Raw genomic sequence first — 57,671 nt, forward strand, 5'->3', positions numbered from 1 at the left:
CTTGAAAGTAACCGCCGAAGTACTGGAAAAGTGCGCTTTCAAATAGGCTCTCATTGGAATGGTACGCATTCGAGCGCTTCTGAGTAAACGGAATAAAATGTTTGACCCGATCCGTTAATCGAATGTTGTGAAAGAATTCTTTGATTAAGAGGAGACCGCCATCAACACTAATGTCGCCTCCTTGATTGGTGACGATAACTTGAGGATTGAATTGCGCTTTAATTTTCTGTATAGTAGACATATGAGAACTCCCTTTCTAGTATGTTGTGGTTAACATTAGTATACAGGGGGTCTCTTTTTTTGCACCTATTTGGTGCAAAACTAATTAAATTGAACTGTTTATTTAATAAGCTTTATGACAGTTAGTGTTGGTTAAGTGAATAATCCAGGTTATAGTAATTGTTTCAATTCAATTTCTGGATATTTATCTTTAAACCAGTTTTCTGCAAAAGTATTCTCAAATAAAAATACTGGATTATCAAAGCGGTCACGCGTTAACAAGTTTCGGCTTGATGACATCTTTGGATTTAAATCTTTAGGATCAATCCAACGCGCAATCTTAGAGCCCATTGGCGTCATAACCACTTCAGCATTGTATTCATGTAATAAGCGGTACTGGAATACCTCAAATTGTAATTGTCCTACCGCACCTACAATGTATTCTTCAGTATGGTAAGTTTTATACATTTGAATAGCACCTTCTTGTACTAACTGCTCAATTCCCTTATGGAATGATTTTTGCTTCATGACATTTTTCGGTGTCACTCGCATAAATAGTTCAGGTGTAAATTGTGGCAGTGGTTTAAATTGTACGGATTTATTCCCTGAATAAATCGTATCACCAATTTGTAAGTTGCCTGTATCGTATAAACCGATAATATCTCCAGCAATGGCATCTTGAACTTCTTCGCGAGCATCTGCCATAAATTGTGTCGTATGTGCCATACGTAATGTTTTACCAGTACGGTTTAACGTTACAGACATGCCTTTTTCGAAATTTCCTGAACATACTCTAACAAAAGCAATGCGGTCACGATGAGCAGGATTCATATTTGCTTGAATTTTAAAGATAAAACCTGTAAAGCGCGGATCTTCTGGTTCAATTACCACTTCGTCCATTGCTTCCGTTTCTGACGGAGCGGGTGCTAAGTCCACAAAAGCATCAAAGAATGTTTGAACACCAAATCCTGTTAAAGCTGAACCAAAGAAAACTGGTGTTAATTTACCAGCATCAATCGCTTCTCGATCGAACTCGTTACCTGCTTCATGTAATAACGTTGCATCTTCAATCGCTTGACTATAAATAGAAGATGACTTAAAAGAATGTTCTCCTTCAGCTTCTCCATCCTCATCCAATGGAATGTAAGCTTCTGTTTCATCACTTTCTTCGTTTAGACGTAATTCTACACGTTTATTATATAAGTCATATAAACCTAATAAGTTTTTCCCCATACCCATTGGCCAGTTCATTGGATAGGCTTGGATGCCTAAAACATCCTCTAACTCAGCCACTAATTCTAATGGTTCACGACCATCACGGTCTAACTTATTCATGAAAGTAAAGATGGGAATCCCTCGCATACTACAAACTTCAAATAACTTTTTAGTTTGTGGTTCAATCCCTTTACCAGAGTCCACTACCATGACAGCTGCATCCACAGCCATCAATGTACGATACGTATCTTCTGAGAAATCCTCATGTCCAGGTGTATCCAGAATATTAACTTGGAAGCCATCATAGTCTACTTGCATCACAGAACTTGTTACGGAAATCCCACGTTGCTTTTCAATTTCCATCCAGTCTGATTTCGCAAATTTATTCGATTTCTTACCTTTGGCCTTAACAGTTCCTGCTTCACGTATTGCCCCACTAAACAAAAGCAATTGTTCAGTAATTGTCGTCTTACCCGCATCCGGGTGAGAGATAATCGCAAAAGTGCGGCGTTTCTTTACTTCTTTTGCTAACTTTTCACTCATTAAATTCACCATACTCACTCTCTATTAAAAATTATCATTACTCAAAAAAGTCGAACAACACCTAAGTATTGTTCGCTTTAGAATTCAACTCATTAATTACTGCCTTTAACACGTTTAAAATCAACTAATTTGTTATTTAAATCTAAATCTTCAATATCAAAAGCTGCTTCTGATTGTTTTTCATTCGCAATCACATCTTGAATTAATTTTTCCAACTCGCGTTTTTCGCTTTCACTCAAGTTATTCTCTGGCGAAGCTTGACTTGGTTCATCACTCATTGACACTTCATCAAAATATCCATCTTCTTCATAAGCATCAACTTGTAGCAGTAATCGCTCAATTTGATTTTCTGGGTAAATTTCATCAAAGTCTGTTTTCTTCAACATATCTTGATAATTAGCTAAGATATCCAACATTTCTTGTTTCATTTCTTTCAATGAATCTTTTAAATGGCTACCATTCCCAACTAATTCACGGCTATTGTAAGCAAACTCCTCTTTGAATTGAATAACTTGCTCTGTTGTACGCTCTTTGATTTTGCTTGCCTCATTTGTTGCTTCTTCAACAATTGTATTACCTGTCACACGCGCATCAAGCACACCATCTTTTAGCGCTTGTTCAATTCCCTCGAAATAAGATACTTTCTCTTCTAACGCTTGAATCTTGTTCATTGACTCGCTTATCTCACTTTCAAGTGACTTAATGCGAGCTTCCTTTTCCTCGACTAACTTCATCACTTGACTGCGATTATACCCTAGTAAACTTAATGATACTTCTCCGATTTCAGCCATAAATCCACCTTCTCCGGCCACTCTATCTAAATATATAATGTGCCTACTTTTTCTCTTATTCAACAATCATAACAAAAATCACAAAATATAGCATTAATTATTTTGAAAAACTGCAGTTAATTGGCAGTAAATGAGTTGTTCAGTTTAAATAACGTTTCTAGAATATGGTTTGCGATTAATTAATTGACAACATCGGTTGAGTTAAATAGGCTACTAGTAAGTCATAAGTAGCATCTATTGATTTGATATGTGTACGCTCATAAGCATGGCTCGCATCAATACCAGCACCAATCAACGCATGTCGTACATCTGCTCCTGCCTTCATTGCCGCCGAAGCATCGCTACTATAAAATGGATAAATATCGACTTGATAGGCGATTGAGCCATTCTCACATAAATCTACTAAATGATTACGTAATTGTAAATTATAAGGACCTGAGCCGTCTTTTGCACAAATTGATACAGTATATTCATCAGAAGTTTGATCATCACCTAAAGCACCCATATCGACTGCCAAATATTCGACAACTTCTGCAGGGATATTTGAGTTTCCTCCATAACCAATTTCTTCGTTATTCGAAATATAGAAGTGTGTCGTATGAGCTAACGCCACTTCCCCTGTCTTAACGCGTTCAATTATTTCTAATAACAAGGCAACACTAACTTTATCGTCTAAATGTCTTGATTTAATATATCCAGTTTCTGTGATTTGAACACTTGGATCGAAACTAATAAAGTCCCCCACTGAAATACCTAATTCAGCTACGTCTTGCGGATTATGTACCTCGTGATCTAAACGTACTTCCATGTTATCTTGATTGCGTTCCCCATTACGCGCTTCCTTATAAACATGAACGCTTGTTTGATGCATTAAAATCGTCCCATCAAAGTCTTTACCTGAACGACTTCCATAAATTTTACAATAATTCCCATCAATTGAATTATAGCTAAAGCCTCCAATTAAATCGATTTTTAAACGACCGTCTGGCTTTATCGCTCTAACCATTGCTCCTAAAGTATCCACATGAGCTGTAACATAGCGTTGTTCTTGAGTGTTGTTCCCAGCAAGACTTACAAGTAATCCGCCTTTTGGAGTCATTTGATACTCTATACCTTGAGCAGTTAAGTGATCCGAAATTTTCTTCATAATAATTTGTGTAAATCCTGTTGGTGATGGTGTATTCGTTAAGTCAGCAATTCTTTCTAAACGTTGTCTAGCTTCTTGAGTCAATTGGAATTCTGTCATGATAAATCCTTCTTTCAGAAATTTATTTACATCGATTAACATAAAATGTAAGATAGTTTCATCATACTGATTTATGGGAGGAGTTTCAAATGTTAAAATTCGAATGGTTCGAGGGTACACACTCTCCCGAATATCGAGATGCATTAAGCATCCGTGAAAAAGTTTTTATTAAAGAACAGAATGTTGATGTAGCGTTAGAAATCGACGGCGAAGATGATCAGCGTTGGCATATTGTGGGGTACTTAAATGAGCAACCTGTTGCTACATCTCGTGTTTATTTTATTAAACCGAATGTTTTAAAGATTCAACGAGTAGCTGTTTCGAAAGCTGTTCGAGGTCAACACATCGGTTTACAACTCATGCAGAATGTTGAAAAATGGGCAATCGAGCAAGGCGCCAAAGAATTAATCTTATCAGCACAAGATACTGTGATTCCCTTTTATGAAAAACTAGGCTTTAACATTGCCAACGAAGTCGGTTACATGGATGCTAACATTCTCCATCACGACATGGCTAAATCATTAAAACCAAAATCAAATTCCTTTAATGAAGTCTTTTAGTTTATTTCAGGCTTCATTTACTAAGGTAGCCTAATAATACTTTTTCCGATTTTCGGCCCCTAGTTTTTGGAGCGAAGGGTTTTCAGTGGGACTTCGGAACGTCGCTCAGATAGCGAGGTGCTTTTCGGGGTACTTTAGCACATCACACATTAACTAGTTTTTCAAAGCAGTATAACAGAGAGATCATCGCTACTAGTTGAAACGACTGCTCTAATTATGTGCAAAATGCAGTATACGGATTCCAGTTGATTGAGCTGAAAAGCCCGAACATCAGCAAATTTTCGAAAGCAAGCACAGCCTTGGATAAACAATAAGCTGGGCGTAGTACAAAACATAGTAAATCAACGCTAATCTTATAACCATCTATAATGCAAAAAGACTGTTACCACACATAATGCGTAGTAACAGTCTTTTATTTCAATAGTTAAACTTTAAATCATTCAAAATCCTAATAAGTTAACTGCTCTAAAAATAATGAAGCAATCGAGAAGTAGATTAATACCGAAGTTAAGTCACTCAACGTCGAAATAAAAGGTCCACTGGCGACCGCTGGATCAAAGCCGAGACGTGTCATTAATTTAGGGATTAAAGCACCAGCTAAGTTCGCAACAATAATTGCTGCTGCCATTGCAATACCAATCACAAAACCTAAGATAAAGTTTTGCTTCCATAATCCAGCGACAACAGCTATCGTTGCCCCTACAATAATTGCTGTAAAAACACCTGTCAACAATTCAAATGTTAAGGAATTAAAGAAATTATCCTCCTCCGATTTATTAGCTAATTTTCTAACCGCAACCGCTAAAGACTGAGTTCCCGCATTCCCTGCTGTCCCCGTAATTAACGTTACAAATGATGAAAGTACACTAGCTGTCGCAATGACTTCTTCGTACTGACTAATTAATGATGCTGTTCCTAAACCTAGGAATAACAAAGTAATCAACCAAGGTAATCTACTTTTGGCAGCACCAAATGGCGTTTCATGTTCTTCATTAACATTAACCGCTGCTAAACCAGAGTAGTCACTATCTGCTTCTTCTTGAATAACGTCAATAATATCATCGACCGTAATAATTCCTAATAATTCCTGATCAAACCCTACTACAGGCAGTGCTAATAAATTGTAATCCATAACCATTTTAGCTACTTCTTCTTGGTCATCATTCACTTGAACCGCGATAACACGCGTATTCATAATATCACGAATCAATTTAGAATCTTCATTCAAGATTAAATCTCTCAGCGAGATTACACCCACTAAACGTTTATTATCATCCACTACATAGACATAATAAATCGTTTCTGCCGAGCTTGCCACATTTTTCAAATGTTGGTAAGCACTTTTTAAATCTTCGCCTTCTTGAACTGAAACAAACTCAGTAGTCATAATTGAACCAGCAGTATCGTCTAAATAATTAATCAATTGACTAATTTCACGAGCACTCGCTGGTTTCATTAAATGCATATAAATATTCACGCGTTCACGGTCACTTAAATTATTTAAGATATCCACCGCATTATCCGCATACATGTCACCTAAAACTGCTGCTGCATAAGTATTATTCATCTCTTCAAAATAAACATCCATATACTCGTGCTGTTCAGTTTCCACCGAATCAAATACATTTGCTAATTCAGAGGGTGATAAATACTGATAAACCTTTTCGCGATATTCTTCTTCAAAAGCCAAAAATATTTTAGCTTGGTCATAAGAGTGTAATGCTAAATATTCAGTTCTGAATCGCGTCATTCGATTACCTTTTAATAATTTTTGTAAAATTTCAATGTTCTCTTCAAAAGAACGTTCAAAAACCTCCATGTTTGAACCTCCTAATTATTTCATTCACTCTAATAGTTTATCATGCTCGATTCAAATTTATCCACTCTTGCATATCAGAGGGTAAAGATTGTTTGATGACAAGTTCTTCACCCGTAAATGGTTGCTTAAACCTCAATTCGCCACAATGAAGTGCTTGTCGCATCAATGGCTCTGTCATTATCCCACCATAAAGATCATCACCCACCAATGCTCCATCTAAATGTTGCATATGAACTCTAATTTGATGAGTCCGTCCTGTATGTAACTGTAACTTTAATAAACTACTATTCGTTAATGATTCCTCAAGCCAATATTCAGTCATCGCTTGCTTTCCAGACTCATGAACCCTACGCGTAATAATCGAGTCTTCATCTCTCGCTATCGGTGCATCGATCAACCCATGCTCTAGCCAATCAGCTCGCGAGCTGATGGCATAATATATTTTGATAATTTTACGGGCTTGAATTTGACGGTCTAATAAAGCGTGAGCCAAGCGATGTTTCGCAATCAGCATTAAACCCGAAGTGTCTCGGTCTAGTCGTGTAACGATATGAATAACTTGGTCCGCATATTGTTTCTCCATATAATAGCCACGAATTCTATTCGCCATTGAGCTGCTCGGATTCTTGATGGATGGAATAGAAACGACGTCCACAGGCTTATTAACAACCAACAAGTCCCGATCTTCATAAACTACCTCGATTCCATCATAAGCAGGTATTACGGTATCATAACCTTGTTCATTGGCTGTCACTAAAGAGACTGCATCTCCCGCTTTTATATCTTTTCTTACCGTCACTTCTTGACCATTTAACTGAATACTACCTGAGAATTTTACCCACGATATAAATGAACGCGGAATATCTAACTCTTTTAAAAACGATTTGATTGTACTTGGCTTGTCAGCCGAATAATTCCAAATAAACTCCAACGATTTTCCTGTCTTTCTATTACTGTATTTCTAAATATTCTTGTAGAAAAGCCTCTATTTCTAACATAGTGCTTTCATGATTGACTTTACTACCCGCCTTCGCATTTTCTACAATAAATGCATGAGGCACTGTCTCAACGTTATATAATTGCATTGCTGAGGCAAACGTTGCATCTTCAGCGTGTTCTTTTGTATTGTAATAATAAATTTCAATCCCCATCTCACTTGCGAGTTGGTTTATTTTAGGAGTAAACACTTTACAGAATGGACATTCATTAAAGCCTAAATAGACAATCGCTGGCTTTTCATTAGTTGAAACCAACAATTCTGCATAGTCTTTCTCCGTTTCTATGTTATTAATTTGACTATAAGTGTCAGCCGTTTCGGTCTCACCAGTATAGATATCAATCATATCTAACTCAGAATAGCGTTCTTTTTTTTCAGTTTCATCCATGGTTAGTAATTGTGTGCCTTCATCAAAGTTCACCGCTTGGTCAACTAATTCAACTGATTCTTCACTTGCCACTGCTTCAGATGAACTTGCTTCTTGAGTAGAAGTTTCTTGATTACATGCAACCAATAATAACAATGCGCTCGATAAACCTAAAAATTTTATCCAGTTTTTCATTAAGATATACTCCTATCATGTCTCAGATTCTTTATTTTAAATAATTCATGCTACCGCTTGGTTGCCCTTGAAGGCGTCCTTGCTTACGACCAATAAATGAATTTTCCACTCGATCCCAGAAATGCATATGTCTAAAACTAGCAAAGCGAATTCTTTCAGCTGCTAGTTGTAACCTAATCATTTTGACTGGCATATGGTTGAAGCTCATATTATCAATTGAAATGCTTCGGTCATCCTCTTCATCAGTTAAATGTAAAACAAACCACTCGTCCCGAGGAATTATCATCGAAGAACTTAATGTTCGATACACTCGATTGTTAACAGATGCCATTTCTGTCAATTGAATGGCATCAAGGCGTGGATGAATAACCGCTCCACCTAATGCCTTATTTAAGCCAGTAGAACCTGTGGGTGTTGAAATACAAATTCCATCTCCTCTAAATGTTTCAAAGAAATGTTCCTTAATATATACTTCGCAGACCATCGTGCCTTTGAACGAGCGCACTGAAAACTCATTAAGCGCAAGATCGTTTTTAGTCGAATTATCTGTTAAAGTCATTTCAACTTTTAAGAGTGGATAACTCACTGATTCACCTTTTGACTGCCTAATCCCTTCAATGACTTCATCAAGTTCAAAATTTTGCCAATCGGCATAAAAACCTAAATGCCCTGTATGAATTCCAATAAAACGCGTTGAATTGACATAATGTTTAAATTCATGAAAAGCAGATAAAAGAGTCCCATCTCCTCCGATGGAGATAATGAAGTCCGGTGCCTCATTTTCATCTACAATTCTTATATCAGTCGCTTTTATTTTAGTAATTAATTCTTCTTTTAATTTAAGAGATTGAGGGTTATTGTTTGAATAAATCAAAACATTTTTTTCCATTAGCTCACTCCTTGTTGCACGTAAACGGCCGCCTATCTTCTCTAGCGTCGATCAAATATTTGAATCGCTTCACGTATTTCTTCTCTAATCTCTGACATCTCTTCGTCTAACAGGAAAGCAGCTTCAGATGCTCTTTCTAAACGTTTCAAGATTACTTCAGGATATTCTCCACTATATTTATAATTCAATGAATGTTCAATGGTCGCCCAAAAATTCATTGCTAACGTACGTATTTGAACTTCAACAATCACTGAAACTTCTCCTGAAGCACGCTGTACAGGGTATTCTAACACCATATGGTAAGAACGATACCCGCTTGGCTTACGATGTTGAATATAATCTCTAATCAGAATTACTTTAAAATCTTTACGATTCATGAGTAAATTTGCTACTTCATAGATATCTTCTACAAATTGACACATGATGCGAATGCCTGCAATATCTTGAACACCGTCTAATATAGCTTCAGGCGCAATATTTCGCACATGCATTTTCTCAAGAATACTCTCTTTTGTTTTGGTTCGCCCTGTTACAAACTCAATCGGAGCATGCCGATTTAAGGCATGATATTCTTTTCGAATATTTTTTAGTTTCAACTTCAATTCTTCAACGGCCTGTTGGTAAGGCGCTAAAAATAAATCCCAATCTTCTATAAAATCATCTGCTAACATCTACATCACCTCAACTGTAAAATGACTTCTATAAATTACATACAGACCCATTTTAGCATACTTTATTTTATAATTATGTACTTCAGACAAAATATGATAAGCTAAAGTGAATTCAATTTCATATTTTAAATAAGAAAAGGTAGGTAAAGTCCCATGGCTTTCGAATTAGAACAAGAATTAAAGGTTTTACTAACCGAAGATCAATTCAAACAACTACTCCTACATTGGCAGCTTGATAATCAGCAACCTAATATAAAACAGCACAACACCTATTATGACACGACAGACTCAGCCTTAAAAGAAATTGATGCTGCTTTACGTCTACGCAACTTTGAAACGAGTAGTGTTTGGACGATTAAACATCGTCAAAATGAATTTCAATCCCATGAATACCATCAGACTAATCCGACTACTTTAATCCCTAAACACAACATTGAAGTTGGGGCTATTTATGATGAACAACTGTTACGTTTTCTCTCGCAAAACGCAATCAAAATAGAAGACCTTAAGCAAACTTATGATATCAAAACTAGCCGTTGGTTAATCCCAGTCAGTTTTGGTGAATTTGCTTTAGATCACAGTGTCTATTCGAATGCTGAAGACTACGAATTAGAGTTAGAAACGACTCAGTTAATTGAAGCTACTACTGAATTTAAACATTTTATCGAACAATTTGGCATTCAAATGAAACAAGCAGAAACCAAATTAAGCCGCGCTTCAAAATATTATAAGCTTAGTTACTAATAGCGTATTTTTGAATAAGTCATTTCGATAGAATAAGTATAGATTATTTGCTATTATGTTAGTGAGGTATACGACATGTACGAAGGAGGGATACAAGATGTTACCTAGTTATCAAGTTGAATATCAGGTAAATGGCATCCCAAGATTATTTGAATTTTATTTATTCGTTAATCCGTTAGGTCGAAAAAGTTACTATGCAGAACAAGAGTTAAATCTTGCAGTTGAAAGAATTGCTGCTAAAGTTGACGTTCATATTCTGACATTTCATAATCAAAAAATAGTCACAGAATTTATGGAGCACATGGGAGCTCCATCCAACGACTTACAAACCCGTAATCAAATTTATCGAACTGTTTATCAAGCGTCGTTAGCATATAAGGCAGCTTCGATGCAAGGCAAGCGTAAAGGACGTATTTTTCTAATGAAAATGCAACAACAAATCCAAAGTGATTTTGACTTATTCACTAAAGAGTTCATTCTAGATTTAGTTGCGGATGTTGGCTTAGATGTTGATATTTTTAAAGAAGATTACAAATCAGATTTCGTCAGAAAACTCTACTTAAACGACCAAAAAATTGCAGTCGATATGCAAGTTGAACATACACCCTCTCTTGTTATTTTTGAAAATAACATCGATGGTTTTGTGCTTGACGGCCCAATTACACAACAAAATATTCTGAGTCAATTAGATGATGTTATGGAAGAGTATTGCTTGGAGCATAACACGGACCATAAACCGCATTTGGCTATTTTGCGCAAACATTGAAGATAATATTCAATTAATTCGGGACATTAATACCGGCTTTTACATATCAAATAAACCCCTTGCAGTCATACTAAGCTGCAAGGGGTTTTTAGGTATTATTCTATTCTTCTACTACGCCATCTTCACCGATAACTGGGGCATTTTCCCACGCTGGTTTATCTCCATTGTTCGTTGTATCGTATAATGCTTGCGCTACTTCTACAGTTTGGTAGTAAGCTGCAATTTGTAAATATAAAGGATTATCCACATTGTCGCCTTTAGCCACAATAACATTACGGTAAGCTTCACTTAATTCTTCAGGATGGTCAGCATCAACAAAAATTGTATCCTCAGTCAATGATAAGCCTGCATCTGTCGCAAAGTTTAAGTTAATAAACGCTGCTGCAACATCTGGTAAGATGATTGGTAATTGCGCAGCATCTAATTCTTGAAATTCAAGATTTTTGGGGTTATCTGTAATATCATCTAGTGTTGGTAAATAGCCTGCTTCATCGTCTACTTCAATTAGTCCAGCAATTTCCAATCCAAGAATTGCACGTCCACCATTTGTTGGGTCATTTGGAATTGCAATTGTAGCTCCATCTTCTAACTCATCAAAAGACGTTAATTTTTCAGAGTATGCCCCCATAGGTGAAACAAAGGTAAAACCTACTGGAGATAAATCTTCTTCATTTGCCTCATTCCAATTTTCTAAGAAAGCAACATGTTGGAAGGCGTTTAAATCGATTGACCCATCAGCTAAAGCAATATTCGGTTGAACATAATCATTAAATAAAATCAATTCAACTTCAATACCATCAGCTGCAGCTTTATCTACAACCACTTGCCAGACATCTTCTGCTGGACCTGAAACAATCCCAACGGTTACTTTTTCTCCATCGAATTCTCCTTGAGCTGCAACTGTGCTTGAACTTGCGGCACCTACTAATAAGCTAGCTGCTAAACCTACGACACTTAAACCTTTTAACCATTTTTTCATAATACTTTCTCCTTTTCTAAATAAATCTATACAACTAAACGACAAAAAAATCCCGTCCTACAAAAAGGACGAGAGTCAAATTCTCGTGGTACCACCTTACTTTATTATGCCATCACTAACATAACCTCATCCAGTACGCATTGAATAAACACTGTTATACTGGGGCATTTTAACGGTTGCATCCGTTCATCCTTATTGACTTGCATTCAGAATGACTGCTCAGTGGCCATTTTCTATTTACGCCAAATACTCACTTCCACCAAGCATGAGTTCTCTATAAAATGTTATAAATATACTTTTCACGTCTTCGCATTTAATATTTATACCTAGTATAATAGATTCATTTTAATAATGCAAGCTTTTTTTAATTTGTTTTTCATTTTAAACCCAATTATGATACACTATTTTTATTAATTTATTTCAGAAAGGACCTTATCCAATGAATTATCACTCTATTAATCAACATGTTAAAGCTGCACCTGAAAATGAAATCCGTACATTTAACGACCGAATTAGTCACATCGAAGGTCTAATTGCCTTTAATATCGGCGAACCAGACTTCCCTACACCAGAAAATATTAAAGAAGCTGCCATTGCATCTATTCAAGCTAACCAAAGTTTCTATTCTCATTCTAGAGGTGTTCTTGAGTTAAGAGAAGAAATCAGTCACTATTTAAAGCGAAAGTATCTATTAGATTATTCAGCAGAAGATGAAATCATTGTTACTGCTGGTGCTACTGAAGCCTTATATCTGGCACTGATTGGCCTAATCAATCCAAGCGATCAAATTTTAGTCGTTGACCCTAGTTATGTGATTTATCAAACTCAAATAGTTCTTGCCGGCGGCGAGACTGTTCCAATTGACGTTTCAAAATCTGATTTTAAACTAACGCCAGATCAGCTAGAAAAGGCAATCTTGGAGAATAGTAACGTTAAAGCACTCGTTTTTAATTTCCCCACCAACCCTACAGGTGTTACCTATTCAGCTGAAGAAATCAAAGAGTTAGCAGCAATTATTAAAAAGCATCAAATATTTGTGATTGCGGATGAAGTTTATTCAGAATTTTCATACGAATCTAGCCACACTTCAATTGCAAGCTTTATTCCAGATCAAACACTACTCGTTAATGGTGCATCTAAATCACACGCAATGACAGGTTGGCGGTCTGCCTTTTTAGCTGGACCAGCAGAATTATTAAATGCTTTTTATCCCTTACATCAAGCAGTTGTTACTTCACCAACTACTCAAGTTCAATATGCCAGTATTGAAGCCTATAGTCCACGTAGTGACGCCGCTATTCAAATGATGAAACAATCTTATCAGGAGCGAAGAGATTTATTATTTGCTGGGATGGAAGCGTTAGGTTTTGAGTCTGTTTTAGCAGCTGGGGCCTTTTACTTATTTACTAAAGTTCCCTCATGGTTTAACGGCAGTGATGTCGATTTCTGTGTGGCTTTAGCTGAAAAAGTCCAAGTAGCGACGACTCCAGGTTCAGTTTTCGGTCAAGCAGGACAAGGTTATTTCAGAACGAGCTATGTATCGAGTACAGAAAATTTGAAAATTTATTTAGAACGCTTAGCTCAATTTAAAGATTTATACCAATAAATTTTAAATTATGATACCGCCTAGCTGGTTTCCTCAAGCTATACTAACAAAAATGCTGCATGGAAATTGAACTAGTTATAAATCTATTATCACTCATGACAAATCATTAATTTGATATCACCTTACAGGTGATACTTCCCTTTTAATGTTTAAACTCGGCTTCTGAGTTTGATGTTTGAAGCCCTCAACGTTCAAACTCAAACCGCGAGTTTGAACATTGAATTAGATTTTGGCTGATTTAACTACTCTATCTGACGAAAAACGAGACTCAAATATCATTAAGCCAGCGAAAACTTATAATTCCATATACTATCAGAAAACCTCGGATGAGTACGAGAACATTTAATTTCGTTTAGCAGTCTTAACTTGATAATGCATCATCACTTTTGTTGGAATACTTAATGTAGATCAGCGACTTGCTTTCCAAAGCGGTATAAAGGGCAATCCATCGCTACTAATAGAATAGCTTGCTCTGACTTTGAGCATAGCGAATTAGACAGAACCTAGCCGATTGAGCTGGAAAAGCACTAACTTCAGTGAGGCTTTGAAGGCGACCACCGCCTTGGAAAACAATAAGCTAAGCGAATTACAACGCTTGGTAAATCAACATAAAACTTATAAAACCTTATATGACAAAAAAAGCGTGTCTTGCCAAACGTTTGGCAAGACACGCTTTTTTTCTTGTTTATTATTAATTATTGTTAAATTGACTTTGGTATAAGTCGTAGTAGAAACCTTTTTGTTCTAAAAGTGTTTCATGGTTACCTTGTTCAATAATTTGTCCATTATCCATCACTAAGATTTTATCAGCTTCCTGAATAGTAGATAAACGATGGGCAATCACAAAACTTGTACGACCTTCCATTAAGCGGCTCATTGCTTTCTGAATGAGTTGCTCTAGACGAGTATCAACCGAACTAGTCGCTTCGTCAAGAATTAGAATTTTTGGATCTGATAATAAGGCGCGTGCTATTGTCAGTAACTGCTTTTGCCCCAATGATATATTAGATGATTCTTGGTTCATCTTCATATCATAGCCACCTGGCAAAGTGCGAATAAAATGATCCACATTAGCAGCTTTAGCAGCTTCAACAATTTCATCATCTGTTGCGTCCAACTTACCAAAGCGTAGGTTTTCTTTAATACTACCTTCGAATAACCAAGCATCTTGTAAAACCATTCCAAATTGAGATCTCAGTTCTTTTCTTGATAAATCTCGAATATCAATTCCATCAACCTTAATTGCGCCTTTTGTAACATCATAGAAACGCATTAATAAGTTAATCATCGTTGTTTTACCAGCACCAGTTGGCCCTACAATCGCAACCATTTCACCAGGTTTTACTTCGACATTGAAATCGCGGATTAATGGCTTATTCTCAACATATTGGAAAGAGACATTCTCAAAGGTTACATGACCTGCTACTTCCTTATCAAAGCTAGCAGATACTTGATTAGGCTCTTCTTCTTGATCTAACACTTCATAGATACGATTAATTGCCGCACTAGCACTTTGGAGTGGTCCAGACAATTGAGAAATTAACTGAATCGGTTGACTAACTTGGTTAACATATTGCGTGAATGCTTGTAAATTACCTAGCGTCAAACGCCCAGCAATTGTTAACGCTCCACCTACGAGCACTACAAGCAAGTAAGTAATGTGTGACACAACACTTACTAAAGGCATCATCATCCCTGATAAGAAACTAGCCTTAAATCCAACTGTTTGTAAGTCTTCCGTGATTTTTTGGAAGTCTTTACTTGATTGTTGTTCACGACTATACAATTTGATGACGTTAAACCCAGTAAAACTTTCTTGAACAAAACCATTTAAACGTCCCAAAGCATCAGCTTGAGCTTTAAAATGTGGTTGTGATAATTTTACGACATAACGGGCTACCAAATAGGAAACCGGCATACTTATGAGGATTATTATAGCTAATTTCCAATTTAACCACAGCATCATAGCTGAAACAAACACAATCGAAAGAATCGCATTAACAATTTGCAGCAAACTTTGTTGTAGAGCGTTCGAAACAGACTCCACATCGCTTGTAATGCGTCCTAAAATATTCCCAAATTGATTACGGTCATAATAAGAAACAGGGATCAAATTTATTTTATGAATAATATCATTTCTCAAATCTCGAACCATATTTTGGACGGCGATTGTAATAAAGTAGTTTGAGCCGAATGTCGTAAATTGATTGACTAAACCACGCAATGTATACAACACTAGAACCCAGAAAATATAGTCATAATTTATCCCAGCACCTTCGACTCCTCTAGCCATCTCTATTAAGTTACTACTTAATTCAGTAATTGCTAAACCTAACATAAAGGGTTCAATAACAGTCATTGCAACCGAAAGAAACACCATGAAAAATGATAAGAATAGCGATCCTTTATAGTGACGTAAATAACGCCAAATTTTTGTAATTACATTATTTGTTTTCATTTTCGTCACCTCCTATTCTCCTAACGAAGCATTTTTAATTTGTGATTCTGCAATTGCACGATAAATCTCATTGTTTGCCAGTAGTTCATCATGCGTACCATGCCCTACCATTTCACCTTTATCTAATACAATGATTTGATCAGCATTCATAATCGATGTGACACGTTGCGCAACAATCACAGTTGTGGCTTCGGTCGTAATTTCTTTCAAACGTCGACGTAATTCTGCATCAGTCTTATAATCAAGCGCTGAGAAACTATCATCAAACACATAAATGTCCGGTTTCTTAACTAAAGCACGAGCAATTGATAACCTTTGTTTTTGACCACCCGATAAGTTACTACCACCCTCTGCTAAAAATGAATGATAACGCTCTTGTGTTTTCTCAACAAAGTCTTTTGCTTGAGCGACATCTGTTGCACGCTCCAGTTCTTTGTCAGTCGCATGATATTTACCATAACGTAAATTGTCTCCAATTGTTCCAGTAAACAACAAAGCTTTTTGTGGAATAAACCCAACCTTTTGACGTAAGGCATTCAAATTATACTTACGAACATCCACACCATCTACCAGAATTCTTCCGATTGTCACATCGAAGAAACGCGGAATTAATTGAACTAAAGTTGATTTACCGCTTCCTGTACTACCGATAAATGCAATAATTTCACCAGGTTTAGTTTTAAAACTAATATTATGCAAAACAGGATTCTCTGTTTCACCTGGATAAGCAAATGTCACATTATCAAACTCTAAATAACCTCGTGTTTCAGTTTCTGTAATGCCATCTAGATTAGGTTCGATTGAAATAGGCATATCCATTATTTCCTCTAAACGTTTAGCTGAAACTGACATTCTTGGATACATCATAAACATATTCGAGAACATTAAAAATGAATATAAAGCATGAAAAACATACTCAATAAAAGCAACTAAATTCCCAACCTGTAATTCGCCAGCTTCAATTGGCTTCAAGGCAAACCAGAAAATTAAAACAATCATCCAAATAATTATATGGAAGAATGCTGGCGACGCCACTCCCATTAACTTGAATAAACGACCAGAAATTGAAGCATAATCTTCAACTTCATTCTTAAAGCGATCCTCTTGAAATTTTTCTCTTGTAAAAGCACGAATCACTCGCAACCCCATTAAATTCTCACGTGCATACTGGTTAATGTTATCTAAAGATGTTTGTTGCACTTCAGACAATGGTCTTGATTTTTTTGCAATAAAATAAATGACAAACGCTAAAATTGGTAGAGCAGCTAACATAAACCAAGCTAATGACGGGGACGTTAGAATAATCATAATAATACTACCAATAAACATCATTGGTGAAATAACACCTAAACGCAATGACATTTCAGCAAATTGCATTAGTACAAAGGCATCATTAGTAATTCTCGTTACTAATGAAGAAACACCTATTTGTTCATACTCATGATGTGAAAACAATTGTACTTTATCATATAAATCATTTCTCATATCCTTTATCATCAGTGTTGTCAATTTACTTGCGACATAACTTAACATAATGCGCCCTGCTGCTCCCGCTACAATAACAGCCAACATTAACGCACCTAAACGATAAAGCAGTTGAGTATCTTCAGGTATAATAGCCTTATCAATAATATACGCAAAGATAGTAGGTAAACCTAAGTTGATTAAAACAGAAGACATTCCCATCACAAAATCAATCACAATATACTTAGGGTATCTTTTTAAATAAGTCCAAATATAATTCATTACTTACCTCCTTATTAATTAAATAGATAAAGAGCACTATAAGTGCTCCAGAAAATTCCAAAGATTAGTCTAACAGTATCTTTAAGCATAAGTCAAGCAAGAACATATTGGTAAAGAGTAACTATCTTTCAGCATCCCATTCTGCGTAGAACTGCTCCAAATACCCCACTAAATATGCATGGCGCCCCTCTGCTATCTGACGTCCACTTTCAGTATTCATCAAATCTTTTAACTTAAAAAGTTTTTCATAAAAATGCAAGATGGCCGTATCTTTACCATTACGATACTCCTCCAAAGACATGTTTTCTCGTGGTTTCAAATCCGGATCGTGGATTGGACGTCCTTTATAACCAGAATAATAGATTGTGCGCGCAATACCAATCGCTCCAATTGCATCAAGTCGATCAGCATCTTGAACAACAAAACCTTCAATAGTAGATAAAGGTGCTTGTTGCCCTCCTTTAAATGACATATGACAAATAATCGAGAGTATAGAAGCTTGTTCTTCAGTCGCAACAGATTGTTCAGTCATAAATTGTTTAACGGCTTCTACCGCTTCTACTTCATCCTCAACTAATTTATCATCGATAACGTCATGTAACAAAGCTGCCATCACACAAATAAACATATTGGCTGTTTTTTCAAGTCGGGCTAATTTGATTGTATTACTTACCACTCGATGGATATGCCACCAATCATGACCACTAGTATCATCTTTTAACTGTTCAAACACATAGTTTTTTGTTGCTTCCACAATGTATATTTCATTTTGGTTCAACTCATTTATTTGATTAATATCTTCCATAGTTTCCCCCATTTCGGTTATATCTACACCAGTTTAACAGAGTTGATGAAAAAGTGACATTATCAATATCAGCTTTTTAATTTTATTCAAATCATATCTCAACAAGCAAACTTTGGTTATATCCAAAGTAATATAATCTTAGTTTAAATTTTTTTTACTTAATTAATTATCATGATTTTAGTTGAACTACTATGCGTAGCCTGCCATAGAGTTTTACCATTGCAGTACATTTAATAGGCAATTAATGAAGCTAATTTGACTATGATCGAAGGAAATTAAACAATTTCTCGTCGATTGAGATACAAAATAACCTGCCTCACCGAGTCATTTAAAGCGACTAGCGCCTTGGAAAATAATTGCGATGACCGAAATAAAATCTATTCATTCAAAGCTAAATTTATACTCTCTTATAAAATATGAGAGCTTTGAATCATGTCTCAGTTTCAATAACTCGAGCACGATAGGTAGTAAATCGTGTCCTAGTTTTAAGAACTCAAACACGATTATTACAGAAAAGCTTTGAATCATGTCTCAATTTCAATAACTCGAGCACGATAGGTAGCGAATCGTGTTCCAGTTTTAAGAACTCAAACACGATTATTACAGAAAAGCTTTGAATCATGTCTCAGTTTCAATAACTCGAGCACGATAGGTAGCGTATCGTGTCCCAGTTTTAAGAACTCAAACACGATTATTACAGAAAAGCTTTGAATCATGTCTCAGTTTCAATAACTCGAGCACGATAGGTAGTAAATCGTGTTCCAGTTTTAAGAACTCGAACATGATTAAAAAAATATCCTCCAAATTTTTTTGTCTGCAACTTTTAAATTTCATTCAGTATTTTTAACTTGATAATATAGCTTCAGTTTGGTTGAAATGCCATCATAGCTCAGTAATTGTTTTCAAAAGCGGTGCAAATTTCAATCGACGAGCTTGCTCTGACTACGAGCAAAGCGAATACTAAGTCTGGTAAATCAACATAAAACTTATCATCCCTTACAAAAGAAAAAACCCCTACAGATGTAGGGATTTCAAAGTTAGATTTATGCTAATGCTTGTTTAGCTTGTTCAGCTAAAGCAGTGAATGCTGCTGCATCGTTTACTGCTAAATCAGCTAACATTTTACGGTTAACTTCGATACCAGCTTTTTTCAAACCGTTCATTAAAACGCTGTAGCTTAAGCCGTTCATACGAGCTGCTGCGTTAATACGTGTAATCCATAAACGACGGAAATCACGTTTTTTCTGACGACGGTCACGGTAAGCGTAAGTATATGATTTCATAACTTGTTGCTTAGCCATCTTGAAGCTAATGCTCTTAGCTCCGTAATAACCTTTTGCTAATTTAATTGTACGTTTACGACGTTGACGCGTAACGTATCCACCTTTAACACGTGCCATGATTTATTCCTCCTTGAAATCCTTGTTCGATTATAGTGCTGCGATTTGTTGTTTAATACGTTTGAAGTCCCCAGCGCTAACTGTAGTAGCATGACGCAATTGACGACGTTGTTTTTTAGTTTTACCGTGGAAACGGTGACTTGTAAACGCTCTAGAACGTTTTAATTTACCAGAACCAGTTTTCTTAACACGTTTAGCTAGTCCACGGTGAGTTTTTTGTTTTGGCATGATAATTCCTCCTGTTGATAGCCGCTTCATTCAAATGAAACAGTGTGACATTATTGATGCTTATTCAGCGTCTTTTGATGCGATTGGCGCAAGCAAGATAAACATGCTGCGTCCTTCCATTTTTGGCCTTACTTCGACCGTTGAAAGATCTTTCGTATCGTCGATAAAGTCCTCAAGTACATCTTTACCTAATCCTTTATGAGTAATTGCACGACCTCTAAAACGAATGCTCGCTTTAACTTTGTCGCCACTCTCTAAGAATTTAATTGCTTGTCGCAATTTTGTTTGATAATCATGATCATCAATGGTTGGACTTAAACGTACTTCTTTTACAGAAACAATTTTTTGAGCTTTACGTTGCTCTTTTTCTTTTTTCTGCATTTCATAACGATACTTTCCATAATCCATGATTTTTGCAACGGGTGGTTTGGCATTAGGTGACATAAGTACTAAATCTAATCCGAAAGATTCCGCAATGGTTAGGGCGTCACTTAGAGATTTCACTCCAATTTGCTCGCCATCTCCACTAATTACACGCAATTCACGTGCACGGATGTCTTCGTTAATTATTAATTCCTTAACGATAGATTTCCACCTCCATAATTTTATGATCTAACAAATAGAATTTAGGCAAAATAAAAAGGCCAGTTTATTAAAAATAAACTCGCCGTAACTACATAAACATATACACATACACATAAATTAGTATGTTAAAAATGTTTATTTGCCAAGCAATTCATCACTTGGCGAGAAACGGCATGTTCCTACTTGTTTTCTCAACTTTTATATATTAACATGCCTCTCGCTAAATTGCAAGACCTTATTCAATTTAAATTTCAATTTCAGCGACTTTTCTCAATATACTGATTGGTACTAAGATAACGACTAAGAAAATAAAGCCAGTTTGCAACCAGAATATTGCCATATCCATCAATCCGTGAAATAAAACAATTACAATAAAACTTGTTATTAATCCTATCTCTGAACGAATCGTACGATCATTTATGACAGACAACGTTTCTCTGAGATATCCGGAAAAACTCACACATATAAGCATTAGCCCATACAAGCCAAAGTTTGCTAAAGTATCAATCAATAATTGGTGTGCATGCATTTTACCTTCATCAACAAAAAGATAGTAATAATTAACGTAACTCATGGCTCCTCGACCAATAAGTGGATTGGTTAAGAATATACGCCAACCCGTATCCCAAATAATAAATCGATCTTCAAATGCATAAGCTAACGTCGTTAATCTTGGTAAAATTTCAGGATTAAACAATAATAAAACTAAACCAACAGCACTCACAACCATTGCAATCAAAGCATATTTACGATTTAAAAAGAAAACTAACCAGACAATCGCTACAACAATTGTTGGAAGTAACCAACGCGAAGCTGTTAAGATAATGCTAACCGTATTCAATAAAAATACTAATAATGACATTAGCTTCGTATGTTTAAAATTACTTCTTTTAAATAAGTAGATTGCAATCGTTATAGCAAAAACGCAATATAAGCCATAATAATTTGCATTAAAGAATGTCGCTTCCGCTCTTGTTTGTATATTATGGTATTTAAAAATATAAAACATATCGTAACCGTGAGTATAAGCATAATTCAAGTACTGATAAAGTGCCATGATTGCTAGCGGTATACTACCCCAACAGAATATCTTTAATAATAAAACATACAATTCAGCGTTTAACTTACGTCTATAATACACAAAGAACAGTGCGATAAGCGCGACGGCTACAGTAGCTAATACACCGATTAAATTACGGTTTATCGCAGATACTATTAACGAATAAACGATAAATATACCTACCCAACCTAACTCAGCAATTGTTTGTTTAAATTGTTTGCGGTCCAACCAAATAAAACTGCCTAAAATTACAATTAAAATAGGTGCACCAAAAAAAAACGGGAACAGGATTGCAATTGCAGCTGCAATAATCCCCAGAATCATCACATCATGCTCTGCTAAAAATTGTTTCAGAGCTTTTGTAGATGAGCCCATCATTGCCCCTCCTTATCAAAATACTTCTTAAGTATTAAATTCAAAAATTATCAGAAATAAATAGTTATTTACTTATCTTAGCATAATTTACATTTCTTCCCAATCATTAAGTTATATTTTCATTAAAACTTAATGAATAATAATAGTTTGCAAAATAATTAAGATTAGTATTTCATTCGGCAAATACTTGGAAAACAAGTCTCCTTTCGTTATAATAGAAAAGAATTCATTTTAGGAGGCGTACGTTTTGTCAGTAAAGCAAAAGTTAAGAAACTTGGTGCTCAGCTCAATACTAAGTATGAGCGTTCTTTCTGTTGGTGTAACAGCATCAGCACAGGTTGAAAATATCACAAAAATTCCAAACCTTTCAAAAGACATCCAAGAAATCACACAATATGAAGCAATCGAAACACCTGAAAACTATCCACAAGAGTTATTAGACTGGTATGCTTCAAATATTGATGCTCGTTCTTATGTTGTCGTTGATACCGAAACAAACAAAATTCTTGCTCAGCAAGAAGCAAATGTTCCTTATCCGATCGCCTCAATGTCTAAAGTTATGGCTATGTACATGGTCTATAAAGCAATTGACGAAGGTAAACTCGCTTTAGATACAAAAATCACTATTCCTCAAGAAATAGAAGATTACTTTTCTTTTAACCCTGAAATGTCAGCGGTTGGATTATATGCCGGCGAAGAATATAGCGTTGAGGACCTAATTCACGGTGTAATGTTTTTATCAGGTAATGATGCAACTTCAGCACTATTATGGGAAATTTATGGTAGCGAACAAGCAGCTGTTCAAGCAATTCGCGTACAATTAACAGATTGGGGCTTTACTAATTTTGAGTTCTATACTGTTTCTGGTATTCCAAACTTATATTTACCTGAAGAATTATGGATTGAAGGTTCAAACGAGAATAGCGAGAATAAAATGTCTGCTGCAGATGTAGCTTTAATGAGCCAATATGTCGTTGAAACATATCCAGCATTATTAGACATCACCTCTAAATACGAATATGTATTTGCAGAAGGTACAGAAAATGAACAAGTTTTCTACACAACAAATCTATTACTAGACGGTCAAGCATATGGTCGTGAAGGTATCACTGGTTTAAAATCTGGTATGACCGATGCAGCTGGTCGTAACTTTGTTTCAACTAGTACTGAAAATGGTCGCAAAGTTATTGCGGTTGTTATGGGCTTATTCGACCGTGAAGATGGCCTTGCAGTCACTACTTATTGGGAAACAGAAATTCTTCTAGATGCACTACTAGATTATCCTGATTTATATCAACTAGAGGGTCTAGCAAGCAACAAACACTTAACACGCGAAGAACGTGAAGCAGAATTAGCTAAATTATCTGAAGAAAACGCTCAAGCGGAATTAGCTGAACAAGGTATAGAATTAGAAAATCGTCGCGATTCACCAGTTACTAATTTTATGCGTAATTTATTCAATATATTCCAATAACATTAAAATCTCAAGATTGTCGTATTCATTTACGACAATCTTTTTTTATGTTTTCGAAAACCCCTGGCTATGCCGGGGGTTCCGGAGAGCTTCCAGCGTGGGGACAAAAACACCTCCTTTTATGCTAGAATATGGCTGGTTTCCCGACCGCCACATTCATGTTAAAAGGAGGTAGTCCCATGCAGGACAAGAGTAGTTTAGCACATACAAGATGGAGATGTAAGTATCACATTGTTTTCGCACCGAAATACAGAAGACAAATTATTTACGGTAAGTATCGACAAAGCATTGGTCAGATAATCAGAGAACTTTGTGAGCGTAAAGGCGTTGAGATTCACGAAGCTAATGCTTGTCGCGATCATATTCATCTCCTAGTCAGCATTCCACCCAAACTAAGTATCTCTCAATTTATGGGTTACTTAAAAGGGAAGAGTAGCTTGATGATATTTGATCGCCATGCTAATTTGAAATATCGCTATGGTAATCGTAAATTTTGGTGTCGTGGATATTTTGTAGATACAGTGGGCAGAAATAAAGAGCAGATTCAGCAGTATATAAGAGATCAGTTAAACGATGACTACATGAGTGATCAATTGACACTGTTTGAGGAGTTCGATCCATTTACTGGAGCAAAAAACAAGAAAAAATAAAAGGATTCTTTAGAATCAGCGCGTGAGTGTGGTGCAGAAGGAGACCTTTTCAGTAGGCCTTTTAGGCCAAGGCCGGCAACAGAGGCTTCCAGCCGAAGAGCAAACCACCAGTTCACACTGGTGGTTTTGATTATGCTTTCACCAAATATTTCATTAAAATTATACAGCCTAATTTTTTAATCCTTTTAAGAAAGCCTTGATTAAGTTTGTGACCTTTAAATTCAATTTAGAAGTTTTAACTTGGTAACACAGCATCACATTTATTGAAATACTAAGAGCACTTCAACGAATTGTTTTCCCAAGCGGCATAATGGGCACTCTACACAACTTGCTCTAACTACGAGCAAAGCGATGTAGACAGAACATAGCCAATTGAGCTGGAAAAGCACGAAATTCCAATGAGGCTACAAAAGCGGCTGCAACCTTTGATAAACAATAAGCTACGCGAAGAATCCCCGTTACCTCAAAATAAAAATCCCGCCTCGTTAGGAGTGCGGGATTTTAGGTTATATTGCAAAAAAATAGTGCTAATGATTGATCACCAGCACTATTTTACAAGTTTATAATTTAATTAAGCTTCAAGCGGACGGCTTTTTCTATCAATATCAGCCGTTAACTTCTCAACAAAGTCAGCATAAGCTAAACTTTCTGATTTACTTGAGCCATATGGACGAATATTAACTGTGCCATTCTCAACTTCTTCATCACCAATAACAATTTGGTAAGGAACTTTTGAAGTTTGAGCTTGACGAATTTTATAGCCTAATTTTTCATTACGCAAGTCCATTTCAACACGGTAACCTTTAGCTTTAAGATCATGGTAAATCTCTTCTACTTTGTCACCATGTGCATCTAAGTTAACAGGTAATAAAACAGCTTGAACTGGTGCTAACCAAGTTGGGAATGCCCCTTTGTACTCTTCGATTAAGTAAGCCACAAAACGTTCCATAGTAGAAACAACACCACGGTGGATAACAACTGGACGGTGGTTGTCTAAACCATCTTCACCCATATATGTTAAGTCAAAACGCTCTGGTAACAAGAAGTCTAATTGTACAGTCGACATTGTTTCTTCTAAGCCGACCGCTGTTTTAAATTGAACATCTAGTTTTGGTCCGTAGAATGCTGCTTCACCAATTGCTTCGAAGTATTCTAACCCTAATTCATCCATCGCTTCTTTTAACATCGCTTGTGCTTTTTCCCACATTGCGTCGTCATCGAAGTATTTTTCCTTATCTTCAGGATCACGGTAGCTTAGACGGAAACGATAATCTGTAATATTAAAGTCATCATAAACATCCGCAATTAATTTCAAGACACGCTTAAACTCATCTTTAATTTGATCTGGACGAACAAAAATATGCGCATCATTTAAAGTCATTTCACGTACACGTTGTAAACCAGACAAAGCACCTGATTTTTCATAACGGTGCATCATACCTAATTCAGCAATACGGATTGGTAATTCACGGTATGAGTGAACATCATTTTTATAAATTAACATATGGTGTGGACAGTTCATTGGACGTAAGACTAACATTTCACCATCGCCCATATCCATTGGCGGGAACATATCTTCTTGATAATGAGCCCAATGTCCTGATGTTTTATATAAATCAGTTTTAGCCATAATCGGTGTATAAACATGATCATAGCCTAAGCCAATTTCTTTATCCATAATGTAACGCTCAATCGCAGTACGGATTGTTGCACCTTTTGGTAACCAGAATGGTAAACCAGAACCCGCTTCTTGAGAAATCATGAATAAACCTAATTCCTTACCTAATTTACGATGGTCTCTTTCTTTGGCTTCTTCACGCAAACGTAAGAACTCATCTAAGTCCGCTTGTTTGAAGAAAGCTGTCCCATAAACACGTTGCATCATTTTATTATCTGAATTACCACGCCAGTATGCACCTGCTAAAGATAGTAATTTAAAGATTTTAATTTTACCTGTTGAAGGCACGTGAATTCCACGACATAAATCAACAAAATCTTCTTGTTGGTAAACAGTGATAATATCGTCTTCTGGTAAAGCTTCGATTAATTCTACTTTATAAGGATCTTGAGCAAAAATTTCTAACGCTTCGGCACGAGAAACTTCACGTCGCTCAATCGGATAATTTTGAGAAATAATTTTCTTCATTTCTTTCTCAATTTTCGGTAAATCTTCTTCTGAAATTTGTTCTTCTTTATCAGTATCATAATAGAAGCCTGAATCAATCGCAGGTCCAACCCCAAAATGAATTCCTGGATATAAGCGTGTTAAAGCATGTGCTAATAAGTGTGCAGTTGAATGACGCACAATTTGTAATGCATCTTCACTAGCTTCTGTAATGATTTCAATTGAACCATCACTTTCTAAAGGTCGGTTATAATCTACTAATTCGCCATTAAATTTCCCAGCTAAACCAGCTTTCCCCAGAGACTTACTAATCCCTTGTGCAACAGCTTCTGTTGTAATTCCCTTATCATATTCTCTTTGATTTCCATCAGGAAATGTTAACATAATTTTTTCCAAAATAGTTCCCCCTATAACATCAATTTAAAATTTTCAACCTACTGACCACATAAGGACAAAAAAAGCCCCACTATCTATAAATAGATAATGGGACGTGAAATTTTATAAACGTGGTTCCACCCAAAATTCGTCAGAAATATCTTATATTTCTAACCTCGGCTGATTTAACGCATCAGTCAACGGTCATCTTTAATCGTTAAAAAACTTTCCAAATGACATAATGTGAAGTGGTCATAATAATCCTTTGTAAGACGTCGCAGCCCCCGTCTCTCTCTTTAACAAAAACTAATTAATATGGTGTCTTCACTTACTTATTTTTCGTATAAATTAGTTATAACATGATTTTCATGAAATAACAAGTACATTTGATTTTTATCGACGTCTACCAAATTGAATCATACGATATAATGTTGCCAGTGTGATAAGAATACCTAAAATCATCGGAAAAGCTAAAATTGTCTGCTTTTCTTTAAAATAATAGCTCAGTAACACAATAATTTGTACGATTAAGGCAATCACCAAATGTACGATAATAAAACGCTTCTCTTTTAAAAAATCTTCACTACCTCTAGGAGTCAATGCAACTCCTCCTTTCTATAAGCAACTTTCAATCCTTAAGCTTTATGACGACGATTTGCACCATCAAAATGGATTTCTTTCGCTAAAAAGTGAACGCGTTCCATGATTCGTCCAGCTTTCACTGCTTCAACACCGTCTCGTGTCTGAGCCAAATGGCTTTCAAGTTCTCTAAGATTGAAATTCGAAGTGAAAAACGTTGCGAGTGATTCTTTCATACGATATTCCAGAATAACGGTTAATACTTCATCTCGCAACCAAGCAGAGTTAGCTTCGGCTCCAATATCATCCAACATCAACACTGGTACTTTCTTGATTGTATTCAGCGTTTCATGCGTCGTATTCTGACTAATTGTATTCTTAATCTCAGCAGAAAATGTCGGATAATGTAACATCGTTACAGCCACATTTTTTCTTACTAATTCATTAGCTAAAGCACCTAACAAGAATGTTTTTCCAACTCCAAAAGGTCCTGAAATATAGAGCCCTTTTGCCGCTAATGGATTTTCTTGATATGCTTCAATAAATTTGATCACTTCTGTCATCAACGTTTGTCTAGCAGGTGATCCCGCCATATCAAAATCACTTAAACGAGCTCGACGAACATCAGCAGACATCATACGATTATCTAATAATGCTCGACGTTTACGTTTTTCAGTGTAATCTAAAAATTCTTGCGTTGGCACATACGTTATATCAATGTAGTTAATATTAATGAATAACTTTGGCGTAAACCCAGGATTTTGTCCTGGGTTACCACTTCTCATCGCTTTTACCTCAAGCATAAATTCATTTAATTTTGAAATACTGTTTGTGATCATTTCTTGAGAGACTTCTTCTTGATGTTGCTCGATAAATTCTTGAACAGCATCAAAAGCAAATATTTCTTTCACTGTTTCTTCTAAAAGTGCACCATGCCCCACTCTTTTAATCACATCAGTCATTATTTGACGCATTGTTTGCATTGCCATTCACATCCTCTCCAAGTAATTTACCTAAGCGAGCTCTAATCGCTTCTTCGTTTTCCGCTAAGTTATGATTAGCTTGAGAAGCTGTACCTTGATTATTTGGCATTTGAACATTTGCTTTTTCACTTGCCGCATTTTGCTCCTTATTCTTCATCCAATCTGGAATTATTTCTTCACGTTGATTGCGACGCTTATAAGGTTGATAATTCGTGCGTTGTTTCGCTTGCATCACTTGTTGTTTTTCTTTCATTTGCGCTTTATTTCTTGAATATTCGATAGCATGTCCAGTTGTTTTCAATGCATTCTGTTGCCACTCACTTGCTGTACGTTGTAAGTCACCTTTATAAACACTTTCTTTGCTTTCGATCACTAATAGGTAGTAAATTAAGAAGTTAATAATTTCAGGCGCTAAATTAGTTTTCGTCAGCAAATCTCTAACATAAAATTGTTCATTATCAGTGGCAAAACCACCTTTAGCGGCCTTTGTTTGTACTAAGAACGCATCATTAGGCATCTGCTCACATAGAACAACTAAATGAATATCTTTTTCCGTAAAATTAGGGAACTCTTGAATTAATTCTGCATGACGTTGTTTAATTTCAGCGTCAGTATAATCAAAAGGAAACGTTTTAAGGTCACGCGGGCTCGTGCTGTCATTGCCATTTTCTGATGATTTTGTCTCTGGTGTTGCTGCCATTTGTGGCGCACGTTTTTGAGCAAAGAACGTTTTTTTATCAGCAATTTCTTTAATTTTATCTAATTGAATTTGATCTGTTACATCATTGATTGCCAGTAAGACAACTTGCATCATTTGAACTTCATCCAATTCATAAGTCTTGCTAGTCGTTAATACATGTTCTTTTAATACTTGAGTTAATTGAGTATGCTCAACGCCTTCAGACATAATAAAACGTAAAAACTTCGCATAATCGAATTGTTCGTTAACAACCGACACCTCAGCATCAGAAGTTTGTTGCTTAAATTGACGCTCTAACAAAGAAGCTTCAATCACCTCTGTTGCATCTTGTTTCACATAATAGAATACATCTTGAAAACTAGACGTAATTTCCGTGTATTGGTCAGCATCAATTGTTTCTACCTGCCACATTCTTAGAAGTCGATAATAATCCTGATCACCAATTTGCTTAAACAAAGTAGTGCTCAGTAAAGGGTTGTTTAAAAACTGATGAATATCTAAAGGTTGCTGCAAGTCATATAAAAGGGTTTGATAACGCCAATCATCATGCGAACTGCGGTCACGATAAGTTCTTAATAAACCTACTGCTTCTAAACGTTGTCTAGCTTCATCACAAACCGATATACCCACATTCATAAATTGAATCAATTGAGCATGCAGAACTCGCTGACTTTGATTAGCTGTTTCTAACGGTTGGTTTAATAGCGTTAAGTACAAACTAATAGCCGTTGACCCTACAATTGGTTGATATAATTGCATCAAACTCTGCATCTGCAATGGAGCTAGACTATTCTGATGCTTAACCAGAAAAGGTTGCAATGGATTAATCTTCTGACTCATGTGCCTTATTCTCCAATCCATCAGAATCTAAAGGCGATTTTGATAATTGGTTTTCTGTCACTTCTTCATCAGTGTTTACTTCATCTGATGTCGTTAAACCCGCTTTCTTCATCGCTTCTAATTCTTTTAAGAACATCTCACGCGATTGAAATTCACGGTAAACACTTGCGAAGCGAATATAACTTACTTCGTCTAGTTCCATCAATAACGGCATCACAAATTCGCCAATTCGTTTCGTTTCGATTTCTTTATCCGTTACATCACGAATTGCATTCTCCACTTGATAGGCTAAGTTTTCCATTTGTTCGCGCGTAATAGGTCTTTTCTCAGCTGACCTTACAATACCGCGTAGTAACTTATTTCGATTAAATTCTTCACGCGTACCATCTCGTTTCACCACTAACAATGGTGATTTTTCAATACGCTCATATGTATTAAAACGGTAACTACAAGCTAAACATTCTCGTCTACGTCTGATTGCTGCGCCATCATCATATGGACGTGAATCAATTACTTTTGAATGTTGATGACCACATTTTGGACATTCCAATACCGTCGCCCCCTTCCAATATTTATCTTTATTTTATCATAGCTATTTAATTCTACAAACACCCTAACACATAAAGGTGAACTGTTTATTAATGAATATAGCGTTTCAATTGTTGACGCACTTGTTCTTGCGTTGCTTCGATACTCCCAGAATTATCGATAACGACATCCGCTATCATCTTTTTCTCTTCAATACTCATCTGAGAGGCAATGCGAGCTTTAGCTTCTTGCTCATTTAAAGAATCGCGTTTCATCAAGCGTTGTAATTGTATTTCTTCAGGTACGTATACAACCCAGACTTCATCAAAATCCTTCAAATCACTGGTTTCATATAATAGAGGTATGTCCATCACAATCAATGGTTTCCCTTGCTTACGATAGTTTTCACGCTTAGCTTCTGCGGTTTGAAAGATTAAGGGATGTAAGATGTTATTAAGTGCTTGACGTGCCACTTCATTATTAAAAATCAACTCGCCTAAAGCTGCTCGATTTAACGTCCCTTCATCCATTAAAATCTCTTCACCAAATTCAGAAACTAGTTTTTGTAAGCCTAAAGTTCCAGGTTCCACTACTTCACGCGCGATTAGGTCCATATCAATTACTGGAATTTCTAATTGCTTTAAATAACGTGCTACAGTGGATTTCCCTGTTGAAATACATCCTGTTAGTCCAATAATAAACATTTAATTCCTCCTAATCACTCGCTTAATCGTTGACAATTTGGACAATAGTGCGTCCCTCTTTGAGCAAACTGAATTTTATTAATCAGTGTGCCACAGTTTACACAAGGTAAATCCTGACGACCATAAACAGCTAATACTTGCTGAAATTTTCCTGCTTCACCTAAACTGTTTTTATAGGTTCTGATTGTAGAGCCCCCTGCTATCACAGCTTCAGATAAAACAGCCATTATCTCTTGATGTAGTATTTCAACTTGGGCATCATTCAATTGATTCGCAGGCATAGCTGGATGGATTTTAGCTCTAAATAAAGTTTCATCGACATAAATATTCCCTAAGCCGACCACTAACTTTTGTTCCAACAAAGCAGGTTTAATCGCCTTCTTAATCACTTTTAGCTGCTGACGAAATATTTCTAAATCAAACTCTTCAGCAATCGGTTCGGGCCCCAATTTTTTCTTTTCAAAATATAGCCTTAAATCATTTTGAGCAATACGTTCGATTCTCCCGAACTTTCGGACATCATGATAGTGCAATTGACTACCATCCTCAAAAAGAAAGCGCACATGAGTATGCTTAGCATTTTCAGGCAAAATACTTTCTTCATCAGGATAATAGATATATTTCCCTTCCATTCTTAAATGGGATATCAACAAACAGTCAGACAAATGAAAAATTAAATATTTTCCACGTCGTCCCAACTGCTTAATTGTCTGTCCTTCTAACTCATGCTGCCATTGGTCTAAGGACATATCTGTAGTAATAATTCGGGGCCATGTGACTAACACTTTAGCAATCGTTTTGTTGATAACTAATTGTTCAAGGCCTTTACGAACCGTTTCAACTTCTGGTAATTCTGGCAAATCATGCCCCCCTATCTTCTTAATCGCAATATAACTACTTCAATTCATACCAATCGTTACCACTATTATAATCTACTTTCAGAGGAATCGACAATTCCACTGCGTTTTCCATAATTTGTGGTACCAAAATTTCTAAACGTTCAATCTCTTCGGCAGGTGCTTCCAAGATCAACTCATCATGTACTTGTAAAAGAATACGCGCTTCTAATCCTTCTTCTTTTAAAGCGGCTTCTAATCGAACCATGGCGATTTTTAGTATATCTGCAGCTGTTCCTTGAATTGGTGAATTGATCGCTGTTCGCTCAGCAAATGAACGTATATTAAAGTTACTTGAATGTATATCTGGTAAATAACGACGACGATTAAATAGCGTGCTCACATAACCATCTTGCTTAGCCTGTGTTACAACATCTTTCATAAATTGCTCGATACCAGGATACTGTTCAAAGTAACGATCAATAAAGCTTTTGGCTTCTGGTCTTGAAATTCCTAAATTTTGAGATAAACCATAGTCACTTATTCCATAAACAATTCCAAAGTTCACCGCCTTGGCTTGACGACGATGATTGCTGTCTACTGCTTCGTCGGCTGGTAAATTAAATACACGTCGTGCAGTAGCCGCATGAATATCCTCGCCATCTTTAAAAGCTTGCATCATGTGCTCATCTTGACTGATATGTGCTAAGACACGTAATTCTATTTGAGAATAATCCGCACCGAATAGTTGCCAATTAGGTTTTGAAGGGACAAATGCTTGGCGTATTTTGCGACCTTCTTCAATTCTAATCGGAATGTTCTGAAGGTTTGGATCAGTACTACTTAGTCGACCCGTTTGCGTTAAAGTTTGAACAAAACGCGTATGGATTTTGCCGTCCCCTTTAATATAAGGTGGTAACCCTGCTAAATAAGTTCCTTGTAACTTAGATAAAGTTCGGTACTCAAGAATTTCATCAATAATTGGATGACTACCTTGCAATTTTTCTAAGACATCTGCTGCAGTACTATAGCCTGTTTTTGTCTTTTTAATAACAGGAAGATTTAATTTTTCAAATAAGATAACACCTAATTGTTTAGGCGAATTTACATTGAACTCTTCTCCAGCATGTTCATGGATACTAGTTTCCATTTGAGCTAAAAGCTTAATCATCTTCTCATTACGAACTTCAAGCACTTCACGGTTGACCGCAATTCCACGAATTTCCATATCCGCTAAAATAATTGCTAATGGCATTTCGATTTCTTGGAATAACTCTAACATATGTAGCTCTGATAATTTTTCTTTTAATGGTTCCTCTAACGCTACCATAGTAATGATTTTATTTGCCAAGTGTTGGTTAAAGACTGCTTTATCTTCAGGAACAGCTTTCTTTGCACCTTTACCATAAACAGCCTCATCATATAAAACGATACTTGGTACATCGACTATGCGCACAATATCTGTCAATTCTTGCGCATTATGAACATCAATTAAATAAGTCGCGATCAGAGTATCAAAGCTAATACCGTTGAATTCAGCTCCACGATTCGCAGCAATAACACGCTCTCGTTTACTATCAAGCGTTACTTTTTCATGATCCTTTGAAGATAGCCAATCCTTAAACAGCTCACTATTATACGCGACTTCTTCGCTGGTAATATAAACTTTTTGTTCTTTTATATCTGCCCAAGCAATTCCAACTACCTCACCAAAATGGTAGTTATCTTCTAACATTTCAGTATATAATACCGCTCTAGTAGGCAAATGTTCTGCTACAATTGCTTCTAAACATTCAATTTCGTATTGCGGTAATTGAGCAGCGGCTTCTTCATGACTACTCGTATCCGTCATTTCAGCCTGTAGAGCTTTTAAAGCTACGTTAAATTCCATTTGACGGTAAAATTCCATTAATTCATCGACGTTTCGTCCTTGGTAGACAGTGTCTTCTAATGTGATTTCTAACGGTGCATCATGCAGAATACGTGCTAAGTCTTTACTCATAAAAGCTTGTTCTCGGTCGTTAATAATGTTTTCTTTCATTTTTGATGCTTTTAATTCATCTAAGTTTTCATACATATTCTCGACAGAACCGAATTGATGTAATAACTTCAGCGCTGTTTTCTCACCAATACGCGTGATACCTGGATAATTATCCGAGCTATCGCCCATTAGGCCTTTCATGTCAATAATTTGCTCAGGAGTTAAGTCATATTTCTCACGAATAACTTCAGGTGTATAGCTTTCTAATTCACTAACTCCTTTGCGAGTGATATAAACAGTTACATGCTCAGCAGCCAATTGAGTTAAGTCCTTATCACCTGAAATGATAATAACTTCATCTTCTGGCTCAGATTGATAAGCCAATGTACCAATCACATCATCTGCTTCATAATTTAAAATATCATAATGAGTGATTCCATAAGCATCTAATAACACCCTGAAATATGGCATTTGTTCTTTAAATTCACTAGGTGTTTTTTGACGTCCACCTTTATATTCCTGATATTTAGCTGTTCTAAATGTTACTTCACTCTTATCAAATGCCACTAAAACGTGTGTAGGTTCAAACTGTTTTAAGACATCATCTAACATACGATTAAAGCTAAACAATGCATTCGTATGTAGACCTGCTTTATTTTTAAAGTTTTCAATATTAAGAATCGAATAGAAAGCTCTAAAAGCTAAACTACTACCGTCAATTAACATTATTTTACGTTTCGCCATAAACTCTCTCCTGTTCTTCTTGCCTGTTCTTCTTTAATGATACGAAAAGGCCAACGAGATATTAATTCTATCCTTCGTTGACCTGTAGACTTTTATAATTTGTTAGGTGTCAGTTGAGCATAAGATGCTTCAAATTGACGAGCAATTTGATCAATGTCTCCTGCTCCCATAAATAAGATAACTGCGTCTTGATATTTCATTAAAGGTGATAAGTGTTCACTTGAAATGATTTCAACATCATCTTTAATTAAATTAGCTAAATCTTGAATTGTAACCTCACCCTTAGCTTCACGAGCTGAATTAAAAATATCGACTAAATAGACTTCATCAGCTAAGTTTAATGATTCTGCAAATTCATTCAGTAACGCTACCGTACGACTAAACGTATGCGGTTGGAAAATTGCGATTACATCGCGATTTGGATATTTTTGTTTAGCTGCATCAATTGTAGCGCGAATTTCTGATGGGTGGTGCGCATAATCATCAATTAAAGTTAAATCATGTACTTGTTTAACGGAAAAACGACGTTTTACACCACCAAAAGTTGCTAGATGCTCTGCAATATCTTCAGCTTTAAAGCCCTCTAAGTACAATACCATAATAATCGATAAAGCATTTAGAATATTATGTTCTCCATAAGCTGGTAAATGGAAGCGTCCGAATAACTCACCTTTAATGATCACATCAAAATCAGACCCGTCAATTGTACGTTCAATCGCTTTAGCATAAGCGTCAAATTTTGGATTGAATCCATAATAGTAAACCGGAACATCGGCTTCTAGAGTTGGTAAATATTCATCCTCACCACAAGCAACAATTGCTTTCTTAGCTTGAAGTGCAAATGTTTGAAATGCATGAAAAACATCTTCAATCGAACGATAGTAATCCGGATGATCAAAATCGATATTGGTAATAATCGCATAGTCTGGTTTATAAGCTAGAAAATGACGACGATACTCACAAGCTTCTAATGCGAAGTAACTTGAAGATTCATCACCAAAACCAGTACCATCGCCAATTAAATAACTTAACGGCGCAAGGTTTTTCAATGTATGTGAAAGTAATCCAGTTGTTGATGTTTTCCCATGCGATCCTGTTACGGCAATACTTGTATATTGAGTAATTAAGTCGCCAATAAAATCATGGTAACGATGAATCGGTAAGCCTAATTCTTGTGCGCGGACAAGTTCTACGTGATCGTCTCCGAAAGCATTCCCTGCTATAATTGTTTGACCCGCCTTAATATTATCCGCATCAAACTCCAACATTGTAATGTTTTGGTTTTCTAATTCTTGTTGTGTAAAGAAATATTTGCCAATATCACTACCTTGCACTTGGTAACCTTCACCATGAAGAATCAAGGCCAAGGCACTCATCCCAGATCCTTTAATTCCGACAAAATGATAGGTCGTGTCTTTGTTTATCATTTAAATTGTTCCTCCTAATGTTCAAACAGTAAAAACGTATCTTTTGTTTTTACTAAACGTTTCGCAAGTTCCCTTATTTCTTCCACATCTTCATTGCGTCGCTCATTACCTTTATAAGGTTTAGGAAGTTCTGTCGGTTGAAAGACTGGCTGTGGCTTTTTATCCATGATTGTTTCGTGCTCATAGTTCGTCTTCTTAGATGTTTCATTAGTTTCTTGCTTATCTTCTTCTAAAATGGCTTCATTTTCAAATGCTGGTGACGTTTCAACTCTAATAGGTCGATTCGGTTTACTCGGTTGGTTCATCGGTTGTAATTGATGTTCTTGCATCGCATTTGCTAAAGAAGCTCGGTCAAGTTGTTTTCTTTGCTTATCCTGTCTTTTTAGAAAGGGTATTTGATAGTCATCCTGCGGTGTTGCACTTAAAGCTCGTTGATTACTAACTTGTGTTTGTTTCTGAGTTACCTGTTGAATTTGTTCAAGCACTTGTTCCTCAAAATTGCGTTGTTGACTGCCATCCTCTTCCATTTCCCCTTGATTAGCTCGTTGGTGTTTGCGAGGAGGAAATAACGTCTTTTCTTTTCCTTCTGAAAAACCAACAGTCTCATTACGTTCAGGATATAATTTTTTTCTTTCTTTTAGAGCAGGCTCAAAGCGAGTTTTATCAACTTCTCTTTGAGACATTTGATTAAAGCGACGTTTCTTTGTCGCATGAGATTGACTTGTTTTATTTTGATTAAAAACTGGTCCATCATATTCACTCATCTTTGAACCTCCTTCATTGATTAGATTGTTCAGTTACAAAGGTTTAGTAAGCAGCCACTACATCAGCTAAAGCTGTGCCCACTGAAAATTGTGGTCTTAATTCCCAAATTCCTGGTAAATCTTCCAGGTGAGCTAAACCCAATTCACGTGTTGAACAAATCATACCGAAACTTTCAACGCCACGTAACTCACCTGGCCAAATAATGGCTCCAGAAGGCATTACTGCGCCTGGTTTTGCAACTAGAACATGTTGTCCTTTTGCAATATTACGCGCACCACATACAATTTGTAACACTTCATCTTCACTTACGCGAGTTTGAGTAATGCTTAAGTGATCGCTGTCTTCATGTGCTTTACATTCTTCAACATAACCTACAACTAATTTAGGTGTGTTATCTACTTCAATTGCTAGATTGAAACCAGCAGCTTTAATTAATTCATTAACTTTAGTCACTTGCTCTTCTGTTAATAAAACCGGACCATTGTCACTAATTTCAAAAGATTCAGAGATATTAAAGATATTTACTGCTACCGTTTGATCATTTGTACGGTCATTAATTAAAGTAATATTTTGTTTAGATTCTGTCACGACGTGATCGTCTGAAATCGTTCCACTTGTCAACATTAAGACATCGCCTACTGCTTGTTTGTTATAAAAAGCTAACCACATTTGTTATATAGTCCTTCCTTGTGTTAAATAATTTATCTATAGCCTTACTATTCTACTACATTTATTAGCTATTTTGAAGAATAGTTTCTAAAGTTGTACGATCAAATGTCGTAACAATTTGTTTCACCATTTCGCGTGCTGCTTCATAATCCGAGATTCTGAATAATGTTTGGTGACCATGAATATAGCGACCCGCTACTCCTATGACAGCACTTGGGACTCCAGCATTCATGACATGAGCTGCACCAGCGTCAGTTCCACCCTTAGAAAAGAAGAATTGATATGGGATATCATTTGTTTCCGCAGTATCCAATAGATATTCGCGCATGCCTTTATGTGTAATGTGTCCAGGATCTTGAACTCTTAATAGGAAACCTTCTCCTAATTGACCAAATTCATCTTTCTTCCCTTCCGAATCATTAGCTGGCGAACAATCGACTGCTAAGAATACATCGGGTTGGAATTCATGAACAGCACCTTTAACGCCGCGTAAACCTACTTCTTCTTGGACAGTTGCGCCCGCAATTAAAGTAGATGCTAATCCTAAATCTTTAACCGCTTCAAGCGTTTCTAACATAACAGCACAACCATAACGGTTATCCCATGCCTTCGCAATGATATTCTTTTTATTCGCTGAATATACTGTTTCCGTTGCTGGTACGATTGAATCACCTGGTCTAACTCCATATTCTAATGCTTCTTCTTTAGATTCGAAACCTGCATCAAATAGGATATCTTCCACTTTTAAGCTTTTAGCACCATCTTGTCCTCTTAGTAAATGAGGGGCAACGGAACTAGAAATACATACATAGTCTCCTTTGCGTGTTTGAAGTGTATAACGTTGCGCTGATACGCTATAAGGATTCCAGCCTCCAATTGGCACGACACTTAACAGCCCATTCGCTGTAATTCGACTCACCATAAAACCAACTTCATCCATGTGAGCAGCTAACATAAGTTTAGGAGCCGAAGTGTCTTGGCTACGTTTAATCCCAAAAACATTACCTAATCCACTAATGTTGACTTCATCTACTAGCGGTGTCATTTGTTCTTTTAAATACTGGCGAACGCGCCCTTCATTACCAGAAATCCCTTGTAATTCCGTTAAGTCTTTAATTAATTTAAATGTTTTTTCTTCCATATACCTGTGACAGATTAAATCTGCCGCCTCCTTTTCAACAACAATATTCATCTGTATATCTACTCCATTTTTACACAAAGCCCTTGTAAAATCAATGTTTTGCTCTTTAAGATATCCTTCCATTCCTTTAAGTTTTTTTAATAATTATTGCTAACAAAGCTTTTGTATTATTTCACAGAGTGCCACGAATAATGGTACAATGAGTCTTACAAACCTGAGGATTCCTCGAACAAATCTGAGGCCCTTAAATTAAATTTAGCCGTTTTAACTTAATAACACAGCCATACTTTACGTAGATCAGCGACTTTTTTTCCAAAGCGGTATGAGGGGCAATCCATCGCTACTAATAGAATCGCTTGCGCTGATCTTGAGCGTAGCGAAGCAATCTGAGCCTAGCCGATTAATCTGGAAAAGCACAAACGTCACAATCATCAATAGAGCTTTAAAAGCGACCACCACCCTGGAAAACAATAAGCTGAGCGAAGTACAAAGCTTATTAAAAAAACATAAATTTTATAATTATAACAAAAAAGGAGTGTCGAGATGTTAAACAAACGACAAAACAACATAACAGGAGCATTACTTCTTACAACTGGTATTATATTAGGTGCTGCTGCCGTCATTTTTTATAAAGAAAACAAAACAGTTAATGCTGGTAAAACCTTAAATCAAGTACGTCAAATCTTTAAGGCACAAGGACCGATTGAAGGCTCATGGATTGATTATGAACCTGTTGCATACGAAGCTTATGATAGTAAGCCTCTAGTCTACATTGGTGGTATTAGCCGCATTGAACATAATAAAGTTGTAAACTATCAATTCGCATGTGATATTTACACTGGAGACATTCTAGACACATTTATTGCCTCAACCGATGACATAAAGTCACAATTATATTAATTTTTCTTTACAAAAAGGCTTGACCATAGCTTTTGACGTGATACAATATAGTTTCGTGAATAAATACGCTTAACTGTATTAAGATATGATGAAAGGAGCTCTATTATGGCTTTTAAGGAGAAAGAAGATTGGCAATTGCATCCGATTGGTGGAAACACCGGGCAAGCCTACATGGGTGTAAAAAGTAATGAGAAAGTCTTTCTCAAACGTAATACTTCTCCCTTTATCGCTGCTTTATCTGCTTCAGGTATCACTCCAAAGCTAAGATGGACACAGAGAACTTACTCTGGAGATATTTTAACTGCCCAAGATTGGACTGAAGGTGATCTGCTGACTAAAGAAAATATGGCAGATACAGAAGTTATCAAATTAATCAAAGATATCCATGATTCAACTTACTTATTGAACATGTTGAGATTCGTTGAAGGCAACGTGTGCCGACCACTTGATCTCATTGATTTATACTTCAATGATTTAGCACCGTCACTACAAAACCACCAATTCTTCAATCAAGTCATTCATGACTTAGAAGATTCAATCGATGATGACTTCTACTCAGTAGATTATGTTGTTTGTCATGGTGATTTAAACCACAACAACTTTTTAGTAGCAGCTGATGAACAACTATACCTAGTGGATTGGGATAATGTCCGCGTCGCTGATCCATTAAGTGATATCACCTTATTGTTAGTTCAGTACTTCCAACCAAGTGAATGGATGGATTGGTTTGAAGCTTATGATTTTACGGTAACTGACAGTTTTTATAAACGTGTTAGATGGTATAGCATCATCAACTGTTTATTCCTAATCAAACAATATTTCAACGAAAATCGTCATCATAAATTAAATGAAATTGTGTTATTGCTAAAGAGTATTTACGAGCAATAAGCACTAGTCACAACACAGACAAGGAGATAGTCTAACTATGCGTTTAAGACACAAGCCATGGGCTCAAGATAAATTAAATGAGTATCCTCATTTTGTCCCTCAAAAACCAGAAGAACTAGTAGGCAAATGGCAAACGCGTTTTGCAAAAGAACAGCCAATCCATCTAGAAGTTGGTTCTGGTAAAGGTCGTTTTATTGTAGAAATGGCCAAAGCTCACCCAAATATTAATTATATTAGTATGGAATTACAAACGAGTGTAGTTGTTTCAGTACTAGAATTACAAATCGAAGCTCAATTACCTAATTTACAAATCGTAAATGGTGATGGCCGTGATTTATCTCAATATTTCTCACCTGGTGAATTGGACCGTGTTTACTTAAACTTTAGTGACCCTTGGCCGAAAAAACGTCACGAGAAACGACGTCTAACTTCTCCAGACTTTCTACGTCAATACCAAGCAATCCTTAAACCTCAAGGAGAAATTCATTTTAAAACTGATAATCAAGGTTTGTTTGAATACTCACTTTCAAGCATGTCACAATATGGCATGTCATTTAAGCAAGTTTGGTTAGATTTACATACTTCTGATTATGAAGGTAACATTATGACAGAATACGAAGAAAAATTCTCTTCAAGAGGCTCTCGTATTTATCGTCTAGAAGCTAATTTTAAAACAGAATAAACAAAAACTCGCCGCTACATAAGTAGTTGCGAGTTTTTTTATTGATTTGCAATATGTTTTTCTTGGTAAATCCCTTCATTAATGACAAACTTCGCCGAAATGAAAGACCCTTTTTTCATAGACTCTCTTTCGAAATAAGCCAAATAAGAACCCGGTGTCAGAATCCCATTAAGAGCTAGAATATCCATACCACTGGTCCCAATCACCTGGTCAGCAAGCAAGACACAATTCGTCCCCATTACAAAATACGTCTTAAATTTACCTCGTTTAAACTTATAAAGTTGCGCTTGAGTCGCCAACTGCATACGTCCAATGTAATCATGCCTCTGAGCATCAGTGGTCAAATGCCAAACCATCGTATCTTTTTTTATGGCAGCTAGTTCCGCTTCAAGTGCGATTTTCTGCAAATTTGATAAATGAATACCATATACCATCACCGTTGAGCCTTCTTGCATACAATATTCAATGTATTTTTGTTTATCGACTACAAAAAGTACACCATCTCCTATTAAGTCAAAGAGTTGACGCGATTCAATATCATGATTGCCATAAGAATAAACTTTATCTTGATAGCTAATGTCAACATGTCCCACTCGATTAAACCCTTCTTTGCCCACATGAATAAACACTTCTAATGCTAAAGGATCATAATTAACATAAACCTCACGGTTTTGCTGCACAAATTGTTGAGCATCTAGTTCCTTATTTGTAAAATACTGATTAAATTTTTGAATCGTCGAATCAGGTAATAATAACGTGAACCAAATGGGTGCTGTAATTCTCCAACGTCTACTGCGGCCACTCCGATATGTTGCCTTATCAGAAAGTTCTCTTCCATCCATAATCGATGCTAATCCCAATAAAATGAAGTACCATCCGACACGATTTAGTGTACTGTTAATTGCTGTAGGTAAGATTAGGCTCGATAAGCCAAAGCCTAAATGAATAAGTGCTCTAATTAAGACATCTACTCTATTTCCAGCATCATCTTTTACCATTAAACTAAATGAAAATAAATTAATGAGCGCCATCAAGATTTGGTAGTAACCAATTGATTTAACTAAAAAAACTGTTGTAAAATCTTGTTCGAGTAGTAACCACGATGCCACCATCAAATGAGCCGAAGCAACAAACAATTGCATCATGATTTCTGTTAATCGTCGATTACTTCTTTGCCACATCACCACTTGAACAAATTTGGCACCACCATTTATATAGAGAAATGCAACAATCACCTGCGTAAAAAAGATAATTACCCACTCTTGAAAAACAAATAAAGACAGGCCAACAATAATCGCAATTAAGCCACGTAAAATTAAATTGAGATTCTCATAGCTCGCTCTCATTAAAGCGCCTCCTTTAATATTTTGTTAGTGTTTTCTTCAGTATAGTTCATTTTATGTGGGTTTCAAGCAATTAAATATTATGACAAACAAAATTCACAATTTCTCCTAATTTACACACAATACCCCCAAACTACTTTATCGATAGTCTGGGGGTATTCAGAATAACTTGTTTATTTTTTCTGTGCTAATAGTGTTTCAAATTCATTTAGACGATTTTCAAATACATCTAACGCTGCATCAATATAATCACTTTGAGTCATATCTAAACCTGCCGTTTTCATTGTATCAATTGCGTATTGGCTACTACCTGACTTTAAGAAACCAAGATATTTCTCTAACGCGCCCTCTTTACCAGCAAGAATCCAATTAGAAAAGGCAGTCGCCGCTGCAAATCCAGTCGCATATTGGAACACATAATAATTGTAATAGAAGTGCGGAATGCGTGTCCATTCTAGGGCAATTTCTGAATCAGAATTAACGGATGGTCCATAATATTTGGCATTCATTTCACGGTAATTATCTGATAAGAATTGCTGCGTTAATGGTTGGCCATTTGCATCTGATTCATACATAAAGTGTTCAAATTCAGCAAATTGTGTTTGACGGAACATTGTGCCTTTCAAACCATCCAAGAAATGGTTCAAAATGTATAAACGTACATGCGGTTCTTGATAAGTTTCTAATAAATAGTTCGTCAATAAGTTTTCATTTGTTGTTGAAGCAATTTCAGCTAAGAAAATTGAATAATCTCCGTATGCATATTCTTGATGTTTATGCGTTAAGTAACTATGCGCACTATGACCAAGTTCATGAACTAATGTATATAACCAATTGATGTTATCTTGCCAATTCATTAAAATATATGGTTTACTATCGTAAGTTCCTGAAGAGTAAGCTCCACTGCGTTTTCCTTTATTTTCAAACAAATCAATCCAACGTTCATCAAAAGCTTCTTGCATAATTGACACATAATCGTCACCCAGCGGTGCTAGAGCTTTCAATGTGATTTCTTTTGCTTCTTCATAATTAAATTTAATCGGTGCATCACCTAACAAAGGTGTATACATGTCGTACATTTCTAAGTTATCTACCTTTAATAATTCTTTTCTTAACGCAACATAACGATGCAATAAACTTAAGCGGTTCTCTACTGTTGATAATAATGTATCATACACTGATTCAGGAATGTTATTTCTGAATAGAGCCGCTTCTCTTGCTGAGTTAAAACGGCGCACTTTAGCTTTATAATTATTCGTTTTAATTTGTGTGCTTAATACTGAAGCCATCGTGTTTTTAAATTGATCATAAACACTATAGAAGGCTTTAAATGTATCTTGTCGTACACGACGATCTGAACTTTCTAACATTTTTCCATACAAGCTGTGCGTTAGTTGAATTTGTTGACCATTCTCGTCTTCAATTGCTGGAAAGACTAAATCAGCATTATTTAACAAACCAAACGTTTTATTAGCACCATCAAAAACTTCACTGGCTTGCGCTAATAATAGCTCTTCTTCTTGAGATAATACATGGGCGCGAAAACGTGTTTTATCTTCTAACATTTGACGATAAAAAGCTAAACTATCATTTTCTTCAATCCATTTTGATAATGTTTCTTCCGGTATAGCTAACAATTCTGGTTCAAAGAAAGCAACAGTTTGAGCATACTGACTATATAATTGCATAGCTCTCGCATCAAGTGTTTGATAAGTTGTATTATTCTGGTCTTGATCATTTTTCATCGATGCATACACATAGATTTTTTCTAAGGATCTTTGTGTATCGAGTAACACTTCAATTGCTCCCGTTAATTGCTCAGGGCTTTCACTTAAGCTACCTTGTACTGCAGCTAATTTTGGAAGTTTTTCTTGCAATTCAGTAAGTTCTTGTTCCCAAGCAGCATCGTCCGCAAACATTGCCGTTAAATCCCATGTGTATGCTTCTTCTACTTGGTCACGCGTTTTAATTTGTTGAGTTGTCATTACCTAACTCCTCCTAAGATTATATTCTTTAATAATATTACAGAAATAATCTTAACACACCTATTAAGTATTTAGAAACTATTTTGCTGTGTTAATACTCGCCACTGCATATTGTTCACTTTAAAGATTAATTTTTTTTCTTTAAATTTTGTTAGTACTGCATCTGATAAATGAGGGTAAATATCTACTGAAATTAAAGGTGAGCTTGCTAGAACAATTTTCTCACTTTCAACTAACTGTTGAATTCCTTTAGCGAAATCTTTCGTTGTAAATTGCTTCAACTCAAATTGACTTAAAAGCCAGTAAAACCATGCTAAACAAAGCCAACCCGGTGTTTTACACACAAGAAAATGCCATTTTTCCATCAACATCCAAGCTGGTAGCATTTGTAGTAAAACTCCCTCTGCATATAACAAGCGTATATCATTTTGATAGATTGAGTTAACCATTATACTTTTTAACTGTCGGAAATAAGTTCTCTGCTTAATAGGTAATCGATAAGTTGAATAATAAACATCATTAAGAAATGAAGCTTGACTGAAGTCCCAATAATTATCCAACGTTTTATTTAGATCAAATCGTTGCTCGGCGACTTTAACATTATATACCTCGTACATTAGGGGCATACGAAATTTTAGTACGAGTTCAGCTTGTTTAATATCTAAAGCCCACCAATGAAATCCTAGTTCCTTTGAATAATTTAGCATTGTTTTTAACCAAACTTGTTGATACCCTGTCTTAAAAACTTTATCATCGATTATCCATTGGCAATGTTTTACTAATTGCAAATAGTTCGTGTGACGTGTTTCGATTTGACTTGAATTAACAGGTACACGTTGAAACTCCAAAACGTTCGCCACACTCTGTTGAGTTTTGCCATAATAAAAGACATCTGCTATTTGTTGAATCTGGGGTAAGTTGTATTCAGTATGAACTTCATAACCAGATAGTTCGAGATTATATTTAAGCAAACTCTTACCAGTCTGATGCTCTAAACTTTCCTTTGTTTCACGTTGAATGGTGTCACTTTGACAACTCGTTACGTGACTGAAATACCCTTTACCCTTCCTGCTAATTTTGTGACTTAAAACTTGTTGGCAATCTGGACAATAGTAAACAGATTGGCGGCAAATTTTTTTTAAATCATTGGCATAAATGAGTTCACCTTTACTCGAATAAGCTGCATACATAAAAATCCCCTCCTATGTATAAATACACATTTAGGAGGGGATTTCTATTTTTTTACTGTTTAAATTTTAATTAAGATTTATCTAGAAATTTAATCCAAAGAATTCTAAGGCGTCATCTTTTCGAATTAATGTCCCATGTTCATCTAAAACTGCGTGAGTAGTATGATGCGTTTCACCATATTCAAGCATTGTTAAAACTTTATGATAAGCTGCTTCATCCTTAATTGTCATATCTACTTCCGTTACAATTAAATAATAACGTTCATTCATATGATATAAACTAGCAATCAGTTTATCAGTTGGCAATTCACGCGCCATCTTAATAAAATCATCTAGACGGTTAAAGACAATCACTTCATCCTCATAAGCCATGTCTCCGTCTTGATCGGCATATTCAGGATTAAACAAATCTAAAAGTGTCATATGCTTTTCCTCTTCGTCACTTTTCTCTTGAGCAGCCGGCGAGTTCTCTTCACTAGTCGATTCTTTTTTCTTATTACGCTGTTCTTTCTTACGATCGCGGATACGTTTAGTTATCTCATCTTCCCAGAACTCATCCATTTCATCTAGGTTGGTACGGCTAATATAAAGTTCTAAACCTTCAGAACTTGGAATAACTTGGAATGTTACCGCCTCTGACTCGTGGAAATGATGGTCAACATCAACTTCTTCTAAAATAGAATAAAAGAATTTTTCGATTCTTGACTGATCACCGATTAAATCCAGGAAATTAATCCCGCGTTCTTCTAAATCATCTAAGCCAATCATCACCTTGATTAAGTTTTCATTTATACGTTCCATTTCCATATCGTCACCCCCTAATGATTCTACTTCTATTATACAACTAATGTTTTCATAAACAAACTAATTGTCTTACTATCATAGCACTATTTCATAGACAAATTCAAGACACATTCGCCTTCACTTGGTTATTCTAATACTAATTAGAGTTTATGTAAAGAATACCTTTAGATTTTAAGATTGTTTCAATCATTGTTTTAAAATAATTTATGAATGATTGATTGACAATTTTCAACAATCTTCTTAGACATAATCTAGAATCATCGTTGCATTCACACGTAGCTCATTGTATGAATTTACCTTAGCGGTCTAAAGGGCAATCGGCGCATCTTGCTCTGATTTTGAGCGGAGCGAATTAGTCAGAGCCTAGCCGATTGAGCTGGAAAAGACAAACGACAGTGAAGGCTTTGAAAGCGACCTCCGCCTTGGTAAAGTAATACAATGAGCGCACTTCATCAATACAACACGAACCCTAAACATTTTAATATTTTCAATTAAAGCTTTGTTCAGCAATCCCCTAACCATAATCTAGAATCATCGTTGCATTCTTACATAGCTCATTGTATGAATTTACCTTAGCGGTCTAATGGGCAATCGGCGCAGCTTGCTCTGATTTTGAGCGGAGCGAATTAGTCAGAGCCTAGCCGATTGAGCTGGAAAAGACAAACGACAGTGAAGGCTTTGAAAGCGACCTCGGCCTTGGTAAAGTAATACAATGAGCGCACTTCATCAATACAACATGAACCTTAAAAAGACAAAAGAAGCGAGATTAAGTAATATACCTAATCTCACTTCTGTTTAAATTCAATTTAATTGTAGCCCTTAATGATTACTCATTAACTAAAGCGCGAGCTCTTTGTAATTCTCTTGCACGAACTTCACGTGGCAAGAAGCGACGGATTTCATCTTCATTAAAGCCAATTTGAAGACGTTTCTCATCAATTAAAATTGGACGGCGTAATAAGCCTGGTTGTGCTTGTACCATTTCAAAGAAGGTATTCAGCGGTAATTCACTTAACTCCACATTCAATTCAGAATATGCTTTAGAACGAGTAGACACGATATCCTCAGTTCCTTCTTCAGTCATTCTAAGAATTGATTTAATTTCAGTTAATGATAATGGATCAGTAAAAATATTGCGCTCTACATAAGGAATGGAATGTTCTTCCAACCACGCTCGAGCTTTTCGACAAGACGTGCAGCTAGGAGTAATATACAATGTTACCATAAAAGATCTTCCTTTCTTTTCTTGAACATGTTCCCTGCTTCATTCAATAATCATACGTGAGTTTTTCCTAAGTGATACATACAAAATCTTACAATTTAATTCTAAGGATAAAAATAAAAATAAAATCTATCCTAACTTTAAAACAGTACACTCCGTATAGCATTTCACAATATTTTTTATTCGCTTTATGTTACAAAGTATAGCATCATATATTTGATACATCAACTTGTCTTGACAACAAAGTGCTAACACTAAACCACACTCTATCATTTAATTAACTTTCAATTTTTATATATTCATTCAAATTATAATTTCTTAATAACTTAATAGTTTTGTCATTTAGTCGAATTTAAGCTATAATACTAAAAGCGATTACTTAAAAAAATATATAAAATTCGTACTAAATTTCATATTTCTTAAGTATTTCTTATAAAGTAAAAGAGAGGTAATTTTATGAAACCTACTATTTTTTCAGGTGTTCAGCCTTCTGGTATTCCAACTATTGGTAATTATATCGGTGCTATGCGTGGTTTTGCTCAGCTGCAAGATGATTACGATGCAACATACTGCATTGTTAACCAACATGCTATTACGGTTCCACAAGACCCTGAAACCTTAAGACAAATGACACGCCAATTAGCAGCATTATATATCGCATTAGGTATTGACCCTAAGAAATCAACAATTTTTGTGCAATCCGATGTGCCTGCACACACACAAGCTGCTTGGATAGTAATGTGTAATACAGGAATCGGCGAACTAGAAAGAATGACTCAATATAAAGATAAATCATCTAAACAAGAATCTATAGGTGCTGGTTTATTAGTTTACCCTCCTTTAATGGTTGCAGATATTGTGCTATATGATGCACAATTTGTTCCAGTCGGTGATGACCAGAAACAACATATTGAACTAGCTCGTGATTTTGTAGATCGTTTCAATGCGAGATATGGCGAAGATATGCTTGTAAAACCTGAGGGAATTTTCCCCAAAGCTGGTGGTCGCGTCATGAGCTTACAAGATCCTACAAGCAAAATGAGTAAGTCAGATGCTAATCCGAAATCTTACATTTCAATGTTGGATGATCCTAAAGTGATTACCAAGAAAATTAAAGGTGCAGTAACGGATTCATTAGGTATTGTTCAATATGACAAAATAAATCAACCTGCAATTGCTAATTTACTTGAAATGTATTCAGTATTAACAGATGAATCAGTTGAAAGTATTGTCGCTCGTTACGAAGGGCAAGGATATGGAAACTTTAAAGGTGACTTAGCTGAGGTTGTCGTGTCCGTTCTTGAGCCGATTCAAAAACGATACGAAGAATTATTAGCAGGTGACGAATTAGACAAAATTCTTGAAGAGGGTGCAATTAAAGCGAGTGAAGTGGCAAACCGTACTTTAGCTCGTATGGAAAAAGCAATTGGCCTGAAATAATCAATCAACTTGATCGCCTACTTTTTGTAGGCGATTTTTTTCATTGAGTCAATTAAACGCTTCAAAGTCTTAATGAAGTGTCTTCTGACATTCTGGGCATAAACCATGTACCTCTAAATTACTATGGTAGATGACATAACCCGTTTGTTCCGAAGCTGATCGTTCAATCTGATCGAGTGTCGGAAAATCAAAGTCAGCAATTCGGCCACAATTTTCACAAACAACATGGTGATGGGCGTGAGCGATAAAATCATATCTACTGGTTGTTCCTGATATTTTTAACTCTTTGATTAGCCCTTCATTCACAAAAACTTTCAAATTATTATAAACCGTCGCTAAACTTATTCCAGCTTGTTCGGGTAATAAATCATGATAAATCTCTTCAACTGTCGGATGCTGATGACTCTCAATCATATAGTGTAAAATTGCTTTACGTTGAGGTGTAATCCGTATATTCTTTTCTTTTAAGTCTTGAATAACCTCTTCAAGCAAATGTTCATGACTGTGTAAATGATGCTTCGTCATTTTTTGCCTCCTTCAACTTAGTATTATAGTTATTATAACAAATCCCTTATCTTTTCCAAATACTATTTTTCCTTAAATTATGCTTAAAAGTTGATTCAAATTTACACTTCCCGCTTGATATTTTTCAAAGTTGTTTTAATATAGTATATAAAGAATTTATTTCAAAACACTTTACATAATAGGAGTTAAACATATATGAAAATTGGCGCGCGGGTTCTAAAGACCGGTCTTGCCATAACACTATCGCTTTATGCCTCACTTTTACTATTCCCAAATAGTAGCGGGGCCCTAGCCGGTATTGCGGCAAGTTTATCTACACAACCTTCAGTAAAAAAATCATTCGAAACATTCATTAGCCGTGTTGTAGCAAATACTATCGGCGGTCTAATAGCGATTTTAATGATTTATGCACTCGGCAGTTCCCCCATCGCAATTGGGGTCTCTGCAATTTTAACGATTGCGATTTTAAACGGTCTGAAATTGAGTGATGTAATTCCTTTAACGGTTGTTACATTAGTCGTAATCATGTTGACTAATGATACAAACTATATTCTGGCTGCTTTTACGCGAGTCATTGAGACAATCATTGGTGTCACTATTTCTTTTGTCATTAACTTACTGATTCATCCACCTAAACATGATGTCCAATTTTTCAAAACATTAGAAACTGTTACGAGTGAAGTTTTATTACTAACTCGTGCCACCTTAAGAAAAAATACTGACTTTGCAATTCTTCACCGCGACTTACAATGGGCACGTAAACAGATGAAACAATTCAATAATTTGTTTAATTTAATCAGTGAAGAATGGATTATCTCCAAAACTGAAAGAGTAGCTCGTGCAAGAAAATTAGTGATTTTCAGATATATGGGACGCACCACGCAAAGCGCCATCGATTTACTGACAACCTTACACAAATATAATCACGTTTATCACGACTTTCCAGACGAAACTCGGACGATTTTCCGTGAAAGATTAGAAACATTAATGACAGCTCACGAGCAAATTATCATGAAGTTTTACGGAAAAGTACCGCCTGAAGCTGTGAATTATATGGAAATGAATCGTGAAAATCGTGATGAATACTTAAACATGTTCTTCAATGAAGCGAAACATCAGGAAGAAACGAAAGAACACCATCAATTTGAAGCCAATGGCGTCACCCACATCTTGGCTGCTAGTTTCTATTATGAAGAAAATTTAACAAACCTCAACCGACTTGTACGTAGTTATAAATTACATGAACATGGCCAGGAATACGATTCTTCCCATGATGAATTGAGAGAATAAATTAAAACTTCAAGATTGTCATATAATTTACGACAATCTTTTTTTGTAGGCTCTTATAATTTCAACAAATATTTCATTGAAATTTATAACCTTAATTTTTAGTCCTTATGAGAAAATATCGGCCGAGTCCGAAGCCTTAAAATTCCGTTTAGCAGTTTTAACTTGATTATATCGCTTCACTTTTGTTGGTTTACTTATCGTAGCTCAGCTGATTGTTTTTCTTAGCGGTACAAAGGTCAATCCATCGCTACTAATAGAATCGTTTGCTCTGACTATCAATAAGAAAGCGAAGTAAACAAAGCCTAGCCGTTTGAGCTGGAAAAGCCCTCACAACCGTGCGACTTTGAAAGCGACCTCGCCTTGGAGAACAATATGCTGGGCTTAGTACAAATTTTGATAAATCAACACAATACTTATAAAACCTTATAATATAAACAAAACACCGCCATCAAGCTATCTGAAGCTGTTGGCGGTGTTCTTTAATTCTTATCCATTTAAAAAATTATCACTGGCATCCCATAGTAAACTAAGTTGAAAACTTCCGGCATTACACCTGGAGGGGTATTAATACAACCAAGGGAACCTCTCTGCAAATACGCATCTCCTCCAAAATAGGGCTGCCAGCTTGCGTCATGAATTCCCTGAGCATTATCATCAAATGCAATCCAATAATCAACGGGTTGTTCATAATCTTGCTCGGTACGCGGATTGTAACCAACAAGCGTACTATCTTCCTCCATATTCCAAACTTGATACGCGCCTGGTACAGTATTAGTTCCCGGCGTACCCGTAACCACAGCTGTTTGCAAAGCAATCTCCCCATCAAGGTATATTGTCATCATCTGATTAACGATGTCTACTTCCACATAAGATGGCCCGATATCCTCAGATAAAGCAAGTCCGTAACCAGATCCTCCAATTACAGGTTCACGTGTAACATCTTGCCCAGCGAGAATATCTGCTGCAATTGTTTCTGCCTCTGTGAAGCGATCGATATACCATCCATAAGTTCCAGGTTCAATTGTTACTAAGCCTTGATAAGTACTTTCCAATTCACGCGTTTGAAATAAAGACGCATATTCTCTATTTAATTCGAGTAAATATTCTTCTATTGCTTCGGTGTTAATTTGTGGTTCTTGATTATCATCCACATAAATCCAACTTGATACGGTCGCCTGTGGAATTGACACACTATTACCAGCGAATTCCAACGTAATAACGACATTTTGCATCTGATCTAAGCGAGCTTGTAAATCCACAACTGCTTGATTATCTTGGTGTATAGTAGGTTGAATATAAGCAGTCGATAAATCTAACTTATTGTTCCCATTTTCTATATGACTTTCTAAAGCATTTTCTAAAGATATCGCAGAGATTTGTTGACCGTACACTTCGTGTTTAATTTCATAAACACCACTATCATTGACTCCAATATAGGCATCCCTTGAAGCCTCTCGCTCATCATTATTGACGCCAATATTCGCTAATAATGCTTCCATTTTACCTGAATCAAATGCGACATATTCATCTATCTCATCAACACCTTGCGGTGAGATAAATAGATACATTGGCCACTTAGTTGCCGACTGTTGTGATAATAATTGTTGTAATACCTGTTCAGTATCCGATACTACATTTAATTGAGACAATTCAATGTACCCGATTTCTTGATCATGTTCCGTCAAGATAACCTGCGATTTCTCTAATTCTGTCTGAATCATTTCCTGGGCATTTTTAACAGAAAGTTGGCTAATACTAATTGAACCAACTTTAGTATTAGGTACGAAATGATTCGTGAAAAACCATACACCCAATAAATATAAAAAGAGCAAAATACTTACTCCAATCGCTGGTAAAATAATCTTGATATGTTTTTTTATAAATTCTGGATTCATTATCAGCATCACTCTCTCTTTAATCATTTGTGATATTAGTTAATCACACAAAGCTTTTAATACTGTTAGTCTACCATGATAAAGCAAATTCTGAAAACAAAAAGAGCAGCGAAATCGCTACTCTTTATAAAATTTTAGTTTATTTATTCAACTGCAATTTAACGACTTTACGTTTGTTGACTACGTTCACCATACCAAATGCCCTTTGAAACGGATTCTCAGTTTCTTCTAAGTTCGCTTCGCCCAATTCACAAATATATTGAGTCCCATCAATTAAAACAATTGGCTTCATTGATTCTTCAACTATGGTTAAATCAAGTGCTGCTCGTTTTTTGTATTTAAGTAGTTCTCGCGAAAAATCTTTCACCGTAAGGATCTCATCTTTCGGTTCGAACACTCTACACGCTCTCATTTCCTTCACCTCATCATTAAGATAGAGGAATTATACACCCTCTTTTCAAAGAATGCTAGCCTTTAATTAAAAGTTTAAGGAGCTTTATCCTCCAACGCTTCTACTTGAACAACTTGGGAGCTAGCTAGAAAATCAGGTAAATGACGCTTATCTTGGCGACCTAAGCCCATCACTAAATAAGTTACTAAGAGGCCGATTGATAATAGATAAAGGATTATCGTCAGAAAATCAGTCTTCCCATACATAAAGCGTATAACGGACACATGACCTAACTGCCAAGGTAAAAACTTCAAGAAATTGCGTAATAAACTCTTACCAAATGTTGGCCGTTTAAAAACTAATCTCAAACCCGTAAAATGCTTTCCTAAACTACCTTGCCAACGAAAATCCAACCAAGCAAAGATAATAGAAACCGGTATTGTTGTCGTAAATGTGGCAATTAATTGGCTGTATAACTCACCATGGTCCGGTAATGCTTTTCCAAAGGCGACATAATTTATCACCAACATCACCAAAAACAAAGTAATTAAATACAAGCAAATTAAAATCCAATCAACCAATAGTTCAGTGAGTCTTTGTTTCTTACTAACTGGATTAACACTCATTAGTTCAATGAATGACGCTTCTTCTAATCGTATTCTGGCTATATTACTCACTCCCTAACTTCTGTTTCTTAATGATTACCTTCAATTATACTCCATTAATCCTCAGTACGTTCCGTCCAAGCTTGAGTAAGGGCTTGTTTAAATAATTCAACGGGTTGCGCACCCGATACGGCATACTTATTATCAATGACAAAGAACGGCACACCTTGAACGCCCGTCAGTTGCGCTTGTTGAATATCTTGATGAAAAACTTCTTCATAAGCATCCGAAGCAAGTATTGAACGAACTTTGTTTTCATCTAGCTCGAGTTCAATTGCTAATCTCACAATTGTTTCACCATCAGAAATGTTCTCCCCTTCTGTAAAATGAGCTTGATAAAAGCGTTCGAAAAACTCGACTCCTTTATTTACTTCCTTTGCATATTGGAAAACACGGTGTGCATCTTGGGTAGCCGCATATTTTGCCTTATCAAAATCAATATTTAAACCGGCCGCTTGTCCCATTTCAATAACCCGTTCAAACATTTGTTTTGCTTGAACTACTGGCATACCTTTATCGGTAGCTAATGTTTCTGTATAAGTTTTATTTGGATCGTATTGAGCATTCGGGTTTAATAAATAACTTTTATATTCGATTTCAATTTCCTTACCGAAATCTAAATCTGCCATTGCTTGTTCTAAATGCGCACCGCCAATGTAACAGAAAGGACACACAAAATCTGACCACATCATTACTTTCATACATTCACTTCCATTCTTTAATTTTCTTCACATTATCATTATAATAAACGTTTGATTATTTGTACATGTATAAGATACCGATAATTGCTATTTTGAATTATTCACTTTAAACTAAAGTAAAATTAATTGAGGAGGCGTTTGCTGATGAATATATTTGACGATTATTTAGCCTCTCTTTCAGACCCACAGGCTAAGTGTTTGACAGAGGAGATTCTGATTTGGGTAACTGAACACTATCCAGATTTAGAAAAACGGATTGCCTGGAGTTCCCCTACGTTTGTTGCACACGGAACCCATATCATTAGCTTTAAAGCGACCAAGAAACACTTAGCAGTTACAGTAGAAGGTCCGACAATACGACATTTTTCTGAAAGATTTACTCAACTTGGGCTTAAATTTGGCACAATGAATGTCAATTTCCCATGGAATCTGCCACTAAATACTGAGCTTTTAACTGATTTAATTGAATTCAATCTCAATGATAAAAAAGATCTAACAAGTTTTTGGCGCAAATAAGCAAAGGATTTTGTAAGAAAACATTGGACGAGTCCAAGTTCTTTAAATTCCTATTAGCAACATTAATCGAAGGATACAGCGTTTTGTTGGTTGAAATTCTACGTTTAGCTCAGCGACTTGTTAGCCAATGTGGTTTAAAGGACAATCAGCTGAACGAAGCACAAAGTTTGCTAAATCAACGTAAAACTTATAATGCCTTGTATTCTAAAAAAGACGGCTAATGATTTTATTCATTAGTCGTCTCTTTTTCGCTTTCTTTTGCGCCATTATAACTAGTTCCCATCTTCTGTATCGAATTTCCTGAGCGTTCTAAATCCCCAGTAAGAACAGCTTGCTTGACTTCCCAATGAATGAGTAATGTCAAGACGATTCTTAGAACGACTACAAAGCCTAAGATAATCAACTCATTCAAATCTCGCACAATGACTGTTTTAATAATTTCAGCCCCTAATTTAAACTCTAAACTTAAAGCCAGTGCTTCTCCTAAAGTAATTTTCACCAGAGAATTCGATAAATCCATACCGTCTTTGAAGAATATTGTCAGAGCTTTAATACTTCCGTAAATAATAATTAAAATCCCAATCAATTCCAAAGAGTGCACAACAATTGGGCTTAAAGTCTCTTCGATATATTCCAACACTGCTAACATTTGCATCACCTAGCTTCTCCATTATTATTTCAAGCATAGCAAGCTTTAATGCGATAAGCAAGCGTTTCAATAATCTTCCAGTACAGCATCACCATTCAACTTTTATTTAAGGATTTATTTACATAAAGATGGTTTTAATTTCTACGTAGTCTTCTACACCGTATAGTCCATTTTCTCGCCCAATTCCTGACTCTTTATAACCACCAAAGGGTGCTAATGGATTACGAGCACCGTCATTGACGTAAACATTTCCTGTGCGTAATGCCATTGCAACTTGACGCGCTTTAGCCTCTGGACCAACAACCGCTCCGGATAAACCATAAGGTGAATCATTCGCTATTTCAATCGCTTCCTCGACCGTTTCATAGGGGATAACCACTAACACCGGTCCAAAGATTTCTTCTCTAGCAATGCGCATGTCGTTCGAAACGTTCACGAAAATTGTGGGTTCAACATAAAAACCAGGACGGTCTATAATGCCACTGCCACCCACTAATACTTCAGCACCTTCATTTCGTGCTATTTCTAAATAATCTAATACAGTTTGACGTTGATTCGCCGATACCATTGGTCCAACCATTGTGTCGGCTTTAGTAGGATCACCTATGACAACAGTTGATTCATAATAAGCTTTCAACTTTTCTTTGACGGCCTCTTCTTCGCTCTTCGGAACTAATAAGCGCGTCAATGCTGAACAAGTTTGTCCCTGATTGTTCAAAATAGTATCCACCGCTTTTTTCACCGCACTGTCTAAATCCCCTTCTGGTAAATAAATCAAAGCTGATTTTCCACCTAACTCCAGTACCAACTTTTTAACATTGTTGGCAGCTTTCGTATATAAACCTTTACCAACATCTGTTGAGCCAGTAAAAGATACAATCGCTACATCCGGATGACCGGCTAAATAATCACCCGCTTCACTACCGCTACCCGTGATTAAGTTAAAAACGCCTGCTGGCAAGCCAGCTTCCTCAACAATTTCTGCTAACAACAAGGCAGTTAAAGGCGTGTCGCTCGCTGGTTTCACAACAACGGTATTCCCAGCTAATAACGCTGGTGTAATCTTTCTTTGGATCTGATTCAAAGGATAGTTCCAAGGTGTGACACAGGCCACTACTCCTGCTCCTTCTTTGATAACCAGAGCGTCACCGATAGTCGTTTCAAATTCAAATTGGTCAAGCGCTCCTAAAGTTGCACGCATTTCATTCATTGATAAGGGTACTTGCACTTGACTAGCAAATGTATATGAACATCCTAATTCAGCAACGATCGTTGCCACTAATTGTTCTTGCTTAGCTTCAATACCTGCTAATAGTTTCTCTACATAAGCTGCACGTTCTGCCACTGGCGTTAAATTCCACGCAGTAAATGCTGCTTTTGCAGAAGCGACTGCTTTATCTACATCTGCTGCATTAGCTTTAGACACTTGAGCTAACACTTCTTCTGTTGCTGGATTAATGACTTCACTAAATTGGCCGGACAATGACTCTTGCCACTTTCCATCGATAAACAATTGATGTTTTTCCATATTCATCACCTCATCCAAATTATCGCTGATATCCATTCGACAAGCAATCATTCTGCCTCGTCAATCTCAACGTGGAGATGTCAAATAAATTATGGTAAACTATCGACAATATGAGTACAAGGAGCGTAAACTATGCTAGAACAAGAACGCCAGAATATTGATCGAATAGACCGTGAAATTGTCCGTCTTTTTGAAGAAAGAACACGGACAATCGAACAAGTCGCCCAAGTAAAATTAACAAATAATCTACCGGTATTAGATGCTAGCCGCGA

The 57,671-nt window shown here is 36.2% G+C and carries 54 protein-coding genes and 1 other annotated feature (1 of these 55 running past the window's edge); of the genes, 13 read left to right on the top strand and 41 right to left on the bottom strand.

The window, feature by feature from the left end; genetic code table 11:
• The 4 genes from GF867_RS08245 to GF867_RS08260 all read right to left on the bottom strand — a co-directional run.
• On the bottom strand, positions 1-241 hold a 241-nt coding region (locus tag GF867_RS08245), incomplete at its 3' end, for a transposase (protein WP_172973989.1).
• 149 nt (positions 242-390) lie between these two features.
• A complete protein-coding gene (locus tag GF867_RS08250; protein ID WP_153832633.1) occupies positions 391-1,977 on the bottom strand; it encodes a peptide chain release factor 3 in 1,587 nt (528 codons plus the stop codon).
• A 92-nt stretch (positions 1,978-2,069) separates the two neighbouring features.
• Positions 2,070-2,768 (bottom strand): DivIVA domain-containing protein, encoded by a 699-nt coding sequence (locus GF867_RS08255; RefSeq protein ID WP_153832634.1) that lies wholly within the window; start codon positions 2,766-2,768, stop codon positions 2,070-2,072.
• A 175-nt stretch (positions 2,769-2,943) separates the two neighbouring features.
• On the bottom strand, positions 2,944-4,014 hold the full coding sequence (locus tag GF867_RS08260; protein WP_153832635.1) for a M42 family metallopeptidase: 1,071 nt from the start codon (positions 4,012-4,014) through the stop codon (positions 2,944-2,946).
• Positions 4,015-4,103: 89 nt separating this feature from the next.
• On the opposite strand from GF867_RS08260, the gene GF867_RS08265 reads away from it, so the two are divergent.
• A complete protein-coding gene (locus tag GF867_RS08265) occupies positions 4,104-4,574 on the top strand; it encodes a GNAT family N-acetyltransferase (RefSeq protein WP_153832636.1) in 471 nt (156 codons plus the stop codon).
• Between the two features lie 448 nt (positions 4,575-5,022).
• Here GF867_RS08265 and mgtE read toward each other — a convergent pair whose 3' ends face one another.
• The 5 genes from mgtE to GF867_RS08290 are packed head-to-tail and all read right to left on the bottom strand — an operon-like array spanning position 5,023 to position 9,512.
• Positions 5,023-6,393: a magnesium transporter gene (gene mgtE / locus GF867_RS08270; protein WP_153832637.1), complete on the bottom strand. Its 1,371-nt coding sequence runs from the start codon at positions 6,391-6,393 to the stop codon at positions 5,023-5,025.
• A gap of 40 nt (positions 6,394-6,433) precedes the next feature.
• Complete coding sequence (locus GF867_RS08275) at positions 6,434-7,324, bottom strand: RluA family pseudouridine synthase (RefSeq protein ID WP_153832638.1); 891 nt, start codon at positions 7,322-7,324, stop codon at positions 6,434-6,436.
• 19 nt (positions 7,325-7,343) lie between these two features.
• Positions 7,344-7,952 (bottom strand): TlpA family protein disulfide reductase, encoded by a 609-nt coding sequence (locus GF867_RS08280; protein WP_153832639.1) that lies wholly within the window; start codon positions 7,950-7,952, stop codon positions 7,344-7,346.
• Between the two features lie 31 nt (positions 7,953-7,983).
• On the bottom strand, positions 7,984-8,841 hold the full coding sequence (locus tag GF867_RS08285; protein ID WP_153832640.1) for an NAD kinase: 858 nt from the start codon (positions 8,839-8,841) through the stop codon (positions 7,984-7,986).
• A gap of 41 nt (positions 8,842-8,882) precedes the next feature.
• Positions 8,883-9,512, bottom strand: a complete 630-nt coding sequence (locus tag GF867_RS08290) for a GTP pyrophosphokinase (protein ID WP_153832641.1) — start codon at positions 9,510-9,512, stop codon at positions 8,883-8,885.
• Positions 9,513-9,665: 153 nt separating this feature from the next.
• On the opposite strand from GF867_RS08290, the gene GF867_RS08295 reads away from it, so the two are divergent.
• Both GF867_RS08295 and GF867_RS08300 read left to right on the top strand, forming a co-directional pair.
• The gene (locus tag GF867_RS08295) at positions 9,666-10,256 is read left to right on the top strand and encodes a CYTH domain-containing protein (RefSeq protein WP_153832642.1); all 591 of its coding nucleotides are present in this window, start codon (positions 9,666-9,668) and stop codon (positions 10,254-10,256) included.
• 97 nt (positions 10,257-10,353) lie between these two features.
• Entirely contained in the window at positions 10,354-11,022 is a 669-nt protein-coding gene (locus tag GF867_RS08300) for a DsbA family protein (protein WP_172973990.1), read from the top strand.
• 100 nt (positions 11,023-11,122) lie between these two features.
• Here the strand turns inward: GF867_RS08300 and GF867_RS08305 are convergent, their stop codons facing one another.
• Positions 11,123-12,001 carry a MetQ/NlpA family ABC transporter substrate-binding protein gene (locus GF867_RS08305; protein WP_153832644.1) on the bottom strand — a complete coding sequence of 293 codons (879 nt, stop codon included), beginning with the start codon at positions 11,999-12,001 and terminating at the stop codon, positions 11,123-11,125.
• Positions 12,002-12,062: 61 nt separating this feature from the next.
• Positions 12,063-12,318: a binding site (T-box leader), on the bottom strand.
• Positions 12,319-12,440: 122 nt separating this feature from the next.
• On the opposite strand from GF867_RS08305, the gene GF867_RS08310 reads away from it, so the two are divergent.
• Positions 12,441-13,607, top strand: coding sequence for an aminotransferase class I/II-fold pyridoxal phosphate-dependent enzyme (locus GF867_RS08310; protein WP_153832645.1), 1,167 nt, complete (start codon positions 12,441-12,443; stop codon positions 13,605-13,607).
• 691 nt (positions 13,608-14,298) lie between these two features.
• Here GF867_RS08310 and GF867_RS08315 read toward each other — a convergent pair.
• From GF867_RS08315 to GF867_RS08345, 7 genes are all read right to left on the bottom strand, one after another.
• Positions 14,299-16,065 (bottom strand): ABC transporter ATP-binding protein, encoded by a 1,767-nt coding sequence (locus tag GF867_RS08315; protein WP_153832646.1) that lies wholly within the window; start codon positions 16,063-16,065, stop codon positions 14,299-14,301.
• A 12-nt stretch (positions 16,066-16,077) separates the two neighbouring features.
• Complete coding sequence (locus tag GF867_RS08320; protein WP_153832647.1) at positions 16,078-17,811, bottom strand: ABC transporter ATP-binding protein; 1,734 nt, start codon at positions 17,809-17,811, stop codon at positions 16,078-16,080.
• 121 nt (positions 17,812-17,932) lie between these two features.
• Positions 17,933-18,616 carry an HD domain-containing protein gene (locus GF867_RS08325; RefSeq protein ID WP_153832648.1) on the bottom strand — a complete coding sequence of 228 codons (684 nt, stop codon included), beginning with the start codon at positions 18,614-18,616 and terminating at the stop codon, positions 17,933-17,935.
• A gap of 1,043 nt (positions 18,617-19,659) precedes the next feature.
• Positions 19,660-20,016, bottom strand: a complete 357-nt coding sequence (rplT, locus tag GF867_RS08330; RefSeq protein ID WP_153832649.1) for a 50S ribosomal protein L20 — start codon at positions 20,014-20,016, stop codon at positions 19,660-19,662.
• Between the two features lie 30 nt (positions 20,017-20,046).
• Positions 20,047-20,244 carry a 50S ribosomal protein L35 gene (gene rpmI / locus GF867_RS08335; protein WP_153832650.1) on the bottom strand — a complete coding sequence of 66 codons (198 nt, stop codon included), beginning with the start codon at positions 20,242-20,244 and terminating at the stop codon, positions 20,047-20,049.
• Between the two features lie 60 nt (positions 20,245-20,304).
• Positions 20,305-20,814, bottom strand: coding sequence for a translation initiation factor IF-3 (infC, locus tag GF867_RS08340; protein WP_311453749.1), 510 nt, complete (start codon positions 20,812-20,814; stop codon positions 20,305-20,307).
• Between the two features lie 259 nt (positions 20,815-21,073).
• On the bottom strand, positions 21,074-22,264 hold the full coding sequence (locus GF867_RS08345; RefSeq protein WP_172972616.1) for an O-antigen ligase family protein: 1,191 nt from the start codon (positions 22,262-22,264) through the stop codon (positions 21,074-21,076).
• A gap of 247 nt (positions 22,265-22,511) precedes the next feature.
• Between GF867_RS08345 and GF867_RS08350 the strand changes: the two genes are divergently transcribed.
• Positions 22,512-23,738, top strand: a complete 1,227-nt coding sequence (locus GF867_RS08350) for a D-alanyl-D-alanine carboxypeptidase family protein (protein WP_253940786.1) — start codon at positions 22,512-22,514, stop codon at positions 23,736-23,738.
• A gap of 179 nt (positions 23,739-23,917) precedes the next feature.
• On the top strand, positions 23,918-24,388 hold the full coding sequence (gene tnpA / locus GF867_RS08355; protein ID WP_153832653.1) for an IS200/IS605 family transposase: 471 nt from the start codon (positions 23,918-23,920) through the stop codon (positions 24,386-24,388).
• A gap of 571 nt (positions 24,389-24,959) precedes the next feature.
• Here tnpA and thrS read toward each other — a convergent pair.
• The 12 genes from thrS to pepA form a co-directional block, all read right to left on the bottom strand.
• Positions 24,960-26,897: a threonine--tRNA ligase gene (gene thrS / locus GF867_RS08360; protein WP_153832711.1), complete on the bottom strand. Its 1,938-nt coding sequence runs from the start codon at positions 26,895-26,897 to the stop codon at positions 24,960-24,962.
• A 384-nt stretch (positions 26,898-27,281) separates the two neighbouring features.
• Positions 27,282-27,488 (bottom strand): hypothetical protein, encoded by a 207-nt coding sequence (locus GF867_RS08365; protein WP_153832654.1) that lies wholly within the window; start codon positions 27,486-27,488, stop codon positions 27,282-27,284.
• A gap of 35 nt (positions 27,489-27,523) precedes the next feature.
• Positions 27,524-28,456, bottom strand: coding sequence for a primosomal protein DnaI (gene dnaI, locus GF867_RS08370; protein WP_253940787.1), 933 nt, complete (start codon positions 28,454-28,456; stop codon positions 27,524-27,526).
• Complete coding sequence (locus tag GF867_RS08375) at positions 28,422-29,990, bottom strand: DnaD domain protein (protein WP_172973991.1); 1,569 nt, start codon at positions 29,988-29,990, stop codon at positions 28,422-28,424. The genes dnaI and GF867_RS08375 overlap by 35 nt, the downstream gene beginning before the upstream one ends.
• Complete coding sequence (nrdR, locus tag GF867_RS08380; protein WP_153832656.1) at positions 29,974-30,540, bottom strand: transcriptional regulator NrdR; 567 nt, start codon at positions 30,538-30,540, stop codon at positions 29,974-29,976. Before nrdR ends, GF867_RS08375 begins: the two co-directional genes overlap by 17 nt.
• An 88-nt stretch (positions 30,541-30,628) precedes the next feature.
• Positions 30,629-31,222: a dephospho-CoA kinase gene (coaE, locus tag GF867_RS08385; protein WP_153832657.1), complete on the bottom strand. Its 594-nt coding sequence runs from the start codon at positions 31,220-31,222 to the stop codon at positions 30,629-30,631.
• Positions 31,223-31,236: 14 nt separating this feature from the next.
• Positions 31,237-32,082: a DNA-formamidopyrimidine glycosylase gene (gene mutM / locus GF867_RS08390; protein ID WP_153832658.1), complete on the bottom strand. Its 846-nt coding sequence runs from the start codon at positions 32,080-32,082 to the stop codon at positions 31,237-31,239.
• A gap of 34 nt (positions 32,083-32,116) precedes the next feature.
• Positions 32,117-34,783, bottom strand: coding sequence for a DNA polymerase I (gene polA / locus GF867_RS08395; protein WP_172973992.1), 2,667 nt, complete (start codon positions 34,781-34,783; stop codon positions 32,117-32,119).
• Positions 34,784-34,875: 92 nt separating this feature from the next.
• Positions 34,876-36,210, bottom strand: coding sequence for a UDP-N-acetylmuramate--L-alanine ligase (gene murC, locus GF867_RS08400; RefSeq protein WP_153832659.1), 1,335 nt, complete (start codon positions 36,208-36,210; stop codon positions 34,876-34,878).
• Positions 36,211-36,224: 14 nt separating this feature from the next.
• Positions 36,225-36,974, bottom strand: a complete 750-nt coding sequence (locus GF867_RS08405) for a hypothetical protein (protein ID WP_153832660.1) — start codon at positions 36,972-36,974, stop codon at positions 36,225-36,227.
• A 43-nt stretch (positions 36,975-37,017) separates the two neighbouring features.
• Positions 37,018-37,644 (bottom strand): YtpR family tRNA-binding protein, encoded by a 627-nt coding sequence (gene ytpR / locus GF867_RS08410; RefSeq protein WP_153832661.1) that lies wholly within the window; start codon positions 37,642-37,644, stop codon positions 37,018-37,020.
• Positions 37,645-37,708: 64 nt separating this feature from the next.
• A complete protein-coding gene (gene pepA, locus GF867_RS08415) occupies positions 37,709-38,785 on the bottom strand; it encodes a glutamyl aminopeptidase (RefSeq protein ID WP_153832714.1) in 1,077 nt (358 codons plus the stop codon).
• Between the two features lie 543 nt (positions 38,786-39,328).
• On the opposite strand from pepA, the gene GF867_RS08420 reads away from it, so the two are divergent.
• From GF867_RS08420 to trmB, 3 genes are all read left to right on the top strand, one after another.
• Positions 39,329-39,685 carry a PepSY domain-containing protein gene (locus GF867_RS08420; protein WP_153832662.1) on the top strand — a complete coding sequence of 119 codons (357 nt, stop codon included), beginning with the start codon at positions 39,329-39,331 and terminating at the stop codon, positions 39,683-39,685.
• A gap of 105 nt (positions 39,686-39,790) precedes the next feature.
• Complete coding sequence (locus tag GF867_RS08425; protein WP_153832663.1) at positions 39,791-40,573, top strand: phosphotransferase family protein; 783 nt, start codon at positions 39,791-39,793, stop codon at positions 40,571-40,573.
• A gap of 37 nt (positions 40,574-40,610) precedes the next feature.
• Positions 40,611-41,255, top strand: a complete 645-nt coding sequence (gene trmB / locus GF867_RS08430) for a tRNA (guanosine(46)-N7)-methyltransferase TrmB (protein WP_153832664.1) — start codon at positions 40,611-40,613, stop codon at positions 41,253-41,255.
• Positions 41,256-41,293: 38 nt separating this feature from the next.
• Here the strand turns inward: trmB and GF867_RS08435 are convergent, their stop codons facing one another.
• From GF867_RS08435 to spxA, 5 genes are all read right to left on the bottom strand, one after another.
• Positions 41,294-42,601 carry a hypothetical protein gene (locus GF867_RS08435; RefSeq protein ID WP_153832665.1) on the bottom strand — a complete coding sequence of 436 codons (1,308 nt, stop codon included), beginning with the start codon at positions 42,599-42,601 and terminating at the stop codon, positions 41,294-41,296.
• Between the two features lie 170 nt (positions 42,602-42,771).
• Positions 42,772-44,583 carry an oligoendopeptidase F gene (pepF, locus tag GF867_RS08440; protein WP_153832666.1) on the bottom strand — a complete coding sequence of 604 codons (1,812 nt, stop codon included), beginning with the start codon at positions 44,581-44,583 and terminating at the stop codon, positions 42,772-42,774.
• 71 nt (positions 44,584-44,654) lie between these two features.
• Entirely contained in the window at positions 44,655-45,773 is a 1,119-nt protein-coding gene (locus GF867_RS08445; RefSeq protein ID WP_153832667.1) for a competence protein CoiA family protein, read from the bottom strand.
• Between the two features lie 81 nt (positions 45,774-45,854).
• Positions 45,855-46,580, bottom strand: coding sequence for an adaptor protein MecA (locus GF867_RS08450; RefSeq protein ID WP_153832668.1), 726 nt, complete (start codon positions 46,578-46,580; stop codon positions 45,855-45,857).
• Positions 46,581-47,403: 823 nt separating this feature from the next.
• A complete protein-coding gene (gene spxA, locus GF867_RS08455) occupies positions 47,404-47,802 on the bottom strand; it encodes a transcriptional regulator SpxA (protein WP_153832669.1) in 399 nt (132 codons plus the stop codon).
• Positions 47,803-48,255: 453 nt separating this feature from the next.
• Between spxA and trpS the strand changes: the two genes are divergently transcribed.
• Positions 48,256-49,239 carry a tryptophan--tRNA ligase gene (gene trpS / locus GF867_RS08460; protein ID WP_153832670.1) on the top strand — a complete coding sequence of 328 codons (984 nt, stop codon included), beginning with the start codon at positions 48,256-48,258 and terminating at the stop codon, positions 49,237-49,239.
• 69 nt (positions 49,240-49,308) lie between these two features.
• Here trpS and GF867_RS08465 read toward each other — a convergent pair whose 3' ends face one another.
• On the bottom strand, positions 49,309-49,764 hold the full coding sequence (locus GF867_RS08465; RefSeq protein ID WP_153832671.1) for a Fur family transcriptional regulator: 456 nt from the start codon (positions 49,762-49,764) through the stop codon (positions 49,309-49,311).
• 195 nt (positions 49,765-49,959) lie between these two features.
• On the opposite strand from GF867_RS08465, the gene GF867_RS08470 reads away from it, so the two are divergent.
• A complete protein-coding gene (locus GF867_RS08470; RefSeq protein ID WP_153832672.1) occupies positions 49,960-51,054 on the top strand; it encodes an FUSC family protein in 1,095 nt (364 codons plus the stop codon).
• Positions 51,055-51,548: 494 nt separating this feature from the next.
• Here GF867_RS08470 and GF867_RS08475 read toward each other — a convergent pair whose 3' ends face one another.
• The 4 genes from GF867_RS08475 to GF867_RS08490 all read right to left on the bottom strand — a co-directional run bounded on the left by GF867_RS08475 (position 51,549) and on the right by GF867_RS08490 (position 54,706).
• Positions 51,549-52,958, bottom strand: coding sequence for a L,D-transpeptidase family protein (locus GF867_RS08475; protein WP_172973993.1), 1,410 nt, complete (start codon positions 52,956-52,958; stop codon positions 51,549-51,551).
• Between the two features lie 130 nt (positions 52,959-53,088).
• Positions 53,089-53,361 (bottom strand): hypothetical protein, encoded by a 273-nt coding sequence (locus GF867_RS08480; protein ID WP_153832674.1) that lies wholly within the window; start codon positions 53,359-53,361, stop codon positions 53,089-53,091.
• 74 nt (positions 53,362-53,435) lie between these two features.
• On the bottom strand, positions 53,436-54,017 hold the full coding sequence (locus GF867_RS08485; RefSeq protein WP_153832675.1) for an RDD family protein: 582 nt from the start codon (positions 54,015-54,017) through the stop codon (positions 53,436-53,438).
• A gap of 44 nt (positions 54,018-54,061) precedes the next feature.
• Entirely contained in the window at positions 54,062-54,706 is a 645-nt protein-coding gene (locus GF867_RS08490; protein WP_153832676.1) for a DsbA family oxidoreductase, read from the bottom strand.
• A 144-nt stretch (positions 54,707-54,850) separates the two neighbouring features.
• On the opposite strand from GF867_RS08490, the gene GF867_RS08495 reads away from it, so the two are divergent.
• Positions 54,851-55,222, top strand: a complete 372-nt coding sequence (locus tag GF867_RS08495; protein WP_153832677.1) for an iron chaperone — start codon at positions 54,851-54,853, stop codon at positions 55,220-55,222.
• A gap of 226 nt (positions 55,223-55,448) precedes the next feature.
• On the opposite strand, the gene GF867_RS08500 is transcribed toward GF867_RS08495, so the two are convergent.
• Entirely contained in the window at positions 55,449-55,877 is a 429-nt protein-coding gene (locus GF867_RS08500) for a DUF1622 domain-containing protein (RefSeq protein WP_253940789.1), read from the bottom strand.
• A gap of 112 nt (positions 55,878-55,989) precedes the next feature.
• On the bottom strand, positions 55,990-57,399 hold the full coding sequence (locus GF867_RS08505; RefSeq protein WP_153832678.1) for an aldehyde dehydrogenase family protein: 1,410 nt from the start codon (positions 57,397-57,399) through the stop codon (positions 55,990-55,992).
• Positions 57,400-57,531: 132 nt separating this feature from the next.
• Here GF867_RS08505 and GF867_RS08510 point away from each other — a divergent pair, with 132 nt between their 5' ends.
• Positions 57,532-57,671, top strand: partial view of a chorismate mutase gene (locus GF867_RS08510; protein ID WP_153832679.1) — the beginning only. Its footprint extends 151 nt past the window's final position; 140 of the gene's 291 nt are visible here — the first part of the coding sequence; it begins with the start codon at positions 57,532-57,534; its stop codon lies off the right edge, out of view.

The sequence above is a fragment of the Fundicoccus ignavus genome (assembly GCF_009659375.1).
GTDB lineage: Bacteria > Bacillota > Bacilli > Lactobacillales > Aerococcaceae > Fundicoccus > Fundicoccus ignavus.

Bases quoted from the DNA above. Each gene is read 5' to 3' on its own strand.
- GF867_RS08315 (WP_153832646.1), bottom strand. From the start codon at position 16,065: ATGAAAACAAATAATGTAATTACAAAAATTTGGCGTTATTTACGTCAC.
- GF867_RS08425 (WP_153832663.1), top strand. From the start codon at position 39,791: ATGGCTTTTAAGGAGAAAGAAGATTGGCAATTGCATCCGATTGGTGGA.
- pepA (WP_153832714.1), bottom strand. From the start codon at position 38,785: ATGGAAGAAAAAACATTTAAATTAATTAAAGACTTAACGGAATTACAA.
- spxA (WP_153832669.1), bottom strand. From the start codon at position 47,802: ATGGTAACATTGTATATTACTCCTAGCTGCACGTCTTGTCGAAAAGCT.
- polA (WP_172973992.1), bottom strand. From the start codon at position 34,783: ATGGCGAAACGTAAAATAATGTTAATTGACGGTAGTAGTTTAGCTTTT.
- GF867_RS08445 (WP_153832667.1), bottom strand. From the start codon at position 45,773: ATGTATGCAGCTTATTCGAGTAAAGGTGAACTCATTTATGCCAATGAT.
- GF867_RS08305 (WP_153832644.1), bottom strand. From the start codon at position 12,001: ATGAAAAAATGGTTAAAAGGTTTAAGTGTCGTAGGTTTAGCAGCTAGC.
- GF867_RS08450 (WP_153832668.1), bottom strand. From the start codon at position 46,580: ATGGAAATGGAACGTATAAATGAAAACTTAATCAAGGTGATGATTGGC.
- GF867_RS08480 (WP_153832674.1), bottom strand. From the start codon at position 53,361: ATGAGAGCGTGTAGAGTGTTCGAACCGAAAGATGAGATCCTTACGGTG.
- murC (WP_153832659.1), bottom strand. From the start codon at position 36,210: ATGATAAACAAAGACACGACCTATCATTTTGTCGGAATTAAAGGATCT.
- dnaI (WP_253940787.1), bottom strand. From the start codon at position 28,456: ATGGCAATGCAAACAATGCGTCAAATAATGACTGATGTGATTAAAAGA.
- GF867_RS08290 (WP_153832641.1), bottom strand. From the start codon at position 9,512: ATGTTAGCAGATGATTTTATAGAAGATTGGGATTTATTTTTAGCGCCT.
- pepF (WP_153832666.1), bottom strand. From the start codon at position 44,583: ATGACAACTCAACAAATTAAAACGCGTGACCAAGTAGAAGAAGCATAC.
- GF867_RS08420 (WP_153832662.1), top strand. From the start codon at position 39,329: ATGTTAAACAAACGACAAAACAACATAACAGGAGCATTACTTCTTACA.
- GF867_RS08475 (WP_172973993.1), bottom strand. From the start codon at position 52,958: ATGCTGATAATGAATCCAGAATTTATAAAAAAACATATCAAGATTATT.
- GF867_RS08300 (WP_172973990.1), top strand. From the start codon at position 10,354: ATGTTACCTAGTTATCAAGTTGAATATCAGGTAAATGGCATCCCAAGA.
- GF867_RS08465 (WP_153832671.1), bottom strand. From the start codon at position 49,764: ATGACGAAGCATCATTTACACAGTCATGAACATTTGCTTGAAGAGGTT.
- GF867_RS08495 (WP_153832677.1), top strand. From the start codon at position 54,851: ATGAATATATTTGACGATTATTTAGCCTCTCTTTCAGACCCACAGGCT.
- trmB (WP_153832664.1), top strand. From the start codon at position 40,611: ATGCGTTTAAGACACAAGCCATGGGCTCAAGATAAATTAAATGAGTAT.
- trpS (WP_153832670.1), top strand. From the start codon at position 48,256: ATGAAACCTACTATTTTTTCAGGTGTTCAGCCTTCTGGTATTCCAACT.
- tnpA (WP_153832653.1), top strand. From the start codon at position 23,918: ATGCAGGACAAGAGTAGTTTAGCACATACAAGATGGAGATGTAAGTAT.
- rpmI (WP_153832650.1), bottom strand. From the start codon at position 20,244: ATGCCAAAACAAAAAACTCACCGTGGACTAGCTAAACGTGTTAAGAAA.
- coaE (WP_153832657.1), bottom strand. From the start codon at position 31,222: ATGTTTATTATTGGACTAACAGGATGTATTTCAACAGGGAAATCCACT.
- GF867_RS08250 (WP_153832633.1), bottom strand. From the start codon at position 1,977: ATGAGTGAAAAGTTAGCAAAAGAAGTAAAGAAACGCCGCACTTTTGCG.
- thrS (WP_153832711.1), bottom strand. From the start codon at position 26,897: ATGTTAACATTTCCTGATGGAAATCAAAGAGAATATGATAAGGGAATT.
- GF867_RS08255 (WP_153832634.1), bottom strand. From the start codon at position 2,768: ATGGCTGAAATCGGAGAAGTATCATTAAGTTTACTAGGGTATAATCGC.
- GF867_RS08500 (WP_253940789.1), bottom strand. From the start codon at position 55,877: ATGCAAATGTTAGCAGTGTTGGAATATATCGAAGAGACTTTAAGCCCA.
- GF867_RS08265 (WP_153832636.1), top strand. From the start codon at position 4,104: ATGTTAAAATTCGAATGGTTCGAGGGTACACACTCTCCCGAATATCGA.
- rplT (WP_153832649.1), bottom strand. From the start codon at position 20,016: ATGGCACGTGTTAAAGGTGGATACGTTACGCGTCAACGTCGTAAACGT.
- GF867_RS08325 (WP_153832648.1), bottom strand. From the start codon at position 18,616: ATGGAAGATATTAATCAAATAAATGAGTTGAACCAAAATGAAATATAC.
- mgtE (WP_153832637.1), bottom strand. From the start codon at position 6,393: ATGGAGGTTTTTGAACGTTCTTTTGAAGAGAACATTGAAATTTTACAA.
- GF867_RS08260 (WP_153832635.1), bottom strand. From the start codon at position 4,014: ATGACAGAATTCCAATTGACTCAAGAAGCTAGACAACGTTTAGAAAGA.
- GF867_RS08490 (WP_153832676.1), bottom strand. From the start codon at position 54,706: ATGAAAGTAATGATGTGGTCAGATTTTGTGTGTCCTTTCTGTTACATT.
- ytpR (WP_153832661.1), bottom strand. From the start codon at position 37,644: ATGTGGTTAGCTTTTTATAACAAACAAGCAGTAGGCGATGTCTTAATG.
- GF867_RS08295 (WP_153832642.1), top strand. From the start codon at position 9,666: ATGGCTTTCGAATTAGAACAAGAATTAAAGGTTTTACTAACCGAAGAT.
- GF867_RS08435 (WP_153832665.1), bottom strand. From the start codon at position 42,601: ATGAGAGCGAGCTATGAGAATCTCAATTTAATTTTACGTGGCTTAATT.
- GF867_RS08310 (WP_153832645.1), top strand. From the start codon at position 12,441: ATGAATTATCACTCTATTAATCAACATGTTAAAGCTGCACCTGAAAAT.
- GF867_RS08345 (WP_172972616.1), bottom strand. From the start codon at position 22,264: ATGGGCTCATCTACAAAAGCTCTGAAACAATTTTTAGCAGAGCATGAT.
- GF867_RS08280 (WP_153832639.1), bottom strand. From the start codon at position 7,952: ATGAAAAACTGGATAAAATTTTTAGGTTTATCGAGCGCATTGTTATTA.
- GF867_RS08375 (WP_172973991.1), bottom strand. From the start codon at position 29,990: ATGAGTCAGAAGATTAATCCATTGCAACCTTTTCTGGTTAAGCATCAG.
- GF867_RS08470 (WP_153832672.1), top strand. From the start codon at position 49,960: ATGAAAATTGGCGCGCGGGTTCTAAAGACCGGTCTTGCCATAACACTA.
- GF867_RS08320 (WP_153832647.1), bottom strand. From the start codon at position 17,811: ATGAATTATATTTGGACTTATTTAAAAAGATACCCTAAGTATATTGTG.
- GF867_RS08285 (WP_153832640.1), bottom strand. From the start codon at position 8,841: ATGGAAAAAAATGTTTTGATTTATTCAAACAATAACCCTCAATCTCTT.
- GF867_RS08505 (WP_153832678.1), bottom strand. From the start codon at position 57,399: ATGGAAAAACATCAATTGTTTATCGATGGAAAGTGGCAAGAGTCATTG.
- GF867_RS08405 (WP_153832660.1), bottom strand. From the start codon at position 36,974: ATGAGTGAATATGATGGACCAGTTTTTAATCAAAATAAAACAAGTCAA.